Origin of the sequence: Flavobacterium sp. UW10123, assembly GCF_040538975.1 — a bacterium.
Lineage (GTDB): Bacteria > Bacteroidota > Bacteroidia > Flavobacteriales > Flavobacteriaceae > Flavobacterium.
Genome location: NZ_JBEWQE010000003.1, coordinates 228,485 through 286,155, shown reverse-complemented (window position 1 = coordinate 286,155; position 57,671 = coordinate 228,485). Strand labels below are relative to the sequence as shown.

At 34.5% G+C, this 57,671-nt stretch carries 48 protein-coding genes (1 of these 48 cut by a window edge); 29 read left to right on the top strand and 19 right to left on the bottom strand.

Annotated elements, in window-relative coordinates; translation table 11 throughout:
• From ABXT06_RS05580 to ABXT06_RS05570, 3 genes are all read right to left on the bottom strand, one after another.
• Nucleotides 1-143: the 5' end (the start) of a hydrolase gene (locus ABXT06_RS05580; protein WP_354589856.1), read on the bottom strand. It extends 490 nt beyond the left edge of the window; only the first 143 of its 633 coding nucleotides appear in the window; the start codon lies at nucleotides 141-143; its stop codon lies off the left edge, out of view.
• Nucleotides 144-226: 83 nt separating this feature from the next.
• Nucleotides 227-544, bottom strand: coding sequence for a phosphoribosylpyrophosphate synthetase (locus tag ABXT06_RS05575; RefSeq protein ID WP_095929150.1), 318 nt, complete (start codon nucleotides 542-544; stop codon nucleotides 227-229).
• A 55-nt stretch (nucleotides 545-599) separates the two neighbouring features.
• Nucleotides 600-1,415 carry an alpha/beta fold hydrolase gene (locus tag ABXT06_RS05570; protein WP_354589855.1) on the bottom strand — a complete coding sequence of 272 codons (816 nt, stop codon included), beginning with the start codon at nucleotides 1,413-1,415 and terminating at the stop codon, nucleotides 600-602.
• 451 nt (nucleotides 1,416-1,866) lie between these two features.
• Here ABXT06_RS05570 and ABXT06_RS05565 point away from each other — a divergent pair, with 451 nt between their 5' ends.
• From ABXT06_RS05565 to ABXT06_RS05540, 6 genes are all read left to right on the top strand, one after another.
• Nucleotides 1,867-2,268, top strand: coding sequence for a hypothetical protein (locus ABXT06_RS05565; protein ID WP_354589854.1), 402 nt, complete (start codon nucleotides 1,867-1,869; stop codon nucleotides 2,266-2,268).
• Between the two features lie 287 nt (nucleotides 2,269-2,555).
• On the top strand, nucleotides 2,556-3,479 hold the full coding sequence (locus ABXT06_RS05560; RefSeq protein ID WP_354589853.1) for a hypothetical protein: 924 nt from the start codon (nucleotides 2,556-2,558) through the stop codon (nucleotides 3,477-3,479).
• A gap of 4 nt (nucleotides 3,480-3,483) precedes the next feature.
• Complete coding sequence (locus tag ABXT06_RS05555; protein WP_354589852.1) at nucleotides 3,484-5,463, top strand: TonB-dependent receptor plug domain-containing protein; 1,980 nt, start codon at nucleotides 3,484-3,486, stop codon at nucleotides 5,461-5,463.
• Between the two features lie 50 nt (nucleotides 5,464-5,513).
• The gene (locus ABXT06_RS05550; protein ID WP_354589851.1) at nucleotides 5,514-6,380 is read left to right on the top strand and encodes an MbnP family protein; all 867 of its coding nucleotides are present in this window, start codon (nucleotides 5,514-5,516) and stop codon (nucleotides 6,378-6,380) included.
• A gap of 58 nt (nucleotides 6,381-6,438) precedes the next feature.
• Nucleotides 6,439-7,458: a cytochrome-c peroxidase gene (locus ABXT06_RS05545; RefSeq protein WP_354589850.1), complete on the top strand. Its 1,020-nt coding sequence runs from the start codon at nucleotides 6,439-6,441 to the stop codon at nucleotides 7,456-7,458.
• Between the two features lie 174 nt (nucleotides 7,459-7,632).
• On the top strand, nucleotides 7,633-7,881 hold the full coding sequence (locus tag ABXT06_RS05540) for a hypothetical protein (RefSeq protein WP_111369468.1): 249 nt from the start codon (nucleotides 7,633-7,635) through the stop codon (nucleotides 7,879-7,881).
• Nucleotides 7,882-7,922: 41 nt separating this feature from the next.
• On the opposite strand, the gene ABXT06_RS05535 is transcribed toward ABXT06_RS05540, so the two are convergent.
• Nucleotides 7,923-8,126 carry a hypothetical protein gene (locus ABXT06_RS05535; protein WP_354589849.1) on the bottom strand — a complete coding sequence of 68 codons (204 nt, stop codon included), beginning with the start codon at nucleotides 8,124-8,126 and terminating at the stop codon, nucleotides 7,923-7,925.
• Nucleotides 8,127-8,331: 205 nt separating this feature from the next.
• On the bottom strand, nucleotides 8,332-9,750 hold the full coding sequence (locus ABXT06_RS05530; RefSeq protein ID WP_354589848.1) for an FAD-dependent oxidoreductase: 1,419 nt from the start codon (nucleotides 9,748-9,750) through the stop codon (nucleotides 8,332-8,334).
• 184 nt (nucleotides 9,751-9,934) lie between these two features.
• On the opposite strand from ABXT06_RS05530, the gene ABXT06_RS05525 reads away from it, so the two are divergent.
• The 6 genes from ABXT06_RS05525 (at nucleotide 9,935) to ABXT06_RS05500 (ending at nucleotide 17,463) form a co-directional block, all read left to right on the top strand.
• Entirely contained in the window at nucleotides 9,935-10,138 is a 204-nt protein-coding gene (locus tag ABXT06_RS05525) for a hypothetical protein (protein WP_354589847.1), read from the top strand.
• A 199-nt stretch (nucleotides 10,139-10,337) separates the two neighbouring features.
• Nucleotides 10,338-10,973: a hypothetical protein gene (locus tag ABXT06_RS05520; protein ID WP_354589846.1), complete on the top strand. Its 636-nt coding sequence runs from the start codon at nucleotides 10,338-10,340 to the stop codon at nucleotides 10,971-10,973.
• Between the two features lie 183 nt (nucleotides 10,974-11,156).
• Nucleotides 11,157-11,600, top strand: a complete 444-nt coding sequence (locus ABXT06_RS05515; protein ID WP_354589845.1) for a hypothetical protein — start codon at nucleotides 11,157-11,159, stop codon at nucleotides 11,598-11,600.
• A 636-nt stretch (nucleotides 11,601-12,236) separates the two neighbouring features.
• Complete coding sequence (locus ABXT06_RS05510; RefSeq protein WP_354589844.1) at nucleotides 12,237-15,428, top strand: SusC/RagA family TonB-linked outer membrane protein; 3,192 nt, start codon at nucleotides 12,237-12,239, stop codon at nucleotides 15,426-15,428.
• Nucleotides 15,429-15,440: 12 nt separating this feature from the next.
• Nucleotides 15,441-16,865, top strand: a complete 1,425-nt coding sequence (locus ABXT06_RS05505; RefSeq protein ID WP_354589843.1) for a SusD/RagB family nutrient-binding outer membrane lipoprotein — start codon at nucleotides 15,441-15,443, stop codon at nucleotides 16,863-16,865.
• A gap of 145 nt (nucleotides 16,866-17,010) precedes the next feature.
• Entirely contained in the window at nucleotides 17,011-17,463 is a 453-nt protein-coding gene (locus tag ABXT06_RS05500) for a YybH family protein (RefSeq protein WP_354589842.1), read from the top strand.
• Here the strand turns inward: ABXT06_RS05500 and ABXT06_RS05495 are convergent.
• Nucleotides 17,460-18,278 (bottom strand): helix-turn-helix domain-containing protein, encoded by an 819-nt coding sequence (locus ABXT06_RS05495; protein WP_354589841.1) that lies wholly within the window; start codon nucleotides 18,276-18,278, stop codon nucleotides 17,460-17,462. The genes ABXT06_RS05500 and ABXT06_RS05495 overlap by 4 nt on opposite strands.
• Nucleotides 18,279-18,455: 177 nt before the next feature.
• On the opposite strand from ABXT06_RS05495, the gene ABXT06_RS05490 reads away from it, so the two are divergent.
• On the top strand, nucleotides 18,456-19,376 hold the full coding sequence (locus ABXT06_RS05490; protein ID WP_354589840.1) for an NAD-dependent epimerase/dehydratase family protein: 921 nt from the start codon (nucleotides 18,456-18,458) through the stop codon (nucleotides 19,374-19,376).
• A gap of 60 nt (nucleotides 19,377-19,436) precedes the next feature.
• Here ABXT06_RS05490 and ABXT06_RS05485 read toward each other — a convergent pair whose 3' ends face one another.
• The 3 genes from ABXT06_RS05485 to ABXT06_RS05475 form a co-directional block, all read right to left on the bottom strand.
• A complete protein-coding gene (locus ABXT06_RS05485) occupies nucleotides 19,437-20,207 on the bottom strand; it encodes an alpha/beta hydrolase (RefSeq protein ID WP_354589839.1) in 771 nt (256 codons plus the stop codon).
• A gap of 7 nt (nucleotides 20,208-20,214) precedes the next feature.
• The gene (locus ABXT06_RS05480; protein WP_354589838.1) at nucleotides 20,215-20,754 is read right to left on the bottom strand and encodes a hydrolase; all 540 of its coding nucleotides are present in this window, start codon (nucleotides 20,752-20,754) and stop codon (nucleotides 20,215-20,217) included.
• 217 nt (nucleotides 20,755-20,971) lie between these two features.
• Nucleotides 20,972-23,407, bottom strand: a complete 2,436-nt coding sequence (locus ABXT06_RS05475; protein ID WP_354589837.1) for a histidine kinase dimerization/phosphoacceptor domain -containing protein — start codon at nucleotides 23,405-23,407, stop codon at nucleotides 20,972-20,974.
• Nucleotides 23,408-23,614: 207 nt separating this feature from the next.
• Here ABXT06_RS05475 and ABXT06_RS05470 point away from each other — a divergent pair, with 207 nt between their 5' ends.
• The gene (locus ABXT06_RS05470) at nucleotides 23,615-25,588 is read left to right on the top strand and encodes a sigma 54-interacting transcriptional regulator (protein ID WP_354589836.1); all 1,974 of its coding nucleotides are present in this window, start codon (nucleotides 23,615-23,617) and stop codon (nucleotides 25,586-25,588) included.
• Nucleotides 25,589-25,629: 41 nt separating this feature from the next.
• Here the strand turns inward: ABXT06_RS05470 and ABXT06_RS05465 are convergent, their stop codons facing one another.
• The gene (locus tag ABXT06_RS05465) at nucleotides 25,630-26,418 is read right to left on the bottom strand and encodes an alpha/beta fold hydrolase (RefSeq protein WP_354589835.1); all 789 of its coding nucleotides are present in this window, start codon (nucleotides 26,416-26,418) and stop codon (nucleotides 25,630-25,632) included.
• 283 nt (nucleotides 26,419-26,701) lie between these two features.
• On the opposite strand from ABXT06_RS05465, the gene ABXT06_RS05460 reads away from it, so the two are divergent.
• Nucleotides 26,702-27,538, top strand: a complete 837-nt coding sequence (locus tag ABXT06_RS05460; protein WP_354589834.1) for an alpha/beta fold hydrolase — start codon at nucleotides 26,702-26,704, stop codon at nucleotides 27,536-27,538.
• A 140-nt stretch (nucleotides 27,539-27,678) separates the two neighbouring features.
• Here the strand turns inward: ABXT06_RS05460 and ABXT06_RS05455 are convergent, their stop codons facing one another.
• Nucleotides 27,679-28,359: a metal-dependent hydrolase gene (locus tag ABXT06_RS05455; protein ID WP_502909021.1), complete on the bottom strand. Its 681-nt coding sequence runs from the start codon at nucleotides 28,357-28,359 to the stop codon at nucleotides 27,679-27,681.
• A gap of 453 nt (nucleotides 28,360-28,812) precedes the next feature.
• On the opposite strand from ABXT06_RS05455, the gene ABXT06_RS05450 reads away from it, so the two are divergent.
• Genes ABXT06_RS05450 through ABXT06_RS05435 form a run of 4 tightly spaced genes read left to right on the top strand, consistent with a single transcriptional unit; the run spans nucleotide 28,813 to nucleotide 33,567 of the window.
• Nucleotides 28,813-30,264, top strand: coding sequence for a TolC family protein (locus ABXT06_RS05450; RefSeq protein WP_354589832.1), 1,452 nt, complete (start codon nucleotides 28,813-28,815; stop codon nucleotides 30,262-30,264).
• Nucleotides 30,265-31,257, top strand: coding sequence for an HlyD family secretion protein (locus tag ABXT06_RS05445; protein ID WP_274256511.1), 993 nt, complete (start codon nucleotides 30,265-30,267; stop codon nucleotides 31,255-31,257). It abuts the gene before it with no gap.
• A 5-nt stretch (nucleotides 31,258-31,262) separates the two neighbouring features.
• Complete coding sequence (locus ABXT06_RS05440) at nucleotides 31,263-32,438, top strand: ABC transporter permease (RefSeq protein WP_354589831.1); 1,176 nt, start codon at nucleotides 31,263-31,265, stop codon at nucleotides 32,436-32,438.
• Nucleotides 32,407-33,567, top strand: a complete 1,161-nt coding sequence (locus ABXT06_RS05435) for an ABC transporter permease (protein WP_354589830.1) — start codon at nucleotides 32,407-32,409, stop codon at nucleotides 33,565-33,567. Before ABXT06_RS05440 ends, ABXT06_RS05435 begins: the two co-directional genes overlap by 32 nt.
• Nucleotides 33,568-33,933: 366 nt before the next feature.
• Here ABXT06_RS05435 and ABXT06_RS05430 read toward each other — a convergent pair whose 3' ends face one another.
• The 4 genes from ABXT06_RS05430 to aspT are packed head-to-tail and all read right to left on the bottom strand — an operon-like array spanning nucleotide 33,934 to nucleotide 39,599.
• Nucleotides 33,934-35,127 (bottom strand): porin, encoded by a 1,194-nt coding sequence (locus tag ABXT06_RS05430; protein WP_354589829.1) that lies wholly within the window; start codon nucleotides 35,125-35,127, stop codon nucleotides 33,934-33,936.
• Between the two features lie 18 nt (nucleotides 35,128-35,145).
• Complete coding sequence (locus ABXT06_RS05425) at nucleotides 35,146-36,195, bottom strand: type II asparaginase (protein WP_354589828.1); 1,050 nt, start codon at nucleotides 36,193-36,195, stop codon at nucleotides 35,146-35,148.
• 27 nt (nucleotides 36,196-36,222) lie between these two features.
• The gene (aspD, locus tag ABXT06_RS05420) at nucleotides 36,223-37,869 is read right to left on the bottom strand and encodes an aspartate 4-decarboxylase (protein WP_354589827.1); all 1,647 of its coding nucleotides are present in this window, start codon (nucleotides 37,867-37,869) and stop codon (nucleotides 36,223-36,225) included.
• A 35-nt stretch (nucleotides 37,870-37,904) separates the two neighbouring features.
• Nucleotides 37,905-39,599 (bottom strand): aspartate-alanine antiporter, encoded by a 1,695-nt coding sequence (gene aspT, locus ABXT06_RS05415; RefSeq protein WP_354589826.1) that lies wholly within the window; start codon nucleotides 39,597-39,599, stop codon nucleotides 37,905-37,907.
• A gap of 539 nt (nucleotides 39,600-40,138) precedes the next feature.
• Between aspT and ABXT06_RS05410 the strand changes: the two genes are divergently transcribed.
• Both ABXT06_RS05410 and ABXT06_RS05405 read left to right on the top strand, forming a co-directional pair.
• Nucleotides 40,139-41,758, top strand: a complete 1,620-nt coding sequence (locus tag ABXT06_RS05410; RefSeq protein WP_354589825.1) for an arylsulfatase — start codon at nucleotides 40,139-40,141, stop codon at nucleotides 41,756-41,758.
• Nucleotides 41,759-41,917: 159 nt separating this feature from the next.
• Nucleotides 41,918-42,940: an LLM class flavin-dependent oxidoreductase gene (locus tag ABXT06_RS05405; protein WP_354589824.1), complete on the top strand. Its 1,023-nt coding sequence runs from the start codon at nucleotides 41,918-41,920 to the stop codon at nucleotides 42,938-42,940.
• A gap of 58 nt (nucleotides 42,941-42,998) precedes the next feature.
• On the opposite strand, the gene ABXT06_RS05400 is transcribed toward ABXT06_RS05405, so the two are convergent.
• Complete coding sequence (locus tag ABXT06_RS05400) at nucleotides 42,999-44,165, bottom strand: chromate transporter (RefSeq protein WP_354589823.1); 1,167 nt, start codon at nucleotides 44,163-44,165, stop codon at nucleotides 42,999-43,001.
• Nucleotides 44,166-44,534: 369 nt separating this feature from the next.
• Nucleotides 44,535-45,326 carry a polysaccharide lyase gene (locus ABXT06_RS05395; RefSeq protein WP_354589822.1) on the bottom strand — a complete coding sequence of 264 codons (792 nt, stop codon included), beginning with the start codon at nucleotides 45,324-45,326 and terminating at the stop codon, nucleotides 44,535-44,537.
• Between the two features lie 488 nt (nucleotides 45,327-45,814).
• Between ABXT06_RS05395 and katG the strand changes: the two genes are divergently transcribed.
• Both katG and ABXT06_RS05385 read left to right on the top strand, forming a co-directional pair.
• Nucleotides 45,815-48,091: a catalase/peroxidase HPI gene (gene katG, locus ABXT06_RS05390; RefSeq protein ID WP_354589821.1), complete on the top strand. Its 2,277-nt coding sequence runs from the start codon at nucleotides 45,815-45,817 to the stop codon at nucleotides 48,089-48,091.
• A 150-nt stretch (nucleotides 48,092-48,241) separates the two neighbouring features.
• A complete protein-coding gene (locus tag ABXT06_RS05385) occupies nucleotides 48,242-49,600 on the top strand; it encodes a DUF3108 domain-containing protein (RefSeq protein ID WP_354589820.1) in 1,359 nt (452 codons plus the stop codon).
• Nucleotides 49,601-49,650: 50 nt separating this feature from the next.
• Here the strand turns inward: ABXT06_RS05385 and ABXT06_RS05380 are convergent, their stop codons facing one another.
• Both ABXT06_RS05380 and ABXT06_RS05375 read right to left on the bottom strand, forming a co-directional pair.
• Nucleotides 49,651-50,205, bottom strand: a complete 555-nt coding sequence (locus ABXT06_RS05380; protein ID WP_354589819.1) for a hypothetical protein — start codon at nucleotides 50,203-50,205, stop codon at nucleotides 49,651-49,653.
• Nucleotides 50,192-50,911 carry a hypothetical protein gene (locus ABXT06_RS05375; protein ID WP_354589818.1) on the bottom strand — a complete coding sequence of 240 codons (720 nt, stop codon included), beginning with the start codon at nucleotides 50,909-50,911 and terminating at the stop codon, nucleotides 50,192-50,194. The genes ABXT06_RS05380 and ABXT06_RS05375 overlap by 14 nt, the downstream gene beginning before the upstream one ends.
• A gap of 131 nt (nucleotides 50,912-51,042) precedes the next feature.
• Here ABXT06_RS05375 and ABXT06_RS05370 point away from each other — a divergent pair, with 131 nt between their 5' ends.
• The 6 genes from ABXT06_RS05370 (at nucleotide 51,043) to ABXT06_RS05345 (ending at nucleotide 57,656) form a co-directional block, all read left to right on the top strand.
• On the top strand, nucleotides 51,043-51,363 hold the full coding sequence (locus ABXT06_RS05370) for a winged helix-turn-helix transcriptional regulator (RefSeq protein ID WP_354589892.1): 321 nt from the start codon (nucleotides 51,043-51,045) through the stop codon (nucleotides 51,361-51,363).
• A gap of 111 nt (nucleotides 51,364-51,474) precedes the next feature.
• Entirely contained in the window at nucleotides 51,475-52,422 is a 948-nt protein-coding gene (locus ABXT06_RS05365) for an aldo/keto reductase (RefSeq protein ID WP_354589817.1), read from the top strand.
• A gap of 338 nt (nucleotides 52,423-52,760) precedes the next feature.
• Complete coding sequence (locus tag ABXT06_RS05360) at nucleotides 52,761-54,254, top strand: DUF1254 domain-containing protein (RefSeq protein WP_354589816.1); 1,494 nt, start codon at nucleotides 52,761-52,763, stop codon at nucleotides 54,252-54,254.
• A 424-nt stretch (nucleotides 54,255-54,678) separates the two neighbouring features.
• Nucleotides 54,679-56,103 carry an amino acid permease gene (locus ABXT06_RS05355; RefSeq protein ID WP_354589815.1) on the top strand — a complete coding sequence of 475 codons (1,425 nt, stop codon included), beginning with the start codon at nucleotides 54,679-54,681 and terminating at the stop codon, nucleotides 56,101-56,103.
• A 237-nt stretch (nucleotides 56,104-56,340) separates the two neighbouring features.
• The gene (locus ABXT06_RS05350; RefSeq protein WP_354589814.1) at nucleotides 56,341-56,955 is read left to right on the top strand and encodes a YdeI/OmpD-associated family protein; all 615 of its coding nucleotides are present in this window, start codon (nucleotides 56,341-56,343) and stop codon (nucleotides 56,953-56,955) included.
• A gap of 2 nt (nucleotides 56,956-56,957) precedes the next feature.
• Nucleotides 56,958-57,656: a DUF1826 domain-containing protein gene (locus ABXT06_RS05345; RefSeq protein WP_354589813.1), complete on the top strand. Its 699-nt coding sequence runs from the start codon at nucleotides 56,958-56,960 to the stop codon at nucleotides 57,654-57,656.
• Nucleotides 57,657-57,671 lie beyond the last annotated feature (15 nt).

Sequence of the window (57,671 nt, the reverse complement as noted above, 5' to 3'; positions counted from 1 at the left end):
TTAGATGCTCCAGCTACAATTGCCACATTCGTACGTAATTCGCTTACTGGAATATTGTGAGTTGCAAAGGCCATTTGTCCTTCAAAATCAATTAATACTAATGCGTGGTTGTCCGGGGATAATAAGTTAACTGATGGTTTCATACTATTTATTTTTTAAGATTTTTAATTGGTTAGGCTAATGAAATAGAATAATCATTAGCGATATATCGTGATTTTATTGAAAATTAATGCGTCGACAATTTTTTAATCATTTCAGAAGAAATTGAATCAGCATAAATTCCAAAAGCGCTGGTTAAAACACCTTTAATATTGTAGATTTCAGACTTAATGCCATAGACAATATCTTCATCTCCTGGATCGGTATCTCCTTCAAAACGAAATAAATATTCAATTTTGAATTCTTCTGGTGACATGCTTTGCGTATTGTTATTGTAGCGAATACAATTAGAATCGAGATTAAAGTTTTCTGTAAAACCTTGCGTACTCAACCATTGTAAAGCTTCTGTAACCGTATCAAAAGAGGGCTGTTGAAAAAAACTCATAATTTGAGAAGATTAAACTACCTGTAAATGAACCTTTACAGGTAGTAATTATGGATTATTTGATGAAATCTAAAATATCGTTATTGATTGTTTCTGCTTCTGTAGTTGGCATTCCGTGAGGAAAACCAGGATAAGAAATCAATTTTCCGTTTTTCAACAATGCAGCAGATTTTGGTGCTTGGTGATAAGGAACAATCTGGTCATCTTCTCCGTGCAATACAAGAACCGGAATATCCAAACTTTTAAGATCTTCTCTAAAATCTGTTTCAGAGAAAGCTTTAATTCCTTCGTAATGTGCTAAAACAGATCCCATCATTCCTTGACGCCACCAATTTTGTTTGATTCCTTCCTGAACAGTTTGGCCTTCGCGGTTCCATCCATAAAAAGGAATTGGGAAATCATAAAAATATTGTGATCTCGTAAAAGCTGTTCCTTTTCTAATTTCGTCAAAAACAGACAAAGGCACACCTTCTGGATTCGATTCGCTTTGAACCATAATTGGTGGCACAGCGCTGATAATTACTGCTTTTGAGATACGTCCTTTTCCGTATTTTGCAGCATAACGAATTACTTCACCGCCTCCTGTTGAGTGACCAACGTGAATTGCGTCTTTTAAATCTAAAGCTTCAACTAATTGAGCAATGTCTGATGCGTAAGTTTCCATGTTGTTTCCTTCAGAAGTTTGGCTAGAACGTCCATGTCCGCGGCGATCGTGTGCAATAACTCTGTATCCTTTTTGAAGAAAAAACATCATTTGTGCGTCCCAATCATCGCTTGATAAAGGCCATCCGTGATGAAAAACAATTGGCTGTCCTGTTCCCCAGTCTTTGTAATAAATTTCTGCTCCGTCTTTTACTGTAAATGTGCTCATGGTTTTTGATTTTAAGATTAATTTTTATTTGTAATTTTAATTTAAATTGGTTTTTAAGTTTAAAATTTAAACTTATATGTGGTATTGTGTTTTGTTTTGTTATGATTACACTGCAAATGTATTACAGAGTGAAAGGTCTGTTGGTTAATCTAGATTAAGAAGTGAAATTTTTTGTGTTTAATATGCGCTAAGGCTTGTATACAGAAGGAAATTTGGTTGTGTATCATATTTCGCATTTTTATATTTATAAAATGATGCCAGATTTTAGCCAATTAACGTGCCTTATTTACAATGGCTTTATTTTAAAGGCTTTATCAAAAAGAGGAAATTTTTTATTTACGATATTTCGTTAATTGACGAGGAGTTCGCTTTTTGCAAGTGCAATTGATTGGTTCTTATTTCAGTAAAAAATGAGGAATTAGTTAAAATAAATACAAAATAGTATGTACTTTTGCCAGCAACTATTGAACAAGCATTGAAAAGGGTAATCATCATAGCACTTTCTATTTTAATTCTGTCGCCATCTTTTGGCAGCTTGTTCGTTTATGCTTCTTTTAAAATCAATCAGAAAGAAATTGCAAAAACCATTTGCGTTCAGCGTAAACAAGCTTTTAACAGCTGTAATGGGCGTTGCGAACTTCAAAAAAGCATTAAAAAATATTCTGATAACGAACGAAAAATGCAGGATAGTCTAAAAGACAAATTAGAGCTTGTGTACGTTCAAAATAGTGCTGAAATCAATTTTAGCATAATTCCAGTTATCGAACCAAAAGATAATTCTTCAATTTTGTTTGAAAAGAAACCTATCGGTGCTTCTAATCTTACTTTTCATCCTCCTCTATATATAGTGTAAGGATTAAAATTTGGTTACTTTATAAATTTCAATTGTGAAATTTGAAATTTTAGAATGCTTTGTTGGCAGTTTTTTACTTGCGCTAACATTCAAAGTTTATACGAAAATTACTCAATTTATTTTTCTAAATCTGATTTTAATCTTCTTTTGTAATTGAAAGGAAGATGCTTCTATTTTCATTTACGCTTCCATCACTCTGGCTCACTAACAGCATTTTGATTCTTTTTTGGTATTCAAAAATTTATGACAGCGTGCTACATAATGAACTTTTTTTATAACATCATCAAATGAAATCTTTTAATTTTTGGATAATTGCACTATTGTTTGCGGTTACTTCCTGTACGATTGATAAAACAGATTACGAAGCAGAAACCGGTTCTGAAGTTCCTGAAAGTTATGTTTTTAAAGAAGCTACTTCTTTTACAAGTGGCAGCTATAAAATCACTATAGATGCCTTAAACGGAACATTCTATAAAGGATATAATGAGCTTCATTTAAAAATTGTTAATACGCAGAATAATCAAGAACTGAATTCTTCTGCAGTAACTTTTCTTCCTATTTTGAGTAATGCAGACGAAAGCAAAAGTTCATGTCCTCATGAGTACAATGTTGCTTATGATGCGACTAATAAATATTACAGCGGTTATTCTGTTTTTACTGGCGAAAGTTCAACTACAGCAAGCTGGAAATTGTACATCAGTTTTACGGCTGATAACCAAAAATATGAGATAAATAAAGATATAACGGTTGAAAAACAAACCAATAAGAATCTAAACATGACAGCTTTTGCAGGAAATGATGGAGAACAATATGTAATCGCTCTCGTTTCACCTCAAAAACCGACAGTTTCAGAGAATCCGCTTGTGGCTGGTGTTTACAAATACAACAAACCGACAACTCCTGCAGGAACTTTTCCAGATCCAACACAATTCTCTTATTCTGAAGTTGTGGGATATACTTTAAAGTTAGATCCAAGAATGCCAGAACCATCTATGGGGAATCATTCTTCGCCAAATAACAAAGATTTGGTACAGGGAAATGATGGTTTATATCACGGCGTGGTTAATTATACGATGACAGGAAACTGGACATTGAATTTAATTATGATGAATCAAAACGGATTAATCGTAAAAGGAACCGTAGTTCCAACTGATCATACGCCAGGTGTAGAAGGCGTGAAAAGCGAACTATATATTGATACTTTATTCTAATAACATGAAATATATTATAATGCTGTTTTTTTTGGGAATGTCTGTAATGGCTCAAAACAATCATGCACATCACGACAGCATCAAAAACTTAGAAGAAGTAACAGTAAAAAATGCCACGAAAAAGAAAATTGAAACCGAGATGAAAATGGCTGTTTCTGTTGATGAATTTTTATCATCATCTGAAAATATCAGTTTTATAAAACGAGGAGCTTATGCATGGGAACCTTTATTGAACAACATGAGTACGGAACGTTCTACGGTTACCATTGACGGAATGCATGTTTTTGGCGCTTGTACCGATAAAATGGATCCGATTACATCTTATGTAGAAAGCAATAATCTTGCGGCAATTGATATTAAATCGGGACAAGAGGGAAGTCTACACGGATCTACCATTGCAGGAAGCATTGATTTAAAACGAAAAAGCACGCCATTTGGACTTCAAAAGAAATGGAATGGAGGATATCAAACAGGATTTGAGTTTAATAATAAGCAGTTTTTCAATTTAGGAAATATCTCTTATTCGGGAACTAAGTTTGTGGCAGATGGAAGCATTTCGTACCGAACTGCTGATAATTATTCTGATGGAAATAACAATGAAGTGAAGCATTCGCAATACAATAAATTCAACACTTCATTGGGATTAGCGTATAAAACAAGCGATTTATCGTCGTTACGATTAGACGCGATTTTTGATGTGGCAAAAGATGTAGGTTATCCCGCTTTACCAATGGATTTGTGGCTTTCTCGTGCGCTAATTACTTCGGCTTCTTATAAACAATTGTTTGAAGAAGGATTGGTTAGAGTAGTAGATACAAAAATATATTTTAATGCCATTGAACATTATATGGATGATACAACGCGTCCTGAAAATTTGGTTCACATGGATATGCCGGGCTGGAGCACGACTTACGGATTGGTTTCTAAAGCCAATTTGAAAAAGAATAATTATTCGTCTGAAATTCAATTGAATGCTTACGATAATTTGTCGATTGCAGAAATGCGCATGTATCCGCAAGATCGAAGCGAAAGAACTATGTTTGCATACAGCTGGCCATGGGTAACGACTCGTTATGCTGGACTTTCTATGAATAATTCTTGGGAACTTTCAGAAAAAAGTACGGTGAATTTAGGTGGTTCTTTGGGAGTGAATTACAATTATTCTAAATACATTGAGTTTAACTGGATTTTTCATCCTGGTGCACCACAGGAGAAAACGAGATTTCTGCCAAGTGTAAATGCTAGTTACCAATTAAATATAGATCAGTTTAATTTCTCTATAGGAACAGGCTACGGTCATCGTGCGCCTTCTGTTTCTGAAGGTTACGGATATTACATTTACAATAGTTTTGACCGTTACGATTATATTGGAGATCCAAATCTGAAAAATGAAATTTCGTATGAAGGAAATGCAAGCGCAGGTTTTAAAAACGAAAGATTAAGCATTCAAGGAAAAATTAATTACTTCTACATTGATAATTACATTATCGGTAAAATCTTGAGTTTAGGAAGTCCGATGAATTATCAGTCGGTTGGGGTAAAAGGTTATACTTCTTTAGATTATGCAACACTTTTAAATATGTCAGCGAATGTAAGCTACGATATTTTGGAGCACTTGCACTGGAAAGGAACGCTTATGTATGCACGCGGAATGGACAACAAAGGAGGAAATCTGCCATTTATACGTCCGTTAAGCTATCTGACTTCGCTTCATTATATGTATAAAAATTTCGGAATCCAGACTTCTGTCAATGGCGATTTTGAGCAGATTAATTACAGTCCGGAATATGGAGAAGATTTGACTGCGGCTTATGCAATCTGGAATATTTCTGCCGATTATTCTTTTAAAATCAATAAAGTAAAAAGTACCATACAGATTGGCGCCGAGAATTTGTTAAACGAATATTATAGCACGTATGCTGATTGGGGAAATATACCAAGAATGGGACGTAATATTTTCACGTCTTTAAAATTGAATTTCTAATTAGAAAAACATAAAAATTGAATTTAAACACAATAAATTAAAATCACAATATGGAAACTTTAAAAAAATACCTTTTATTATCAGCGGTTGCTTTAACATTTGTATCATGTTCAAGTGATGACAATGCTCCAGCAGCAAACAACTTAATGCTAGAATTTAATAATACTTTCAAAGACAAAACAATTGTTTTAGGAGGTGCTACTTCGGCTTCTGCAACAACAAATACTTCTGCAGCAGGACAAATTCATCACTTTTCTGAGGCGAAATATGTAATCAGTAATATTCGTCTAATAAAAGATGACGGAAGCGAAGTGCCTTACAATGTAAATGATTTAGACAAAGGTGCAACTGTAATTGATCAGGCAAAAGCGGCATCGTTGAGTTATGTTTTAAGCAATGTACCATCTGCAACATACAAGCAAATTAAATTTGGTTTAGGAATCAAAACAGAACAAAATACATTAGACCAAACAAGATTTCCTTTATTTTATGCGGCGGCTGGAGCAAATGATACAGCAATGATGTGGGAATGGGGAACTGGATACCGTTTTACAAAAGTGGAGGGTTTTTATGATAACGATAACAAAGTAATGTCTATTCATACCGGAAGTACTGTCGCAGGAGAAGAAGGCGCATACAAACAAGGTGTAAATGCTTATAGAGATATTACATTAAATCTTACAGCAAATGCAGTAGTAGGAAGTAAAGCTCCAAAAATCAAAATTAAAGCTGATTTCGACAAATTATTGAGCGGAAAAATCAATACAATTACATTATCAACAGGAACAGGAATGAGTGATAATGCAACTCCAAATGTGCATACTGCTGCGCAAATGGTAAAATTTGTGGATAATCTAGGAGGAAACGGAACAAATGATATTTCAGGAATGTTTTCTGTAACTAGTGTAGAAAACTAAGTCATCTTTCAGAACCGTCTGAAATTAAAAAGACGGTTCTTTCTTAAAATTCATTAAAATGCAAAAAATATTTGGCTTTATCATAATCGTAATCTTTTTCACTTCGTGTAGCAGCAGTGATTCAGATGAAACTTATTTTGATAATCCTGAGCTTTCATTACAAATTCCGATTGATTTTCCAGAAGTAAATAGTTATGTGAGTTTGAACAAGCCTACAAAATATGGCACTGAATTAGGCGAAAAACTTTTCTCTGATAAGAGATTTAGTGCAGACAATACTATTTCGTGTTCAAGCTGTCATATTCAAGGAAATGCTTTTGCAGATCATAATGCGCGAGCAATTGGAGTTGAAGGTAGAGTTGGACTTAGAAATGCGCCACCGCTTCAGAATTTGATGTTTTTAAAGTTCTTTAATTGGGATGGAAGCAGACTCCAGTTGGAAACACAGCCATTAGTGCCAATTATTACCCACGAAGAAATGGACTCTTCAATTCTGGAAGTGATCGGAAAAATTAAAGATGATGCTTCTTATAAAGAATTATTTAAAAAAGCATTTGGAGATCAAGAAATTACTGCTGACAGGATTTATAAAAGTATTGCTCAGTTTGAATATACTTTAATTTCTGCTAACAGTAAATATGATAAAGTAAAACGAAAAGAAGGTCAGTCGTTTACAGAAAGCGAAGCAGCAGGTTATGTAACGTTTCAGCAGAAATGTGCCAGCTGTCATAGCACAGAATTGTTTACAGACCAGAGTTTTAGAAATATTGGATTTCCATTAAATACAGATTCTAATGAAGCAGGAAGAGGCAGAGTTACCGGAATTCCGTCTGATTTTATGAGTTTTAGAGTTCCAAGTTTACGGAATGTTGAATATACAGCGCCTTACGGAAGTTTTGGACAGTTTACCACATTAAAATCAGTTTTGGATTATTTTGATAATGGTGTTTTGGATGCAGAAAATCTAGATCCTATTTTTAAAAATAATGGTAATAGAATTCCGCTTACAGAACAGGAAAAAGAAAACCTTATTGCGTTCATGAAGACTTTGAGTGACAAAGACTTTACTGGCAACTAATCTCAAAACGCTTGATTTTACTGATATTTGGCATTTCTTTTATAAAAAAGAAGGAATGTTTATAATATGTTGATAAATAATACGTTGCGGATAGTGTTAAAATCTGATTTCGATAGATTAAATGTTTTAAATTTAGTAACTGAATGATAGTTAATTATTTAAAAGTATTTGAATATGGAAAGAGCTATAAAATTACAGGTTCGCAAAGAACTTGACGGGAAGCAGCAAGTAAACGTAATTAAGCTAAAAGGGAGTTTAATTACCAAAGGCTACACAGAAATTATCCATATTAGCGATAAGGACGATGAATTTTACATTAATTCGTTTGCAACCAAAACAGAAGCAAGCAACGAAGTAAAAGAATTTATTTTAGATTTTATAAACAAAGAAAATTTAAGCAATACAATTAGTGTTCTAGCATAATTTGATAGAATTGTACAATTGTAGTGCTTAATATGGCAGATTTAAACTGCACTTGTAAAACTTGTATTTTGATCCAGATAAAGTGGCTTGTCTTGTATAGCATCATCTGGTTTCTCGTCCCAATCGCCCCAATCTCCTACATAAGTTTTACGAAATATTAATTCGTTATTATCACCATTACAAACCAAAGTTCGGTCTGTACAGGTTTCATTGTTTGGACTGAAATTTATTTGTAAATTTTTCATGACGTGATTTTTATAATTGTTTGTATATAATTGTTTGTAAATGAGATTATAAAAGTAGAAATAACCAATCTTAATTAATTATAAAATAATATTAAATTATTGTTTAATTTGCATGTATGTGATTGAAAATTAACCCTATAAAAAAAGCTAGACAAAATCTTGTTTAGCTTTTTTTTTGGAGTTTTTAATCTTTCTTCTTTACTCTTTAATCTTTCTTTCTCTTTAGGCACCTTCCTCGCGGTTCATCGCCCTCTTGAAGTATAATTTCAGAATGTAAAAACTGAGCGGCATCTGCAGAACCTTGTACTTTTGCTGCACTGCGTTCGAGCATTTCAGCTTCAAATTCGTTTAACATGCATTCTCTCAATCCTCTTTCTTTCCATTTCGATTTAGCGTTACAGCCTTTCGAAATTTTTCTGGCCAATTTCAAAGCATCCAATAAAGCTTGATTGGCACCTTGTCCCTTAAACGGACTCATCGGATGCGCCGCATCACCAATTAAGGTAATATTCTGATTCTTTTCTAATAATGTTGAACTCAATAATTCACGGTCATAAACAGGATATCCAGAAATTAGATTTTCCTGCGTTGCTTCCAAAATCTGAGGAATAGGAGAGTGCCATTGTGTTCTTCGGCAAGCTTCTTCTTTCAAGGCTTGTGGTCCTTTTGCACTTAATTCTTTGGCTTCTTCTTCAGACATTGGAAAACTTAATTGCCACATTACAGAATCAGCGGTATAAGGCATTACGTAGATACGTTCATTTCCGTTAGCGGTCTGAAATATCGTTTCGCCATCTAGTAACTCGCTTTCAAGTGCTTCAAGAGAACTTAAAGGACAAATTCCTAAGATTACAATGCAATCTAAGTAACGGAGTGGTGTTGCTTCTTCGCCAATTATGAGTTTTCTAACAGCGCTTCTAATGCCATCTGCGCCTATAACAAGATCGGCTTTTACTGTTTTTATATTTTTGTTTGTCTGAAAGTCTAGTTCAACACCATCTTCAGATTCTCTTAGATTTACTAATTGATGTCCCCATTGTACAGTATTATTTCCTCCAAGCTGTTCCAAAAGCGCCAATCGAAGCGACTGTCTTGCGATATGTATGTTGGTACGTTTTGTGGATGATTTAATGGCGGTTTCAAGCCATTTTCTGGTTCCCCATTCGCCTAATATTTTTCCTTCAGTATTGTGTACGATATGTTTTGTCGAAATTACGCCGTATAGAGAAGTAATGCCTAAACCTTTCATGGCTTTACTGGCTTGTTGTAAAGTAAGTCCGTAGCCCTGAGATCTGGCATTGAAGTCGCTGTCTCTTTCATAAATCGTAAATGGAATTCCGCGGTGTAAACAAGCCACAGCCAAAGCAACGCCACCAATACCAGCACCAATAATGGCAACATGCGGTTTAGTAAGATCGGGTTCTAGATACTTTTCAGATTGAATTAATCCTGATCCTGAACAATTTGTGCACAAATGCAGATGGGCTTTAGGGCGTATTGGAGCAGTGTTGCTCTGCTTATTTTCATATAAAGCCAATTCCGTTTGATAACGACGTTGCGCTTTTTTACTGAGTCCGCGATTTATTTTGCCCTGTCCTTGGCACTCATGGCATATAGTCCACATAATCTGTTGTAGCTTACTTTAAAGCTGCAAAAATAACTAAATGTTGTCAGAATAAATCGTTAATCTTTATAAGGTATGATTTCCAGCGCTTTATAGGGTTATTTTATAATTTTTTAAAATGATTGTATAAGTCAAACAATTGTATTTGAGGTAATTTTAATAATCATTTAAAAACGAACAAATTATGGAAAAGAATAATCAAACCCAGAAAAATCTGAATCCTAAAGAGCAGGGTGGAGGAGATCATCGAAACGATACTAGAAAACATCAATATAAAGATCATGATGAAGTGTTGACAAATGATGAAAATTATGATGCTGACACCAAAAAGTTTAAAGGAGAAGAACCTGAGCTCGATGATAAATTGAATAATGAAGAAAAAAAATAATGTAAAAACGCCTCAAAATAAACTTGAGGCGTTTTTTTGTGTTTATTTCCTCGTAGAAAAATCTATTTTATATTTTTATAATCACTTTTTTCAAGAGATAAAGGTAAAGAAGTAAAAAATATGACATGATTTTTATAGATTTGTAATAATCTAATACAATATTACCCCATAATAAGGAAGCAATTATATAATACAAGGCATGAAATCGGTTACTTCAGTTTTTTTACTTTTAATGTTTGTCTGTTCAAGTTCTTACTCACAATTGAGCTCTGATAAAATATTCGAGAGTTTTAAACAAGGGGAACGCACCAATTGTTCATCTATAGCTTTTATTAAAGCATCTTTAAACATTTATGGTCTGGACAACTTGTTTGTGAGCGAAAAGCTAAACGACGATTTATATAAAATCACGCTGAAAAACAATGCAACATTCAACCTGAATAGCAGTGAAATAAACAAAGCCAAAGAATCTGCGGGTTTTGTCTATATTAAAGATAATTGTGACAGCGAAAAAATTACCGATTATGCAGAATTGACTTATGCGGTAATGGCAAAATACAAGCAGATCATAGATAAAGAATCTACTTTTGATAAAGCACTCGAAGATCTGGAAGACGGTACGGTTTATACTCCAACAATCTATAAATACTTAGGATTTACATTAGGCAAACAGATTCAGAAATTAAAAAAAGAAGCGGGAACTGAATATTGCGGTGTTGTAGCGTGGTCAAAAGTGCATGCTGTTTTTGTCTGCGGAGAATTTATGGATTATTATGGAAACAAAAAGAGCTTGTGGATTAAATACCCAAGCCGTTTCAGAATAATTAAGTCATAAAAACAGTAAAATTAACTTTGGTAAAAATGTGCTGAAATAGCTTAATTTACTGTGTTTGCTGTAATCTTTTCTTTATCGCAACGTAACAATTATAATTTTATTGTGAAAAAGAAATTATAAAAGTTGCATTTTAACATAATTTATATATTTTTGTTTTATTCAAGAACCAAATCTATTAAGAAAATGAAGAGCAAGATTATTTTATTATGTGTCCTTTTCTTCTTGACGACTGCTGCCGTTTCTGCACAGGCTAAAAATGCACCAAGAAGTATCATTAGTACAACTGCCTTAATCCGTAAATACCATGACCAAAAAGAGTTAAGTGGTATGCAAAAAGGAGAACTTTTAGAATTGTACATTGAACGTATTAAAGTTCTAGTAAAAACCCTTCCTTACATTGCTTTGGTTACTAAACCTGGTGTAACAATGGCAGATTTAGGTATTCCAGACACTAGTGAGAATAAAAAGTTCTTAGATGGACAGGCAGAAGGCACAACTGTTTTCTTAGATACTACAGTAGATTTCCAAAGAAAAATGATGCCGTATTCTGATAAAGGAAATCTTATCGCTGCAATCTTATTTTATGAAACTACATTGAAATCATTACACGAGTTTAACGAGATGTAATAATTCAATACAAAAAATAGAAAGCTCCAAGGTCTTATGATCTTGGAGCTTTTTTTTGCACTAAACTTTACGATAAATGCAATAGAAAGTGATTTTTAGATTTCAGATTAGTACAATTCTTATAAAATCATAAAAAGTTACTTTTTATATAACTATTTTATTTTTAGGTTTTTAAGATGTTTTGTTTGTGGAAGTTAACATTTTTTTTGCAAAAAGTTTAATTAAAATTTGGGAACTAAAATTTTTAATATACTTTTGTTCTATCAAATTAGTAGAGTTTAAAATTTAGTTAATAATACAGAGATTAAAACCTTATCATTTCATTTTTAGAAATATAAAAGCATAAGAGACATTTGCAACTTATGCATCACTACGGTTAAAATTCCTCTTTTTAAATTCATTATAGATTTTTAATAACACTATCCTGAACAAGGGTAAAAATTGTATAGGCCAAATAAAATAATTAATCTAAAAAAAGTAAAAATGAAAAAACGAATGTGCTGCAGATAAAAAGAAAAACCATTTCTGTTGCAGCAGAAATGGTCAGAGTTTAAAGAAATTGTCATCTCTAAAAGGAAAGCGTGAGTAGCATAAAAATGCTCTGGGCTCGCCTTATTATTAAACTAAAACAAAGTAATGAAAATAAAATTAAAAAGATATGCTTGGCTATGTATTTTAGTGATTTCCATAGGAGTTAAAGCTCAAGAGACTAAGCCACTAATCCAGTCTAAACTGGAAGGAACAGTAGTAGATGCTGTTACAAAAGAGCCTATTATTGGGGCTTCAGTAACTATTAAAGGAACTACACATGGCGTTATCACAGATACAGATGGAAAGTTTTTCTTCCAAACAGGACAGAAATTCCCTTACACACTTTTAATTAGTTATTTAGGATATAAAAAAGAAGAAGTTGTAGTCAACAAAAACGCGATTGTTATTGATCTTACCGAAGAACAGAACGCGTTATCTGAAGTAGTGGTTACGGCACTTGGAATTTCTAAAGAAAAGAAATCTCTTGGATATACAACTCAGGCAGTAAAAGGAAAAGAATTGGCGACGACAAAAGAAACCAACTTCTTAAATGCGCTTTCTGGTAAAGTAGCGGGTGTACGTATTACAAATTCGCAAGGAGATATGGGATCTTCACGTATTATTATTCGTGGAGAAACTTCTATCGCAGGAAATAACCAGCCACTTTTTGTGGTAGACGGAGTTCCAGTAGATAACTCTCAACTGAACTTTGGAGGAGCTACTCGTGATTTCAGAAATGCGATTGCCGATTTAAATCCGCAGGATATTGAGACATTAACGGTTTTAAAAGGTCCAAATGCTGCCGCGCTTTACGGATCTCGTGCTGCGCATGGTGTAGTACTTATCACTACAAAATCTGGAAAAGGACAAAAATCAGGATACGGAGTTACTTTTAATACTGGTATAACCGTTTCTCAAGTAGCTACTCTGCCTTCGTTCCAAAATAGTTTCGGACAAGGTTCTAATGGAAGATTCAGCTACGTAGACGGAAAAGGAGGAGGAGTTAATGACGGTGTTGATGAAAGCTGGGGACCAAGATTGGATGGTCGTCTTATTCCGCAGTTTTATTCTAAAGGTGAAGCAGTTCCTTTTGTTGCACATCCAAATAATGTGAAAGATTTCTTTAACACGGGACTTACTTACGACAATAGCGTTTCTATTGCAAAATCTAACGAAAAATCAGATTTCCGTTTAGGTGTAAACAATCAAAAACAGCTTGGAACTGTACCTAACAGTGAAATAAACAAAACAAATTTTACGGTTAACACCAATTATCAGATTTCTGAGAATGTAAAAGTTGGGGTTAATGCTAATTATATTGTAACAAATGCTCCACAATTGCCAGGGGGACCATCTGGAGGACGTGCGGCAGGTGTAATGCTTCAGTTTCTTTGGTTCGGACGTCAGGTTGACATCAATGAATTGGATAAAGACTGGACAACCAATTGGAATAACAGTTACTACAGCAACCCATATTGGAATGCATATTACAATACAACAAGCCAACAACGTAATCGTATAATTGGAGATGTTCACTTAGATGCGAAATTGGCTGATGGACTTAACTTCAGATTCCGTACAGGTGTTGATTATTATAATGACCGCAGAAAATATACTATCAAGTATGGTACAAACGGAACGCCTTTCGGATCGTATGCTGAAGACGCTTACACTGTAAATGAGCAAAATACTGAGGGTATATTTCAATATACAAAACAGCTTAATGATGATTTCAGTTTAGATGCACTTGCAGGTTTCAATATTCGTAACCATAGCGATGCCAACAATTATCAGAAAGCGCCACGTTTAGCGGTTCCAGATTTATATACGTTGACCAACTCTAGAGATCCTTTGACATCATCAAACTCATTGTCAAGGTTAAGAGTGTATAGTGCTTACGCATCTGCTCAAGTAGGCTTTAGAAATTACGCTTTCTTAAACATTACAGCGCGTAATGACTGGTCTTCTACATTGCCAAGCAGTAACCGTTCTTATTTCTATCCTTCTTTTAACGGAAGTGTAATCTTAACAGATGCCTTGAACATTAAGAGCGGTACACTTGATTTCTTAAAAGTTAGAGGTGGATGGTCTGAAGTAGGTAACGATGCAGATCCATATCAATTGGCTACGGTTTATAATTTCCAAACTGCTTTTGATGGAAATCCAATCCAGACTTCTTCGCAAAAGAAATTAAATGAAAACTTAAAACCAGAAACAACTCGTTCTACAGAGGTAGGTCTTGAAGCTTCTTTCTGGAAAAACAGACTTCATTTTGATGTAGCATATTACAATACAAATAGTTTTGATCAAATTTTAGAAATTAAAACTACAGCATCAAGCGGTTATACTTCGCAGTTAATTAATGCAGGTAAAATTAACAACCAAGGTATTGAGGTGCAATTGGACGGAAATCCAGTTCAAACTGAAAACTTCAAATGGAATGTGGCTTTAAATTATTCAAAAAATAAGAGTAAGGTAGAAGTTCTAGATTACGCTGGAGATATTAAAAACTATACAATTGGTTCTTCTGGAGGTGTTGATGTATTAGCATCTGTAGGACAAGCCTACGGGGCACTTTACGGAACAGCGTATCAGCGTGATGCAAGCGGAAATATTGTAGTGGGAGCAAACGGTCTTCCAAAAGCAGATCCGACAAAAAAAGTTTTAGGACATTATACGCCAGATTATTTAGCAGGTCTTACGAATACTTTGACATATAAAAATCTTGAGCTTTCATTCCTTGTTGATGCGAGTGTTGGTGGAGAGCTTTTCTCTGGAACGAACAGAACAGGAAACTATACAGGAGTTTTAGCACAGACTCTTCCGGGACGTGGTGCTGAAAACGGAGGTTTAAGCTACTATTATCCAGGAAACAATACCTCTAATCCTAAAACTCTTGTAAGCGGAGGAGCTGCTCCAAGCGGTGTAACGGTTTATGATGACGGAATGATTTTCGGAGGTGTATTTGCAGACGGAACGCCAAATAATAAAGTGATTAGTGCGCAAGAATATTATAAAGCATCATACAACATTAGCGAAGCGTATATCTACAGTTCAACTTTTGTAAAAATGAGAGAGATTAAACTTAGTTATAATTTTAATAAAAAACTGGTTAAAAAACTAGGATTAGAAGGAGCAAGCATTACTGCTGCTGGTCGTAACTTATTCTTTATCTACAAAGATGCACCAAATATTGATCCTGAAACGGCTTTCAATACAGGAAATGCGCAAGGATTGGAAAGTTTAGCGTTGCCAACAACTAGAAACTACAGTCTTAATCTTAATGTTAAATTTTAAAAACTCGGAATCATGCTAAAAAAACTATCATATACAATTCTGTTTGCATTGGCACTGAGCTCTTGCAGTGATACTTTAGACGATATAAATAAGAACCCAAATGCAACTGAAACTCCGCTTGCGCCATACCTTTTGACAGGTACTTTAAAACAAGGAGCAGATTTGTATTGGGGAGATGTAAATAACTTTAACTCAACTTTGCTTTTTGTACAGCATTGGGCAAAAATTCAATATACAGAACCAGATCGGTACGATGTTTCAAATACTTCTTTCACATCATTGTGGGATAAGGGATATTCAACTCTAATTACAGATTTGAACACGATTATAAAATTTCCAGATGCACAGGCTAACTCTAATTATAAAGGAATTGCCTTATCACTACGTTCATGGACATTTTTACTGTTGACTGACGCTTACGGAAGCATTCCGTACAAAGAAGCGGGGCAAAAATTAACGCCAGCTTACAACACTCAAAAAGAAGTTTATACAGGATTGCTTGAAGATTTGAAACAAGCGCAATCTCTATTAAATGCTGCAAATGGTTCTGTTTCTGGAGATTTGGTTTATAAAGGCGATATATCGAAATGGAAAAAATTTGTGAATTCGCTTCGATTGCGTATTGCTTTGAGAATCTCAGACAGAGAACCTGTTTTAGCGAAACAAGCAGCAATTGATGCAACAAGCGATGCTGCAGGACTAATCAGCAGCGAAAGTGAAACATTTAAGTTTACTTATACAAGTTCTCCACAGCAAAATCCTGCTTCGGCTTGGTTTGAAACTCGTGATGATTTCCGTATTTCAAAAACTATGGTAGATCAATTATATGCATTATCTGATCCGCGTTTGCCAGTATTTGCGCAATTGCCATCAGATGCAAGCGTAGGCAAATATGTTGGCGGAGCAAACGGATTATCAAATAGTGATGCTAATAGCCAAGGTTTTGCTAAAACATCAAAACCAGGAACTTATTTCCTTACATCAGCTTCGCCTGCGGTAATTGCTTCTTACTCAGAAACATTATTTAATCTAGCAGAAGCTGCAGCAAGAGGTTATATTTCTGGTAATGCAGAACAATATTATAATAGTGCTATTACAGCATCGTTCATTCAGTTTGGAGTTACAAGTCCAACAACAATTTCAGCATACCTGAATCAGGCAAGTGTAAAATATGATGCTTCAAATTATGCTAAATCAATCGGTACACAAAAATGGATCGCTTTCTTCGGACAAGGCCTAGATGCTTTTACAGAATGGAGAAGATTGGATTATCCTGTCTTAACAGCTGGTCCAGCAACTGTTTTGGACGGCAAAATTCCTTCACGTCTTTTCTATCCTGGGACAGAACAATCTCTTAACGAAGCAAGTTATCAAGCTGCTGTTGCAGATCAAGGAAAAGATTTATTGACAACCAAATTATGGTTTGATGTGAAATAAATCAGAATTTTAAATTTCATCAATAAAAGCTCTGTATCTTAATTAGATGCAGGGCTTTTTATTTAAATAATAAATATAAGTTGTTCGTTATTTTACAATTTTTGCCCTATTAGAATAATTTCCTTTGTAAAAAAATATATAAACTATGAAAACAAAAATCATTTTAAGCACCTTCTTGATGCTTGCTTTTTGGTGTAATGCCCAAACGACAGATCCTGCTTTAAAAGAAGTGAAAAAATTTATTGAAGCAAGTAACAGAACGTTCTCCGATTTTACCAACAAGAACGACGGTTCTATTGTTGCAAGATATACGGATGATGCTTGTCTATTTCCGCCAAATGGAGAGCCAAAATGTGGAGGAAAACAAATAGATTCTTTTTTTAGAGGCGGACCTCAAGTGCATGTTACATTCACAATTCAGCATCTTTATGGAGACGCAAAAACAGCGGTTACAGAAGAAAGTTTTTATGAAATGACTGATATGAATGGCAAAAAATTAGATGACGGAAAAGTAATCGTGATCTGGAAGAAAACCAAAGACGGCTGGAAAATGCATCGCGATATGTTTAGCAGCAATCATCCTGCAAAACAAGGCTAAAAGCCAATGTTAACAGCCTGCTGTAAATCGGTATCGCTTTTTAGCATCGAATTTCTGGATGCAGAGGGCGTAATGCCGGTAAACTTCTTAAATTCTTTTATAAAATGAGCTTGGTCATAATAGCCATTATCGTATGCTACTGTAGTTAATGATTCTGTTGTATTGAGTACTAAATCCAGACTTTTATTAAATCGGATTACAGAAGTAAAAGCAGCAGGGCTGATGCCAATATTAGACAAATAAAGTTTTTGGATATACCTTTCTGATAATCCTGAATTGCGGGCAAGGAAAGGTAAGTCCAATTGCTGATGATGGCGAAAAAGTTCCTGACTTAGATTTTGGACTATGGAAACCTTTTTTAGACGAGTTTCATTTTTCTTTAATTTTTGAAGAAAATACGTTTCTAAAACGTTGATTTTAGATACTAAATCGTCTTTCTCCATAATCTGGTCATACAAATCTCTGTTTTCTCCCAAAGCTACATCATACATATCGGTAGCATAATTGGTAAATTCTGATAAAGGATCTGAAAAAAACAATGCACTAGCATGCGGATAAATTCTTGCTATAAGTACAGAAGTTCCTTTTGCTACAGAAAGTCGTGTTGGAAGCGTAAGATGCCCCAGTAATTCTATAGCAGGAGTATCTTTTTGTTTGCCGTTGATAATGGTAGCTGCAAATCCTCCAGAAATATTTACAATCAAATCGACATATCCGCTTGGATAAAATACTTCATTGTCGAGATCTTTTTCAATCGTAACAATAGTATAATTTTTTATAAACGGCGCTAAGCTGGCGGATGGTAAAATCTGCATATCGTTTTTTATTGTAATTTTAGGAGTAAATCAACTGATTTATAACAAGTTCTAAATTAATAATAAATACAATATAATCGAATTAAAGTTTCGTAGATATTGTTGCAATTTTCCATAATTTAGATGCTCACTAGAAGGATGAACGAATAGCGGATTAATCAAAATTAGCGAAATAATATGCAGACAATATTAGGAGCAAACGGACAGATTGGCGAAGAACTGGCAAGAGAACTAAAAAGAAAGTATACTTCTGATATACGAATTGTAAGCCGTAGAGCAAAAAAAGTTAATGATACAGATACTGTTTTTTCTGCAGATTTAACGAATAAAGAACAAGCAATAGAAGCTGTTAAAGGCTCTGAGATTGCATATTTTACATTAGGACTTCCTATGGATTCTGATTTATGGGAAAAACAATTTTTGCTCATTTTAAGTAATGTTATTGAAGCTTGTAAAATCAATAAAACGAAACTGGTGTTTTTTGACAATACTTATATGTATCCGCAAGACGGCAGAATTCTTACCGAAGGAACTGTTTTTGAACCTGTGGGTAGAAAAGGAAAAGTCAGAAAAGAAATGGCTGAGATGGTTTTAAACGAAATAAAATTAGGCGAATTGGAAGCGGTAATTTGCCGTGCACCAGAATTTTACGGTCCTGCCAAAACGCAGAGTATCACCAATACTTTAATTTTCAAAGCTATTAAAGAAAATAAAAAACTAAAAGTACCTTTAAGCGACACTAAAAAACGAAGCTTGATTTGGACGCCAGATGCAAGCCATGCTACAGCATTAATAGGAAATACACCAGATGCTTTTGGTCAGACTTGGCATTTGCCTGTTGATGAAAGCCATATTAATTACAAAGAATTTGTTGCTCTAGCTTCTAAAATATATGGCAAAGAATTAAAATATAAGGTTATCCCAAAAATTGTTTTTACAATGGGAGCGTTTTTCAATAAACAAGCAAAAGAATTACAAGAACTGCTTCCAAGATATGAACACGATAATATTTTTGATGATTCAAAATTTAGAAAACGTTTTCCAGATTTCGTTATAACGAATTATAAAAATGGAGTTGAAGAGATTAGAAATGAATAATGAAAAAAAACCCTGTTTCAGCTAAGATACAGAGCTTTAATGTTTAGAATTACAATTTTTTTATAGCTTTTCATACCAATTTAAAATATAATCGGCTACACTTTCCCAGCCTGGTTCTCCACAAATAAAATGGCTTTTGCCGTCAAATATCTTAAGATCTACACGACCTGCATTATCGCTGTATTTTCGAGCAATTGTTTCGGTAAGGCCAGGAGGGAAAATATGATCGCTTCCGCCTCCAATAAATAGAATGGGCTCATGTGCTTTTTTGAAATTGATATTAGAGAAAGAATTCAAAACCAATTCTCGGCTTACCTTATAACTTTCTGGCACTGCAAATTTCTCTAAAGCAATACTTTTTTGCGATTCTGGAATCGTATTAAAAAAAGCATAATCGTACCATTTTCGGCTTCCCATAAAATACTTTGCAGAAGAGAAAAAGCCAAAAGCAGGAATTACTGTTTTTAAAGTTTGAAATGGCGGAAACACATTTTTTGGAGGTGCTCCGTCAATGCTTACTCCAGCCGCTGCTTTACCTAGCTCTACCAGTTTTAGAGTAGCCATACCAGCCATTGAATGTCCAATTACTAAAGGCTTTTCGGGTAAAGTATCTATCAATCTGCTTATATTATTGACAATATCTATAAAACCTGTTTTAGTAAGGTCTGGATGAACTTTTTTTCTCAATTCGGCAGGATTTCCATCATGTCCAGGATTTGCTGGAGCATAAACGGTGTATCCCTTTTGTTCATAGTACTTTTTCCATTCTTCCCAAGTTCTGTCGTTGACAAAATTTCCGTGAATAAGCACAATAGTTTTTGATTTTGACATGATTTTTTTATTTGATTAATGTTAGAATTTCTTTGAAGATTTCTCGTCTAGAGTCTTTAACAAGCTCATAAAGACACATTTCAATATTGGTGACTGAAGCTCCTTTTTGCTGCAGTTTTTGTATAGCAGTTTCAACACTTTCAGCTGAACGTGAAGAAATGCAATCGGTCACAATTTCGACTTCAAAATTGTTAGATAATAATCCCATAGCGGTTTGATAGACACAAATATGAGCTTCAATGCCACAAATCAGCCATTGTTTCTTTCCAGAATCTCTAACTGCCTGTTTAAATGTTTCATTATCCAGAGCGTTGAAAGAATACTTTTCAATAGGGTTCTGATGAATTAATAACTTTTCCAATTCGAAAATTGTAGAGCCAAGTCCTTTTGGATTTTGTTCAGCCCAAATAATCGGAATTGAAAGTATTTGACAGCCTCGAATGAGTTTTTCTAGATTTTTCGTCAGTTTTTCGCTGTTGTGTACAATTCGAGCAAGTTTTCCTTGCACATCAATTACAATCAATCCGATGCTTTTTTGTTCAAGCATCGCTGCTAAAATTTAGGGCTAAAACGCCTGATAACAACATTATACTTTTCATAATAAATGGTTTTAAGGGTTGACTTTTCTTAAAAACCAATTTATATGCCATGCCAAAATATTACTTAATAATAGAGGTTTTTAGAGCTATTTGCCTGTTTACAAGTACTATATATCGCTAAACAAATTTAGATTAGTGAAATTTCGCTATATATCAAGTTTAAAATTATCTTCTTTTTTCATTGATTGGAAACTCTTTTGAAAATTCAATTTTAAGAATCGTTCCGTTGTTGTTCTCCATAGAAAAAGAAGCATCCAAATCGTCGCTTAAACCTTTAATCAAACTCAATCCGAATGAATTGATTTTCTTATCGCTGATATTCGCATCATAACCAACTCCGTTATCCGCAATGGTCAGAAGATATTTGTTTTCAGATGTGGCTTGCAATGTCACGTATATCATTCCGGTTCTGTTGTCTGGAAATGCGTATTTTATGGAATTGGTAATCGATTCGTTTAAGATAAGTCCCAGCGGAACGGCCTGCGCAACGTCTAATTCTAAAGAATCAATTTTGAGATCAAAGCGAATGCGCTGTCCAAGTGAAAAAGATTCTCTTAAATACTCCACCAATTCTTTGATGTAATTCGGCATATTAATCGTCGAAATATTCTCTGAATTATACAATTTCTGATGAATCAAAGACATAGAATGAATACGGTGCTGGCTATTTTTAATAGCCGACAATGCCATATCGTTTTCAAGATAAGCCGATTGTGAATTAAGAAGACTTATCACGGTTTGAAGATTATTTTTTACGCGATGATGAATTTCTTTCAAAAGCCATTCTTTCTCATCGAGCAAATGTCTCAAATTGATATTTTTCTGGTTGATTTCTTTTTCTTTCAGCTCAAGTTCGGCATTAGTTCTCTGTTTTAAACGGTATCGATTGTACAATAAGACAATTAAAAGAACCAATAAAACTAAACTCGAGATAGAGACCGTGTTTAGCAATTTTGACTTTTTCAAAGCCGTTTCCTGTAAAACCTTTTCTTGATTTAAAGATTTGATCTTCTGTTCTTTATTTTCAGTTTCGTACTGAAATTTAAGCTCTTCAATCTGTTTGTTTTTAGAATAGTCCAAAACTGAATCACTCAGTATTTTGTATTGTTTATGATGCTCCAATGCTGATCTGAAATTGCCATTTAGAGAATCTAATTTATACATAGACATCTGCAGCGCTTCTGAATTGTACTGTTTATTGTATTTTTTTGAAATAGCTTCAATTTTATCAATATACAATTTTGTTTTATGCAGATTTTTTCGATTACCGTAGAACAAAGCAATAGATGAATACGTGTTGCAAACATCTCTATAAGTTTGTGGCGAGTCTAAGGCATCTGCGGCTTCTCCTGCTTTTATAAAATATTTTTCGGCAATGCTATAGTTTTTAATGCGCCAATAACAATTAGCATAGCCATAATTCATAAGCATGTTATCAAACTTATTCGGTGGGGGATAATGGCTTGTAATAGAATTCATGTATTCTATGGCTTCTTTGTTTTTTCCCTTCATTGACAAAGATGCTGTTGCGGTCATAAAACTTTTGTACCATGAGCCGCTGCTAAAAATATTTTGTCCGTACCTAATACTTTTTTCAGACATTTTTATAGCTTCATCTGTGTGTCCCATTTGTAAATACACCAATCCTAAGCGCATATAAAAAATGTCAGCAAAAGTATAATCATTTGTAGATTCCATGCTTTCTACACTCTTTAGAGCATAATAGAGAGCACTTTTAATATTAAATTGTACGCTTTCTATATAAGCAATTGTAGTTTCAATATATTGCTGCTGCCTGAAACCAATTTTTCGCATATCGGCAGCATTTTGATATAAGATTTTCTTAGCATCATTTATTTTTCCGTGCCAGAAATAGATCGTGCATATCCTTGCTTTTGTGACTATTCTTTTTTCTTCAAAGCCCAAGGTTTTGTATAAAGCTTCGGCTTCTTTCAGTATTTTTTCTTTTTCGGGATCTAAATCGTATTGATTTGTTGCCTGATAGAATAATGCATCTGCCAGTGCGGCTTTGTCATTTTGTTTTCGGCATTCATTTACAACTTGCGAAAAGCATTTTTTGCTTTCAGGATAATTGTTGATCTGAAAATAAAACTTTCCCAAAAGCATTAAACTCTCATGCTGCCATTTCTGAATTTTTAGCTCATTACTTATTTTTACTGCTTCTGTGATATAAAAGTTTGCATTTTTAATGTCATCTGGTTTTGTAAAAGGTTTAAACAAATAAAAAATTCCCAGTTGCAGTGCCAATTTTACTTTGTTTACATCTTTTGATTTGAGAAAAAGCTTTTTAGCAGCTTCAATATTTCCTTTTTCAATTAAATCATTTCCAATTAAATAAGAGCCATCATTAAAGCCTTCATTGTAAGCTAAAGAAACTGGCAGTTTGTAAGCTTTACAAGCTAAAACTACAGCACTGTCGGCGTCAATTGATCCTTGATTTGAATTATATAAATAAGAAGAACAGGTTTGTATCAGCAAGCGCTTTTTCTTTAAATCATAGCCCGCTGTTGCGGGATGATTTTGCGCTTCAGAATTAAGGGTTATAAAGAACAGCAGACAAAAAGTGTACAGTAGCTTCATAGATTTATTTAGAATTAAATTTTAGTAAGTGTTTAATTAACAAATATAAAGAGAAACAATTGGGTTTGGGTTGAAAAATAACACGAAAATTATGGTAAAATGTGATTTTTATTTAGCTAAATTTGGAAACGCTTAATTTTAATTATGATAATTAACTATTTTTGTATCAATTAATTAAGTGTAATATAAGACAAAATTTACTCACTTATGAAAAAGTCTGCCGATAACAGATATGAAGCTTCTGCTTCAGCATTAAAAAAGCGAATTTTAATTGTTGAAGATCAGTTTATTGAGGCGCACGATTTACAGCTAATTCTTGAAAAAGCAAACTATGAAGTAACAGGAATTGCAAGATCGGTGGAGCAGGCTTTGGATCAGATTGAGATTGAAAAACCGGATCTTGTTTTTTTGGATATCATGCTGAAAGGTAAGCGAGACGGTATAGAATTGGCACATATTCTTAAAGAAAAACATATTGGTTTTATATTTATTTCGGCTAATTCTAGCAAAACTATTTTAGACGAAGCAAAAACCACACAGCCATACGGATTTATTGTAAAACCGTTTCGAGATCAAGATGTTCTTACCACTCTCGAAATTGCTTTTTATCGTCAGCAATATAGTTTAGAAAGCCAATTGAGACAACAATTTCAGCTTCAGAAAGCAATTTCAGAAATTATAAATTCAAATGTAAAGAAAGAAGAGGCTTTATTGGCTTTTGCAAAAGCGGTTCAGACTTTTATTCCTTTTGATTATTTAGAAACTGGTTTTGTGACTGCTACACATTATGATAATCTCGGAATTGTCCGTAGAAATATAGATCAATATCAGATTATTAATCTGCAGAAACTGGCTCAGATAACCGAATTGTCTGAGAAAGAAATAAATGAAACTTACAAAAAATCAAAAACAGATAAAGAGCCGATTATTTATAGCGCAGAAACATTGATAAATAATCTTCAGGAAGCTCCAATAAAAGCTTTGATCTCCCATAATTTCGGAATAAAATCGTATTTGGTTTTTCCGCTTTCGATTGCTGCGATCCAAAGCTATCATTTTACGTTTTACAGCCGTAACCTGAATGTTTATTCTCAGGAGCATTTACGAATTTTAAATTCACTGGAACCTATATTCTGTCAATTTATTGAAAAAATCTATTCGAAAGATGAATTAAATCTGCCTGCGAAAAAAGCTGAAGTGAAAAACACTAAATCTGTCAATACAGAGGAAGGTTTTGAAGGCATTATTGGCAATAGTTCGCAGATGAATTCTGTGTTTAATTATATCCGAAAAGTTGCTCCTTCAGATACTTCGGTTCTGGTTCTTGGCGAAAGCGGAACTGGGAAGGAAAAAATCGCGCAAAGCATCCATGCTTTATCTCCAAGAAAAGATAAACCTCTAGTTATTATAAACTGCGGCGCAATTCCTGAAAATCTTGCAGAATCACTGCTTTTTGGCCACGAAAAAGGGGCTTTTACAGGTGCTTTAGATAAGCGTATCGGTAAGTTTGAATTGGCAGACGGAGGAACTATTTTTTTAGACGAAGTAGGAGAGATGTCTCTAGAACTTCAAGTAAAGCTGCTTCGTGTTTTGCAGGAGAGAGAAATTGAACGCGTAGGAGGTACTTCTTCCATGAAAATTGATGTTAGGATTATTGCGGCAACCAATAAAAATCTTGAAGAAGAAGTGGCTGCGGGAAGGTTTAGAATGGATTTGTATTATCGTTTGCATGTTTTCCCGATTATGGTTCCGCCATTAAAAAAGAGAAAAGAAGATATTCCAGATTTAGCCAATCATTTTATTGCGGTTTATAGTGATAAAATGGGCAGAAGAGCACCAGTTCTTTCTGATCCTGCTTTGCAGCAGATTATGAATTACAATTGGCCAGGAAATATTCGTGAACTGGAACATGTTATGCAACGGGCAATTTTGCTGACGGACGGAAATACCATTAAAGAAATTGAGCTTTCTATATCATCTAAAATGCATCCTGAACAACCGGCTGAATCATTTTCTATAAAAACGATATTAGAAAACGAAAGAGATTATATTCTTTATATTCTCAAAAAATGTAACGGAAAAATTTCGGGAACTGGCGGTGCCGCCGAAATTCTAGATATTCATCCTTCTACTTTAAATTCTAAAATTAAAAAACTGGAAATAAAGAAAGGGATTATTTAAGGTAAGACATGATTTTATGTGTTTAAATAATCTGAAATCAGCTAAGTGATTTTGATTAACCAATTTGCTATAAATTCGGCAATAGTTTCCCAGTTTTCATGAATTATACTTAAATGATTTGAATCCTGAAATTCTTTGTAACAAGTTATAGAATGTAGGTTTTTGTATTTTTTAAAATTAGAATAATTCAAAGAAGCGGGAGTAAAAATATCTTCTGAACCCGATATAAACAAAAGCGGATTGTGTTTCTTTTTAAAATCTATTTTTCCTGCTTTTGTAAAAATATCACGCATGATTAATCTTGATTCAGGAATTAATAGTGTTTCATAGCTTTCTTTTTGTTCTTCAAAAGACATTTTACCAGTAAAATAGTATTGCCAATCTTTAAAAGGCATTAGAAAGGTTTTGCCTTTGGGACTGAAAAAGCCCGAAGTTCTCCAGATTGTTTTATAAAAGGGGAAATTAAAATAAAGCATATTGGCAGGTGGAATCGAGTTAAGGCAGATTCCAGCATAACACAATTCTTTCTGAATGAGTATTTGAGTTAAAAGACCTCCATAAGAATGACCAATTATAATGGGCTTTTCCGGAAGTTTGTCCATAATTTCGATATAGTAATCCACTAGATTATTTAAACCAATTTGGGCAATTTTTGACTCAGGATGGCTTTGTCTTAAAACAATTGGCAGTTCGTTTTTGTGTGGCCAAGGCGGTGCTACTGTTTTATATCCTTTACTTTCAAAAAAAACAATCCATTCTTTCCAGAAAGTATGGCTCACAAATGCTCCAGTAATAAACATAATTGTTTTTTTATTAGATAAATACATCATATCGAAGCTATTAGATTAATACCCAGAAAAACAGTATAGTTATCTTATAAAAAACAAAAGGAATGCCTTTTTTGTAAAGCATTGATTATAAAAGCATTGTTCTTAAAGTCAATTCTAGAATTATTAAATATCGTTAAAATCGAGTTTTTATTATTGAAATATCATCAGTTTAAACTCAAAAATGGTTTGTAAATGCTTTGTTTTAAAGGTTCTGTGTTTTGGTTTAATCTTTGTCTGCCTCTTTAAAAAATAATATTAGGTTTCAATCTTTTAAATTTTAATTATGGAAAAAATTTATAACACAGAAACAAGTTTCGCGAAAATTGGTGACCGTACAATTGCTTATCGTTCTTACGGAAAAGGAAAAGCAATTATTTTTGTGAACCGTTTTAGAGGAACGCTTGATACTTGGGATCCGTTGTTTATTGCTGAGCTGGCAAAAAAGTTCAACGTTATCGTATTTGATTATTCTGGAATTGGTTCTTCTACAGGAAGTCTGGCTCCAGATATTACTGTTGTTGCAAAAGATGTAAAAGATCTAGCCGATTTCTTAAAGCTAGATTCAGTTATTGTTTTAGGTTGGTCTTATGGCGGATTGGTCGCACAGACAGCAACTTTATTATATCCTAATTTGGTGACGCATGCTGTTTTAGTGGGAACAAATCCGCCAGGAAAAAATGAGATTCCAATCGAACAAGCATTTTTTGATGCTGCGCTAAAACCAGTAAACGATTTTGAAGATGAAATTGTTTTGTTTTTTGAACCAAAATCAGAATCTAGCCGATTGGCTGCAAAAGCTTCTCATGATCGAATTCATAAAAAAATTGATGGCGGAAAAATTCCTTCGACAATGGATGTTTTTCAATTGTATTTTGGCGGAGGAGATACTTTTAGAGATGATGCACTCAATTTTAGAGAACAACTTAAAAAGATAAAAACACCAATTTTGATTATCTCTGGTGATCATGATATTAGTTTTGCGGTTGAGAACTGGTACCCATACATCAATCAGATGACGAATGCTCAAATGATCGTATATGCGGCAACAGGACACGGACCTCAGCATCAATATCCTGAACTTACAGCACAGTATATCATTAATTTTGTAGAATACATATAATTTAAAGTTCATCAGCAAAACTTAATTATATGCAAAAGGAATAGTGTCAGCAGCTATTCCTTTTTTTTATGTAAAATATACATCATGATATTTCGCTAAAAACTGTTTTTTAGCGAAATATAGCAAAGAAAATATCCAATTTATATATCTATAGTGCTGTTTATGTTAGGGAGAAATAAATGAAGCGAAGTATCTTTAAATGCATCTAAAGCTTTTTGATGATCCATAACAATGAAACCAAAAGTATCGTAATGAACGCCTAATATCTTGTTTACTCCGACAAGTTTTGAGGCTTCAATAGCTTCTTCGATTCCCATTGTGAGACCGTCTCCAATAGGAAAAACAGCAAAGTCAAGTTTTGTGAATTTCGGAATAAGCTGCATGTCTAAAGTCAAAGCAGTATCGCCACTGTAATAAAAATTGCCTTCAGAAGTTGTAAGCACAAAACCACAGGCAATTCCTCCATAAGAACCATCCATAAAACTGCTTGGATGCTGGGCAACTACACATTTTACAGTTCCAAAATCAAAATCAAATTTACCGCCTGGATTGATAGGATGTGCGTTTTCTATTCCGTTTTTCAATAGCCAATTATAGATTTCAAAATTCCCGAGCACTTTTGCTCCTGTATTTTTTGCAATTCGCTCGACATCTAGAATGTGGTCATAATGCGCATGAGAAATAAAAATATAATCTGCTTTTATAGCATCAACATCAACCTCTTTGGCTAATTCGTTTGGCGTAATAAAAGGATCAAAAAGAATATGTTTTTCGTTAGCAAAAACAGAAAAACAAGAATGTCCGTAGTAAGTAACTTTCATGGTAAAACGTTTTAAATCAGTTAATAATGAAAGTTGTTTTTCCAATAAATATGCCATCGAAGAAAAGTGTTATAAAAGCAAAAAATATTAAGGACTACATTTTAATGCTCCAGCGGAGCGACATCTAAAATGCTTCATATTTCTAGTTTTGATAAAAATCAAAAGGATAATATTTTCCATAAATTAAAATAGTACTTATAAAATAAAATCTTTATCTTTAACTAGTTGGTATATCGGTTTACATGTGTTTTTTACTGACATACTTTCTTATTGCTGTTTAGGTTAAGAACCCCAAATTTCATAAACAGTATATTCTAAATACATTCAAACAATTTCAGAATTTATCTGGATAATAAGTTTTTATTTCATTTCTATTTTATCCTGCCGTTTTCAATTAAACAGCAAAGAAGTCGCTAGTTAAAAGTAATTTCAATTCATAAGAATATTATATAGATGTACGTAAGACTAAATTTTCTAAAACTCTTTATTTTGTTTTGCTTTTTGTCCAATCAGGAAACAAAAGCACAGACCACTTCTCTTGAAGAATGTTTTTTTATAGCTAAGCAAAACAATATTACTATAAAACAGGCTCAATCTGCACTAAAAACAGGAGAATATAACCTTCAGGCCGAAAAGAAAGGATATCTTCCTAAAGTAGATCTTTTATCGAGTTATTCTTATTTAAGCAATCCGCTTACGATAAATCTGCAGACCGTTAAAGACGGAGTTGTTGAAGGTTCGTCACAGCAAAGTGTAAATACGGCAAACGAAATTTATCATGAAATTACTGGAAACAATTTGTCTCAGGCAGCGCAAGATCGTATTTATAATGCTTCAAAAACAGTTATTGGAGGTATTTATCCAGATTATAATCCGAGTTTAAGTAAGCAATCTTATTTTATTGCAGGAGTGGGAGTTCGTCAGCCTATTTTTCTTGGAAACAAAATAAGTTCAAGCATAGATTTGGCTCAATCGGTTGCCAATTCGGCAGGAATTGGTGTAGAGCTTGCAGGCAAAGAAGTTGATTTTTTAATTGCAGTACAATACCTCAGAATATTATACCTCAACTCTTTAATTAAAAAACAGGAACAGATTGTAAACGCTTTAGATAAAAATAGAAACTACGCCGAAGAATTGGTCAAAAACAAAATTCTTCCTCCATACCAAAAAAACTGGACAAATGTGGTTTTAATCCAAGCGCAGAGTCAATACAATAATATTAAGATGGATAAACAAAATGCCCATCTTGAGTTGAATAAACTGATGGGAGTTGATCTTGATACCACAATAGTAATTTCAGACACTTTGCGATATGCCGAAATCAACCTAGAAAAACCTATGAAAGAGTATTGGCTTACAAATCCAGTTTATAGAATTGCCAGCAATAAAATCTCTTACGCAGAAACTGCTGAAAAAATCAGCAAATCATTGGCTTTGCCTAACATTTTTGCCATTGGAAATTATAATTTATATCAAAAAGATTTACCGGTTTCTATTCCAGATTGGTTTGTAGGATTGGAATTGCAATGGACTTTATATAATGGACAAACAAGCAAAAAGACTTTAGCAGCTAAACAATTAATAGAAGAAGCGAAGTTAGGAGAAGAGAATTCCAGTTTAATGCTTCAGGTCCAATCTAGAGTGGCAAAAAATAAAATGAATTCACTGCAAAACGATGTCATAGCTATGGATGCGGCGAGAAAAGAAGCCAATACGACAAGCGGTTTAATTACGAAAAGAATGAACAATCAGCTATCATCGCCAAAAGACGTTAATGATGCTTTGCTGGTAGAAACTGAAATAGAAAAAGGATATTACACTGCTGTTTTAGGATACTATTTAGCTTTAGCCGAATATTTTAATAGTTTAGGAAATCCGAGTCAAATAACGCAATTTATTAAATAGATGAAAGATATATTTAAAAACTACTGGGCGCTGATCATTCCGATTTTTGTAGTAATAGCAGGACTGATTTTTTTCTTAAAAGATAATAACAAAGAAGACGACAATTTTATAGGAATGGTTGATGCCACAAGTGTAGATGTTGCGGCCGAATTTCCAGGTAGATTAGATTCTTTGCTTGTAAAACAAGGTGATACTGTAAAAACAGGACAGTTGCTGGCTGTACTTCGATCTAACGAAATAAACGCCATAAAAGCACAGGCATTATCGGCAATTGATGCCGCAAAAGGACAGCAGGAACTGCTTACGCAAGGAGCAAGACCAGAACTCATTGAAGCGACTTCTAAACTCTATCAGATTAGCCAAGAACAATATAAATTGTTTAGCACGACTTATGATCGCATGGAACGATTGTATAATGAAGATGTAATATCGGGACAGGAAAAAGATGTTTTCTACTTTAAATTTCAAGCAGCCAAAAAGGAAATGGAAACAGCTCAGTTAAATCTTCAAATGCTAAAAAATGGCACAAGACCCGAACTGCTAAAAACCGCAAATGCTATAGTGAAACAAGCTGAACAAGCCTATGAACTGACCAAAGCGCTTGGCGATAATACAAGAGTTTATGCTCCAGCAGATGGAGTAATTTCTAACTTGGTTACACATCAGGGCGAAATTATTTCTATAGGATATCCGATTATGACGATTGAGAAGAAAAACTCCACTATAATTAAGTTTAATATCAGACAGGATAAATCAAATTTGCTAAAAGTAGGGAGCAAGACAGCAGTCAAAGTTCCGGGTTGTGAACCTGAAACGTTTGATGCCGTTGTGCATTCTATTGCGCCGACATTAGAATTTGCCAATTGGGTTCCGTCAAAAGATAAAGGAGAATTTGAACTTAGAACTTTCACTATAGAAGTGAAACCCGAGAATCTTGCACAGATTAAAGGACTTCGTTCTGGTATGACTGCTTCTTTAATTCTTCCTCAATGATTTTGATGCTAAACATAGTTATTAGGGAATGGAAGCGCATTCTGAGTTTAAAGGTTTTTTACTTGGTAATGCTTGTTGTTCCTGTCGCTTTGTTTTTCTTTTACGCTTTTATTTACCAAAAACAAGATGCTAAGAACTTAGCATTTGCGATTTGGGATGAAGATCAAAGCGCCATAAGTCGAGAGCTTATTTTTTTATTAGAGCAAAAAGAAACGCTACAGATTACGAGAAGAGTAAGCAGCGAAGCCGAAGTTAAAAAACTGATTCAAGAAGGGAAAATATTGGGTGCCGTACATTTTCCTGCCAATCTGCAGAAGAATATCTATAGCCGTCATCCGAGTAATGTGACTTTGTACACCAATGCCGCCGCGCTTGTTCCTGCTAAGTTAGTTTATAAGGCTGTCGCCGAAGTTGTAATTACAGGAAGCACTGGCGTAATTTTACAGAAATTGGTAAAAACCGGAATGAAATCTGATCAGGCCATGGCGATTGCAAATCCGATTAGTTTGAGAACCTATCAGCTTTATAATCCAACTTACAATTATCAAGAATATTTGGTTCCAGGATTAATAACTGTCGGAATGCAAATGATTCTGATTATCAGTTCTATGTTGGCTCTAAATTATGAATGGATTACTGGAACGATGAACGAACTATACGATTCATCAAAAGGCTCTGTTATCACAGTAATTGTTGGAAAAACAATTGCTCATCTCGTTATTAGCTGGATTAATTTTATCATTATTACAGGGATTATTTTTCCTTTTTTTGATATTGGTGTTTCTGCAGCCACAGGAAAGTTTTTTATGCTATATACTATGCTTTCGTTAGCATGTATAGGCATCGGAATGTTTATATCGGCTTTGTTTAAAGATGTGATGCTTTCAGGAGATGTTGCACTTTTCTATACTTCGCCAGCTTTTGTCTTCAGTGGATTTACTTTTCCGAGATGGGCTATGCCTTGGTACGATCAGTATTATGCACTTATTATGCCTTATACTTCGTTTTTAGACGGATTTTTTAAGGTGTATTATATGAATTTGCCCTTGAGATATGCTCAAGGAGAAATGGCCAAACTCTTATTGTTTTGTTTGGTAATGTACCCGACAGCGATGTTGTTGTTTAAACGTCAATTTAGTTCAATTAAAGATGAAAAAGAAACCGCAACAATCACTGATTAATCTCTTTTTGAGGGAAGCTTCGCAAGTAGTAAAAGATCATAGTTTACTGCTTACGCTTCTTTTTGCTCCTTTGCTTTATGCTTTTTTTTACGGAAGCATTTACATCAATAAAGAAGAATTTGATGTGAAATTGGCTGTTGTTGATGATGATGGCTCGAGATTATCACGTTTGCTGCAGCAAAATATAGACGATTCTCCGATAGTAGAGCTCATTCATTTTTCGAATTTAGAACAGGCAAAAGAGCAGATGTATCAAGGAAATTGCCAAGGATATTTTTATATTCCAGAAGGAACAGAAGCAAATTTGCTCAGTTTAAAACAAAGCAATGTAGTATTGGCAATCAATGCCGCAAGGTTTCTGCCTTCGAGTGATCTGTTATTGAATGTACAGCAGATATGTTTGACAGTTGGAGCAGGAGTGAGACTTCAGTATTATCAGAAAAAGGAAGGAATGAGCACGACCATTGCTATGGAAAATGTAATGCCTGTAAATTTAGATTATCGTCCTTTATTTAATGAAAGATCAAGTTATGGAGCATTTTTATTGCCAGGATTGTTGGCTTTAATTCTGCAGCAGACCTTGTTGATTGGCTTATGCGAAAGTGTCGCTGGCGAACGTCAACGCTCTCGATTAAGAGAATGGCTCGGTTCGGGTATTTCTAATGGAATTTGGGGTAAAGGATTGTTCTATTTGACACTTTTTTCTTCATATGGCTTTTTCTTTTTAAATGTAAATTATAAACTGCTCAATTTACCCATGAGAGGTAGCGGATTCGAATTAAGCTTATTGTTGCTTTTGTTCATTGTGACTTTAATTCCGATGGCTCAGTTTATTGGTTCTTTGTTTAAATCGCAATTGCTTTGTTTGCAGATGATGGCTTTCTCAACTTATCCGATTTTTTTGATTACAGGATACAGTTGGCCTTTTGAATCACTTCCGCTAGCATTGCAGTGGCTGTCTAATCTTTTGCCTACAACGCCATTTATTGTTTTGTATACCGCTATCGTACAATCGGGTGCTAGTTTATGGGACAATCCGTCTGTTTTATTGCATCTTATACTGCTTTTTGCTTTTTATAGTACAATCTGTTTTATTCGATTACGCTATTTGGCGGGTAAAGAGTTATGAGTTATGGGTTATTAGTGTTGTCTAGTTAAATTCAAACATAGCCTGTGGTTTTAACCACAGGGATACGGGTGATATGCATATAAATCTGTTATTAATTTGAATTGGCTCCAGCTTTAGCTGGAGTTTATGTAAAGCGATTCAAAAAGGCTTTAGCCAAAAACACGCGATTTGGCTAAAGCCCTTTACTTGCGCTATTTTGATACCTCCAGCTAAAGCTGGAGACTATTCATAAATCAAAGAATTTTAAATTATTCTTAAATCTGCTCAATCTGCCAAATCTGCGAGAGAACAAACAAAAAAATGCTGGAGTAAATCGTGGTTTGCGATTTATTCCAGCATTTCCAATCGAGTTAGTTACTTAAATTATTATAATACCACTAGAGGAGAAATTACACCAAGCATAATTCTTCCGGTATTATTATTTGATTGTCCCAAACCTGTTTTAGCATAATCGCTGTAATCGTACCATCGAGCGACGTAAGTGGCAAAAAACTTTAGATTATAGTTTTTAATCGGATAAAACTCTACTGTTGGAATAACACCATATGCCATGCGAATTCGGTTTGAACTAATATTTGGATCTGGTATATCTTTCCAAGAAGCTTTACTTGTCATTCCGATAACCGTAAGTTTCCATTGTTCATTTAGAGAATATACCGCTCTAAGCCAATGTTCTATGTAGTACACATTTTCTGCCGCATGATCTAAAACCGTTTCTGGAATTAAAGAACTCACAACTCCTGTTCGATCCAGATCTTCGCTGCTCCATTTAAAATCATATTGGAAAAGCCATTTTTTGGTTCGAAATTGATTTCCTAATGCGGTATAATACATATTTACAGCTTTTCCGTTTTTTGTGGCTTCCTGAAAAATACTGAAACTGTAGATGGTTTTAAATTTTCCGTCTAAAAAGCTTCCATTCCAGTTTCCAACATAGGCGGCAGGAAATTTTGCTTCTTCGACATCTGGTACATTTTGATATAGTTCAGAAAAAGTTTTAGTTCTGGAGTTTAAAACCTGTGCCGAAAAAACATGATCGGCATTTAGTTTCCAGTTTACTTGAACCCCAGTTAAAAAGTTATCGGAATTATCGACAATATCATTGTATTGATAAATGTCAATAGGATTCATATCAAACTCATAACCTCCCCAGTTGGCAGTCATTTTTCCTATCGCAATGCTAGTTCTTTCGGATATTTTATATCCAATAAAAGCCAAGTCTGTAGAACTGCTGATGTTATCTGTAGATTGTGGTTCAGTCTCTTTAGTATATCGGTCTCTAAATCTAAAAAAGACTTTATCTTTATATACTCTACCTTTTACTTCCAATCGAAACTGATTTACTTCAAATTTACTTCCAGTATATTTTCCATCTTCCAGATAAGTGTTAAAACCTAATTGCGTATTGAAAATTAAGTCAACATTATTAAGCAAATCAACCTTGCTTGCTTTTATTAATGGCGTTTTATGATTTAGGACGGTATCAGTCTGTTTTTCTTGCTGGGCATATGCGCCAGCTGCCAAAAAAACGCTCAAAATTATTAAAGTTAAGACACGCATAATTTACAATTTTGAATTTTAGTACTCAAAGAAATATTCTTGTAATTTTTTATGGTCACTGGTTTGCGTTAATCCCAGCATTAATAAAATTCTCGCTTTTTGCGGAATTAAATCATCTGCGACTATTGTACCAAGCTTTTGATCGTCAGTTTCGTCAAATAAGGTCACTCTTCCTGAAGGAACTCTTGATGCTCTTGCCACAACAATTCCCTTATTGATAGCGGCTACTGCAGCATCTGTGTTCACTTTGTTAAGATTTCCGTTGCCCAGACCTCCCGTTACAATTCCTTTTACACCAGAAGCGACGTAAGCATTTAATGCAGTTGCAGGAGCATCAGCATATAATTCTACAACAGCCACTTCAGGTAAAGTGGTTAAACCTGTAATATCAAACGGGGTATTTTTATTGGCTTTTCGAACTGGAGTTTCATAAAGCGTAACTTTTCCATCATAAACCTGTCCGATCGGGCCGCTATTTGGTGCAGTAAAGGCATTTAAGTGCGTTGTACTGGTTTTTACAGCATTTCTTCCAGTCAAAATGTATTCATTAAATACTAGTAAAACACCGCTGTGTTCTGCTTGTTTTGAAGCCGCTAGAGTTACCGCATCATATAAGTTTTTTGGACCGTCGGCACTTATAGCTGTTGCTGGACGCATAGAGCCTGTAATAACTACAGGTTTATCATATCTTACGGTCAACGATAAAAAATAAGCTGTTTCTTCTTGCGTATCAGTTCCGTGAGTGATTACAATACCATCAGCTTCATTATTTTTGTAAATTTCGTTGATTCTTTTATTCAGTTTAATCCAGATATCTACGGTCATGTCTTGACTTCCTACGTTTGAAATCTGTTCTCCCGTAATTTCGGCTACTTTTTCAATTCCTGGAACGGCTGCTATCAAATCTTTTATCGGTAATTCTCCCGCTTTATAAGCCGATCGATCTGCCGAAGCTCCTTTTCCTGCAATTGTGCCTCCAGTTGCCAATATTTTTATTCTAGGTAATTTCTGAGCGTAAATACCTGTTACTAATAAAAAGGATAATAATAAAGTAAATAAATTTTTCATGGATCAAATGTTTTTAATTTATGATTATTATTTTGTTGAGTTTTCCCAGCTTGTTACATATTCCAATAAAATTTTACGGATATTTTTTCCAAGAATCAGATAACTATCTGTTGGAAGATTGGCAAGAGAAACTCTAATACTCCATTCAGGACCAGCAAAACCGCCTCCATTTAAAAGAACAATAGCTGTTTTTTCTGCCAAGCGGAATAAAACATCAACAGGTTCAAAATTAGTTTTCAGCCAATTGGCAAAGCCTTCACCGTGAAAGTGTTTTGCGGCGACCATAACATCAATTTCAGAATAATATCCTGCACGCATCGGGTCTTCGAGAATCGGAACTTCTAATCCTTCCCATAACAAACTCAAACGTTTGTGAATAATAGATTGTGTAAGCGTTTTATAAACATCTTGAGTATCCAATAAACAAAATGAGGAGAAAAGCATCATTTGAAATTGCTGAGGTAAGGATAATCCTGCTGTGTGGTTTAAAGCTACTTGTCGGCTATCGGCAACAAGTCTATCAATAAATTTAATTTTTTCTGGCTCTAATGTCAGAGAAGAATAACGATCGTGCAGTTCTTTTTTAAGGGTTGGACTTAAATTGGCAATTTTCTTATCGAAAATATTGTCCTGATGAACCGCGATTGTTCCAAGTCTCCATCCTGTACAGCCGAAGTATTTTGAATATGAATAAACGGTAATCGTATTCTGAGGAATAATGGCCATTAGAGACCTGAAATTATTAACGAATGTTCCATAAACATCATCTGTAATAACCATCAATTCCGGATTATGATTTTTTACAATATCAGCAATATAATTTAATGTGTCGGTGCTCATTGCAGAAGATGGCGGATTGCTCGGATTTACCACAAAAGCAACTTTTACCGCTGGATCTTTCAGCTTGTCTAATTCAGAATTTGGATATTGCCAAGTATGAAATCCGTTTTCGCCAACTCCACTTGCTTCTACATAAACGACATCAAATTTGTATCGGTCTAATTCCGGAATTTCGATATAAGGTGTAAAAGTTGGAGTAAGAAGTGCTATTTTATCTCCACGCTCGGTAAGGTGGTTTTGCATTAGCGAATCAAAAATATAGCACATTGCGGCAGTTCCGCCTTCAACGGCAAAAATATCATACTTACCGTTGCCGTTTCCAGTACCGCACATTTCCTGCACCAAATAATCGTGTACAATAATTTCTATCTGACTTAGCATACGATCAGGAACAGGATAGTTAAACCCGATTACAGCTTCGATCCATTCGCGAATCCATGCGTCACCATCAAAATCGTGCTTGTCTACACCATAATGATATGTTTTTTCTAAAAGCGATGCAGCAGGACTATCTTTATGTTTCGCTAAAAATGTTTCAAAACGTGAAGCCACTCCACTTTTGTTTTGTACAATTCCTGCTAAAATGCCTTGTTCTTCCATAACATTACGACATTCTTCTAATGCAAATTGTCCGAAAAGGAAAAAAGCCTCTCTAGGAACTGTAGCAATCCAGTTCGGGTTTCCTCTTCCTGCATTAAGTGTTATCGCTGTTGATTTAAGCGCACTTTCTTCTGCCAGATGAATTAATTCATTTTTAATTTCAAATGGACTGAGGGTCTGAAGTGTTTTTTCTACCTCTCTTGATGTTTTTATTTTTGAAATATCAATTGCCATAACTAAAATTTTTAGAGATTATATAAAAAATTCGACTAACTCATGATTAAAATAATGACGACGCCCCATATAATGAGCAGTGTATTCCCTACAGCATAGGTTACAGTGTAACCCAATGCAGGTGTTTTGCTTTTTACAGCATCTTGCAAAGCTCCCAAGGCTGCTGTAGTAGTTCTTGCCCCAGCAGCACATCCTAAGGTTATTATAGGATGGAATTTGAAAATATACCTTCCGATAAGAAGTCCCAATATCAACGGAATAGCTGTTGCCGCAGCTCCTGCAATGAAAAGTCCCCAACCAGCTTCTTGAAATCCTACAATAAAACTTGGTCCTGCTGTAATACCAACTACAGCTATAAAAATGTTCAAGCCAACATTATTCATGATCCATAAAGCAGGCTCCGGAATTCGCCCAAAAGTTGGATGCTGACCTCTTAGCCATCCGAAGAAAAGTCCTGATATTAAGGCACCTCCACTAGTACTAAGGCTTATTGGTACTCCGCCAACTTTAATAGTCAATGCGCCAAGTAATCCTCCTAATACAATTCCTAAACCAACAAAAGCCATATCTGTAGAATTTGTTGGACGGTCTGGATAGCCTATATGTGTTGCAACTTGATCTACATCTCGTTTAATACCCACTAATTCGATCATATCTCCTTTTTGCATCACGGTATTGGGTAATATAGGCATCTGAATTCCAGCTCTTTTTAATGATCTGATTACAACACCATGCATATATTTTAGGTGACGTAAATCGGCAAGCGTCTTGTCAATCACTTCTTTTTTTACAATTAATACACTTAAAACTTCTACAGGAAAATTAAGAAGCTCGATGTCTAGAACTTCTTTTTCATTTACAGCAACATAGTTCATCATGTATTCTCTTCTTCCGCCTAGAGCAACGACATCATTTTCTTGAATTACAAATTCTGGGGTAGCATCTATAATTTCTTTTCCTCTTCGAATTCGTTGTATAAATAAGCGTCTGCCTTTGTTTTCTAATTCATTCTCAACATCCGAAACTGTTTTATTACAGGCATAAGAATGTGCAGCAATTTCATAGGCATTATATATTACACGATCATAAGCAGAGGCAATACTCGGATCATCTCCAATGGCATCTCCGCCAAGCTGAATTTCAAGTTCTTTTGCTTTTTCTACTAAATTACCACCCAATAATTTTGGTCCAATAGAAGCCAATAACCAAGCAGATCCAGCTGTCCCGAAAATATAAGTTACAGCGTATGCAACTGGGATTTTGTTAATCAATGCCGTTTTTTGATCGGCAGGAATCCCCAACTGATTTATAGTGTCTGATGCAACACCAATAACGGCCGATATGGTTTGAGAACCCGCTAGCATACCAGCAGTCAATCCCATATCATAGCTCATAATTTTACCTATTACGTAAGGGCATATTAAGCATAAAACGCATACTATTGCGGCATAAAGCATCTGAGGCAGTCCGTCTTTTTTTAAACCTCCAAAAAATTGAGGGCCAACACTGTATCCGACAGCGAAAAGAAACATTAGAAAAAAGACAGATTTAACGTTGGGAGAAATGACAATATCCAATTGTCCTACTAATACCCCGACAAGCAAAACGCTGGTCACAGTTCCTAGTGAAAAGCTTCCAATTTTAAATTTTCCGATAAAATAGCCTAAAGATAAGGTTAGAAAAATTGCCAGTTCGGGATAATCTTTTAATGTAGTAATAATCCAATCCATAAGTATTTGTTTTTAGTATAGATTTATTAATAATTGATTATGTAAATCGCAGGAGTAGGGCAAAGACTGGGGAGGCTTTTTAAGAACAGATTTTTTAGGTCTTTCAAAAATATACCATAAAGTGAGAATAATTGCATAAAATAGCGAGTGTTGATGTTCCATATTATAACTTGCAACAAGAAAAAATGCAACTTAACATTTTGATAATTAAGGATTTTGTGCGAAATGCCTAAATGATTTAGAGGTTTTAAGAAATCAGTCTAAAATTTTTAAAAATATATTAAAGAGAAATTTATAAAAACAAGCAGTATTTTAGAATTGAATCCCAACAATGCGCGATTAAGAAAAAAATGTATTCTCGTTGCATATTATAATTTGCAACCAGTTTAAAAAATCTTGCTTTCCTATTAATTGTAATTTACCCAATCAATAAAAACTCATGTTTCTGAAATTCTCAGAGAAGTGGACATTAAAATTATCTCTACTTCAACTTTTTTGATCAGATTTCAAACAAACTACATTAATTAAAATCTTAAACCATGAAAAAAAATGCCTTAGAATTAATTTTTGCAAGTTTGCTGTGTTTCACTTTTATAGGATATGTAAGCGCACAAACTAAAAAGAAGCCTAATATCATTATGGTAATTTCTGATGATACTGGCTGGGGAGATTTAGGAGTCTATGGAGGAGGAGTTGGACGCGGAATGCCAACACCAAACCTAGACCGAATGGCAAAAGAAGGAATGCAGTTCTGGTCTTTTTACGGACAGCCAAGCTGCACGCCGGGAAGAGCGGCTATGATTACTGGACGTATTCCTAATAGAAGCGGAATGACAACAGTTGCTTTTCAGGGTCAAGGAGGAGGACTTCCTGCTGCAGAATGGACCTTAGCATCTGTACTTAAAAAAGCAAATTACAAAACCTACTTTTCAGGAAAATGGCACTTAGGAGAAGCAGATTATGCTATGCCAACTGCTCACGGATTTGATAAGATGCAAAACGTAGTATTGTACCACTTGAATGCTTACACGTATTGCTTCCCGTCTTGGAATCCAGACATGGCTCCTGAGATTAGTGCTTACATTAAAAAAGCAACTAAAGGAATTTTGGAAGGAGAAGCAGGAAAACCAGCAAGAGAAGTAAGTCCGGTAACAGAAGAAAATATTGCTGAACTGGATATCAATATGGTTGATAACAATCTTAAGCAGCTGGATGAATATGGAAAATCAAAAGATCCATTTTTTATGTGCATCAATTTTGCTAAAAATCACCAGCCAAATTTACCTTCAAAACAATTTGTTGGAAAATCACCTGCAAAAAGCAAATATGGCGATGCCGTTGTAGAAATGGATTATAATGTTGGACGTATTATGGATAAAATTCGTCAGCTTGGAATTGCAGATAATACCATTGTAATTTATACTGTTGACAATGGAGCTTGGCAAGACGTACATCCAGATGCAGGTTATACTCCTTTTAGAGGATCAAAAGGAACAGATCGTGAGGGAGGAAGTAGAGTTCCTGCAATTGCATGGTGGCCTGGCCAAATTGAAGCGGGAAGCGTAAGCCACGATATTGTTGGAGGTTTAGATTTAATGGCAACTTTTGCTGCTCTTGCAGGAGTTGAATTGCCTAAGAATGATAGAGAAGGCAAACCAATGGTTTTTGACAGTTATGATATGTCTAACGTTTTATTCAAAAAAGGAAAACCACTTCGTGACAGATGGTTTTATTTTACAGAGAACGAATTATCTCCAGGTGCAGTACGTATAGGAAAATGGAAAGCTGTATTTAATACTCGTGGAGACAATGGAGCTCAGGCAGGAAGCGATACACCAGGACAGCAGTTGGGTTGGAGAGGTGATCAGACTTATATTGCAACTGTTCCTGCTGTGTACGATTTATGGCAAGATCCTCAAGAGCGTTATGATTTATTCATGAACAGTTTTACAGAAAAAACTTGGACAATGATCATCTTTGATCAGGTTACTCTTGAGCTGATGAAAACATACGCTGCAACTCCTCCGAGACCACAGCAAAGTGGTTCTTATGGAGGACCAATGGAAATTGGTAAATATAGAACTATAGAGCAGGCAAAACAATTACTGAACAGTAAAGAATTGTCGTTGCCACCTTTGAGTGTTGATCCTAAACAATAATATATAAAAGCGAGACAGGCAATAGTTGTCTGTTTTGTTTTTTAAATAATCAAAACCATGCATTTTCCCGAAATGGAATGCATGGTTTTTCCTTTTATTTAATTAGAATTACTCGGTTGTGATGCGTATATTTGAGTGAATAAAAAAATAAAAGCCATTATGAAGAAAATAGGATTTTTATCATTTGGGCATTGGTCTAATCATCCATCATACAAAACTCGTACAGCAGCAGATACCTTGTTGCAATCTATTGATTTGGCGGTTGCCGCGGAAGAAATAGGAATAGATGGAGCTTATTTTCGTGTGCATCATTTTGCACAACAGTTAGCTTCACCTTTTCCTCTGCTTTCGGCTGTAGGTGCTAAGACAAGCAAAATAGAAATAGGAACAGGTGTAATCGATATGCGTTACGAAAACCCAATGTATATGGTTGAAGATGCTGGAGCTGCCGATTTGATCTCAGAAGGACGTTTACAATTAGGAATAAGCAGAGGATCGCCAGAACAAGTTATCGATGGCTGGCGTTATTTTGGTTATGAACCAGATGAAGGTGAAACCGATGCCGATATGGGGCGTAAAAAAGCTTTAGAATTTTTAGATAAGTTGAGTGGAGAAGGGTTTGCAGAACCAAATCCGTATCCGATGTTTCCTAACCCGCCTGGATTATTGCGTATTGAACCGCATTCTGAAGGACTGAGAGAAAGAATCTGGTGGGGAGCGGCCTCAAATGCAACTGCTATTTGGGCAGCCGAAAACGGAATGCATCTTCAGAGTTCTACGCTTAAATATGATGAAAATGGCAAACCGTTTCATGTTCAACAGGCAGAACAAATAAGATTGTATAAAGAAGCTTGGAAAAAAGCAGGACATCAACGCGAAGCAAGAGTTTCAGTTAGCCGTTCGATTTTTGCCCTAGTCAACGATCAAGACAAATATTATTTTGGCGGACAAGCAAAAGGCAATGATAGTTTCGGATATATTGAGCAAGACAAAAGAGCGATCTTTGGTAAAAGCTATACAGCAGAACCCGATAAACTGATTGAAGAATTGGCTAAAGACGAAGCTATTCAGGAAGCAGATACCTTGTTGCTGACTATTCCAAATACTTTGGGTGTAGATTATAACATACACATTTTATCGTCTATATTAGAACATGTTGCCCCTGCGTTGGGTTGGCGATAAGTTTTTATAAAGAAAGAAAAGTCCTCTGTTGATGAGACGAGGGCTTTTTTTATGTTTATTAGAAAGATAATTTAATTAAGACACCTAAGACAGCAGCGATTAAAATAATATACGGTTCTTGAATTTTCTTAATATAAATGAGAGAAAGAATGCTTGCTAGAGCTATTAATATGGTCGAAACGTCTACGATGCTTCTTTTTGCAATAATGATGACAGAACCAACTAAAGCTCCGACCACAGCAGCGGTTATTCCTTCAACAAATGCTTTGACTGGTTTATTGTTTACAATTTTCTTAAAGAATGGTGCCAAAGCAACGGTAAAAAGGTAGCAAGGCAAAAAAGTGGCTAAAGCGGCAGTTATCGCGCCTAAAAAGCCATTTGCCAAATACCCTATAAAACCAACAGTTATTACAACAGGTCCAGGCGTTATCATTGCTATAGCCACCGAATCAAGAAATTGCTGTTCTGTAAGCCATTTGTTTTCAACAACTACTCCCGAATGTAAAAAAGGTACGATTGCAAGACCGCTTCCAAAGACAAAAGCACCGGCTTTAGTAAAGAAAATGGCAATTTTCATTAAGGTCGAGCTTTCATAATTCCAAAAGCCAGATGATACAAGAATTAAGATATTTGTGGTTTTAGCAATTTTAAAATACGGACGAGCTTTTATTAACATATAAATAAGTCCTGCAGCTACAAATAATAAAATATGTTCTTTTTCTGTAATGTAAGTTATTATTATAGCTGAGGTAAAGAAAATCCATAAAATCCATTTTTCTTTAAAAGAAATCAGATTCAATTTTCCTATGGATTTTATAGTAAGTTTATAAGAGCTCAAAGTAATGATTCCGATAACAGCAGCACTTACACCATAAAATATAGACTGAATCCATACTAATCCGCCATAAGCTTGGTAAATTATTCCAAGAAGTAAAACCATAAAGAAAGAGGGAGTAATAAATGCAAAACCTGCTAAAGTAGCCCCAAGAATATTGTAATGAACATAACCAATATATATGCCAAGCTGTGCTGCCAAAGGGCCTGGAGCCAATTGAGCTAATGCTAAACCTTCTTTATATTCTTCATCAGAAATCCATTTTTTGTTTTCTACCAAATCTTTGTACATATAACCGACTAACGCAACTGGTCCTCCAAAACCAATTGTGCCAAGTTTTAAAAAATATAGTATTAGTTCTCTTAACGTATATTTCGGTTTTTTAGTCATATCGAGATTCTTTAAAACAACTCTTTATTTAATTATAAAACAAAACTAAAACGAAAGAGACGCTTTAAATAGAATCTTATTTACCTTTTGTATGTAGATTACTTTTTACGGTTCTATTTTCTTTGATTGATGAGGTTTTTTCTATTTAAATTCCAAAACGGAGATATATTGCCAATTGGCATTTCAAAATATAAAGAGATTAGCCGAAAGAACACTGCTGTAAAATATCGAACTATTTTAAAAAGAATAAGCTGTTTACTTGAAATTGATTTTCCTTTTAATCCTAGATTACAACAACTTCGATGCTTATTTAAAAACATCGAAGTTGGTTTAATTTTTTCCGGCCCAAATTGTTTAAAATCTATTAAATTATAGAGCGTCCCAAGAAGCGCTCGGATAATAGATAGAACTTGTTACTGGAGCTGTCCAGTAATTTTGACTTCCACCTCGGAAAGTATGGAGACTTACTGCGTTCACATTTCGCTTAGAATCGTTAGTTACCCAACGAATTTTTTCGTTCAATATTTCTGTACCGTTTACATAATATTTTACGTATCCGTCAGTATTTGAGCCTGTATTTAATTTCACAGATATTTGGCAGTTATAAGTAACGCCTTCCTGTATGTAATATTTCTTTCCGAAATCATTGCCATATTGTCCAGGCTGATCTCTGTAATATACATAAGGCTGAAGATAAGCGCCGCTTCCTTTAGCAGTGTTCGATCCATTAGGGCAATACCACATAAATCTGGCACTTCCACCATTTCCATCCCATGCTGCATCACCACCTGTATTTTGGTCACCAATTAAGATACCATATCCGCATTTTCCGCCTCGGCTCCAGTAAAATCCGTTATTAAATTTCATTTGAAACCAAACAGTGTAAACTCCAGTTGACCAAACACCGTACGATGTGCATAAACCACCAGGGCAAGACAGTGTATTAGTTTGCAATGTAATAGTTCTTGCTCCAGCTGTACCTTTTGCTGTTGTGCTGCCTTCAAGTGCCGAATTAGATGCGAGAGTATCTTTACTAGCAATTTGTTGAGCTTCTTTTTTAGCGGTTTGGGGCGTATTTAAATCTTCTTGTTCCTTTTCGCAACAAATAAATACTAATGCTATGGTAAGTAGCATACTGGTTAATTTTAAGAATTTCTTCATTTTTTTAATTTTTAGGTTAGTAAAACGATTAATGGTTAGTAAATAATAGATAGTAGATTACGGTATTTGGAACCGAAAGTGTAAAGTTGGATATTAATAATTTTGGAGAGGAGTAATTAAGTACGTTTTTACGTACACAAAAATACAGGCTATGTTTTTTGTGTATTTGTAGGAGAAATCAGAACTCTATTTTGTCTCAGAAAAACTGTTTCAGATCAAATATTTACTGCAAATAGCTGTACTATAAAATTTTATATAAATGAAAAGATTCTTTTTATTAAATTTATTGTAGTTAAAACCTCATGTGAAAAAATGTTATTTATCAGTAAAAGACATTTTTTGTAAAACTATCTGAGTAATAAGGATTTTAAATGCAAGAAATGGTTACAAATAGATTTTGTCTATTTCGGAAGTAGTATTTACAATCTACAGCCCTAATTTTCTCTTTCATTAGTTTGTAATTTAGTCAAAAATAAAATTTTTCAACTATGGATAATCAATCAAATGACATCAGCAAATGCCCTTTTCATAATGGGAGCATGGACAAGCAAGCGGCTTCAGGAACTAAAAATCGTGACTGGTGGCCTAAACAGTTAAAGGTAAATATCTTGAGACAAAATTCAGCATTATCAAATCCGCTGAATAAGGATTTTAATTATGCAGAAGCGTTTAAAAGTCTAGATCTTGAAGCTGTAAAGAAAGATTTACATGCTCTTATGACTGATTCACAAGATTGGTGGCCTGCTGATTTTGGTCACTACGGAGGACTTTTCATTCGTATGGCTTGGCACAGCGCAGGTACTTACAGAGTGCATGACGGACGTGGAGGAGCAGGAGCAGGACAACAGCGTTTTGCACCCCTTAACAGCTGGCCTGATAATGTGAGCCTTGATAAAGCGCGAAGATTGCTTTGGCCAATTAAACAAAAATACGGACAAAAGATTTCGTGGGCCGATTTAATGATCTTAACAGGAAATGTAGCCTTAGAATCAATGGGGTTTAAAACATTTGGTTTCGCAGGCGGACGCGCCGATGTATGGGAAGCAGATGAATCTGTATACTGGGGATCTGAAACGACTTGGCTTGGTGGCGACGAACGTTATAAAGACGGTTCTGAAGGCGTTCCGAAAGACCATGGTGTTGTGTCATCTGATGATGATGCAGATGGAAATATTCATAGTAGAAATCTAGAAAAACCACTTGCAGCAGTGCAAATGGGACTTATATATGTAAACCCAGAGGGACCAGACGGAAATCCAGATCCGATTGCGGCAGCCAAAGATATTAGAGATACTTTTGGGCGTATGGCAATGAATGACGAAGAAACGGTGGCGTTAATTGCTGGCGGGCATACTTTTGGTAAAACCCATGGAGCTGCTTCATCTGATCACGTAGGCAAAGAGCCAGAAGCTGCTGGATTAGAATTACAAGGTTTAGGATGGCAGAATAGTTATGGTTCAGGAAAAGGTCCGGATGCAATCACAAGCGGACTTGAAGTGACTTGGACAAAAACGCCTACACAATGGAGCAATAACTTTTTTGAGAATCTTTTTGGTTTTGAATGGGAACTTTCTAAAAGTCCTGCAGGGGCACATCAATGGGTAGCAAAAAATGCTGAGGCAATTATTCCTGATGCTTTTGATCCTAATAAAAAGCACTTGCCAACAATGCTTACAACCGATTTATCATTAAGACTGGATCCAGCTTACGAGAAAATCTCACGTCGATTTTTTGAAAATCCTGATGAATTTGCAGATGCTTTCTCTCGCGCATGGTTTAAACTGACACACCGTGATATGGGACCGCGTGCTCTTTATCTTGGATCTGAAGTGCCTACGGAAGAATTGTTATGGCAAGATCCTATTCCAAAAGTAAATCATACACTGATTAATGATCAGGATGTAGCTCAATTGAAAGAGAAAATATTAAACTCAGGCTTAAGTATTTCTCAACTAGTTTCAACAGCATGGGCTTCTGCTTCTACATTTAGGGGATCAGATAAACGAGGCGGTGCAAATGGTGGACGTATAAGACTTGCACCACAAAAAGATTGGGAAGTAAACAATCCAACCGCATTAAAAGTAGTTTTAGATAAATTAGAAGCCATTCAGAAAGAATTCAATGCTGCACAAGGCGATGGGAAAAAAGTTTCATTGGCAGATTTAATTGTTCTTGGAGGTACTGCTGCTGTCGAAAAAGCCGCTAAAGATGCAGGAGCTTCAGTTTCTGTGCCTTTCTCTCCTGGACGTATGGATGCATCTGCAGAACAGACAGATGTTGAGTCATTCGGATATCTTGAGCCAAAAGCAGATGGTTTTAGAAATTACAGAAAAACAAAATCATCGGTTTTAACAGAAGAACTTCTAATAGATAAAGCTAATTTATTGACCCTTACAGCACCAGAATTGACTGTTCTTTTAGGAGGTCTTCGCGTTCTGGATATTAACGCTGACGGAAGTAAAAATGGTGTTTTTACTACTAGACCAGGTCGTTTGACAAATGATTTTTTCATAAATCTATTGGATATGAACACACAATGGCAAGCAGTTTCTAATGATAAAGAACTTTATACAGGAAACGATAGAAGTACAGGACAGCCTAAATGGATAGGAACTCGTGCCGATCTTGTTTTTGGTTCAAACTCAGAATTGAGAGCTATAGCAGAAGTTTACGCATCTGCCGACGCACATGAGAAATTTATACAAGATTTTATTGCTGTTTGGACTAAAGTCATGAATTTAGACAGATTTGACTTGAAAGCTTAAATAGCAGTAATCAATAAACTAAAAAAGACGCCAAATAGGCGTCTTTTTTTTTGAATAGACATTCTGAAAATGATACTAATTTACCATGTAATCAGGTATTGTTTTCTCTAATTGGCGTCAGTAAATTTGTGACTAATCAAATAAATACCAATGAGAGTTAACAATATAGATAGTTTTTTAGTAATGAAATTAACATTTTTAAAGAATAAAAGCCTAAATCTAGCAAAACAGCTTTTCTATTTAGCAGCGTTGCTTCCTTTTATTGCATTCGGACAAAAGGAGATTGTGCCTGGCAGTAAGGATATCAATACCAAATATATCAAACCCGAAAAAACACTTTACACCGTTTATTATGTAAAAGGTACGGAATGGAAAAATATGGGAGCATTGACTTATGATATTTCTTTGGCTAACAATCAGCTGACTTTAAACAATACTTTTGCTCCAAAAGATAATGGAAAACCTACTACGCGTATTAGTACAGCAGATGCTCTAACGCTTAAAGCGATTAGTTATTCTGATGAAACCAAAAACGCAAAACTGAATCTTAATTTTGGCGAAACGATTACAGGTAATTTTTATTCGAAGAAAACGAAAAAAGATAAAAAGTTGAAACTTAAACCAAAGGAAGAATTTTTTGACTTTAACTGGACAGATCATTTAATTGGGACATTGCCATTAGATGTAGGATACAAAGGTCGCTTTCCACAATTTTATTATAATGATGAGTCAAATGTGCTTGTTGAATATTATACCATAAAAGAGGTAAAAAGTTATGTTTACAATTCTCCTAGAACTGGTAAACATGATACATGGATTGTTTCAGTTTTGGAAGAAAGCACAAAAGCCTATTATAATTATATTATAGACAAAAAAGACCGTCGCCTTTGGCAGCGAGAAATGTCTATGGCAAATGGAATGTGGGAGATTACAGTTAATGAGGAATTAGATTATCAGCCTATTAAAAATAAATTTAATAAAGAAGAAGTTGCCAGACAGATTTCCAGTGGTAATAGTGTTATAATTGGTACAGCTTATGCAAGATCAGATTCTGGTAAGAGATTGGGAGGTTTAGTTAATACTGCCAAGAAACAATTTGCGCCAAAAGGAACTGAGATTACTATTTTTCCCAGTTCAGCTTATTATGAGGAGTGGATAGAAGTCAACAAGAAAATCCGTAAGCAGAAGAAAATGCCAGAAGTCCCTTTGGATAGCGATTTTGGTTACTCAATTAAAAAAGCCAAAGTGTATGATGATCAAGGACATTTTGAGTTTGCAGATTTAATGCCGGGAACTTACATCGTTATGGTTAGTTTTGATTTTACAAACTCTTATAATTACTCGTATGTGTCTGGTTACACTAATTATTATAATTATTTTGGTTATCAAGGTTCTACAACCAATTATGGTACAGCAAGACAGTCTTATAATGATAAAGCTAACATTGAGAAGCGCGTAACGATTGATAAGGATGGGGAAAAGAAAGAGATAAACTTAAAAGAAATATAAAAAAAAGAGAGCCGTATCAGCAGAGAGTTAGATACGGCTTTTGTTTTTTATTAATTTTCCTGCTCAAATCTGGACATATACATGTACCAATTCCATTCCCAAGAACTTCCGTTATCTTCAGAAAATGCTTGGCTCCAAACAGGATTATTTTTATCTCTAGCATCCCAACGAAAAATAACAACAATATCTTTTCCGTTAAAAACATCTTTAGTTATAAAATGGCCTACATTGTTTTCAAAAGAACCTAACACTGGCGGATCCAATTTTCCTTCATTAGAATCGGCCCAATAAATACTCCATAATTTACTTTTCGGATTAAACAATCTTACGGTCATTCCTTCAAATGGCTGTCCATCAAAAGTGGCAAGAAAATTATCGATATTGCCGATTCCATTTAGAACCTTATACATTTCTTGTGTCGATTCAAATTCTGTCCATTCTTTACAATTGGACAATCTTGAATTGAGTTTTTTATTGCGAAGTTTCCATTTTCCTTGAAAAAAATCAAAATCATCTTTAGACGAAGTTGGAGAAGCTGTAATTATTAATTCTCCATTTGCATCAAAATTTATTTTTGGGATTTCTAAATTTTCAGTTTGCATCATTTTTAGTTCTTTGATTATTAGTTTGTTGATTTAAAAGTAATAATTTATGATGGATTGTTACCAATTGCTGCATTGAAAAATTTAATGAAGATGGCATACTGTCAATTGCTTTTTGTTTCGTTTCATATTCATTTTGGTTTTCATAATGAGTTATGGAAACCAAAAGATTTTTATCCTGAAAAACAGGCAGTCTTGGAAAATCATTTTCTTTCATTTCGCTTACCCAAAACGAAATATCAGTAACATCTATAGTTTTCAGAAAAGGAATATATTCAACGTCAAATAGTTTTATTGTTTGTTCTATTGTGCTATTGCAGATGCAGAAATCAATAACTGTAATGCCTTTATTAGTTTTAAGCTTTGAGCTTTTATGTAATGGTTTTAAGAGATAAACATTATCGGAGTTTATCATCATTTCGTTAGCAGCTTTGCCGTTTTCTTTCCATACAATGCTTTCGCAATAAAAGTCGTTTAGAAATTTTACTCTGGTTTCCATATTTTTAAAGCCACGAAGCCAAACGAATCGATCATTTGAGTTCTCAATTTTAAATTCTCCCAAAGTGTGACCGCCAAGTTCGTGCATAGGTTCAACAAATTTCGAATGAAAAAAATCACTGAATGTGTCGGCCAAATTTGGTTTTAATAAATAATTACGAACTTCTAAAACTTTAATTTCTTCTGAATTTTCTGGTGTATTATAAGTCATATTATTTCTATTTAAAATGTTTATACAAAGTAAATTAAACGATATCTTTATGGCAAGTAGGTACAAATTTGTATCCTAGATACTAAAAACATAGTAATGCTGATTATCAGTTTATTAAAATTTATAAAATGATGAAAAAAAATAAATTGGCTTATTGTCCTGTTGATTATGCTTTTCAAAGAATTGGTGGCAAATACAAAGGAAGAATCTTATGGTATTTAAAAGATGGCATTATGAGATATGGGGAATTAAAAAGAATTGTAGAAGGAATAACACCCAAAATGCTTACACAAACTCTTAGAGAATTAGAAGAAGATAAATTAATTAGAAGAAAGGTTTATAAAGAAGTTCCACCTCGTGTAGAATATCGCCTTTCGGAAACGGGAAAAGAATTAATTCCATTTATTGACCAGATGCGAATTTGGGGTGAAAAACAAATGGCTATGGATTAGCTTTTTAATTTCTTCTAAAGAATTATTTGGTATTAGAAAATTAGGTATTTTATTTAAAAATAATATATACTTTTATTAGCTGATTACTAACTGACTAATAGACCAAAAAACATGAGTTCTCAAAACCCAAAAAACGAAATAAGCCGACGCAAGTTTTTACAAAATAGTACATTAGCGACAGCTGGAATTTACTTAGGTATTTTAGGTATGCCTAAAGTATTCGGAAATGTCTTGATGGATAAAGATGCTAAAGGTATTCCATATATTAAATTGAATAATGGATTAAAAATGCCTATGCTTGGATTTGGAACTTACGGACTTAGTGGCGAGGTTTGCCAAAAATCTGTAGTCGAAGCCATATCATCAGGTTATCGTCTTATTGATACAGCAAAAGTATATGGAAATGAAGTAGAAGTAGGCAAAGCCATAAAGCAAAGCGGAATTGACAGAAAGCAGCTTTTTGTTACTTCGAAATTATGGGTTGATGATGCTGGTTACGAAAATGCAAAAAAAGGTTTTGAAGAAACGCTAAGAAAACTGCAAGTCGAATATCTTGATTTATATCTTATTCACCGTCCAAGAGGCGATGTAAAAGGATCTTGGAAGGCAATGGAAGAGCTTTACAAAGCTGGAAAAATAAAAGCTATAGGAATTAGCAATTTCGATCCTACGCAATTGGAAGATCTTTTATCTTATGCCGAGGTAAAACCAGCTATAAATCAGATTGAAACTCATGCTTATTTTCAGCAGACAAATGACTATAAAGTGCTAAAACAGCATAATGTACAAATGCAGGCATGGGCGCCTTTTGCAGAAGGCCGTAACGGTCTTTTTACAAATGAAACATTAACTCAGATTGCCAAAAAGCACGGAAAAACTACTGCACAAGTGAGTTTAAGATGGCATTACCAACGTGGTATTGTTGCTATTCCGAGATCTTCTCAAAAAGCACATATTCTAGAAAACCTTAATGTATTTGATTTCAAGCTTGATGATGCTGATATGAAAGCGATTGAAAAATTGGATTTAAATAAAACTCAGTTTCCAGAATGGAGTTAAATCAGACACAATACAAGCATTTTTAGGCTTATAAAGCGTAAAGTAGTAAGATAGAAAGCTCATTTCGTTAGAAATGGGCTTTTTTTATGATGCTTACTCACTAGTTAAAGTGGTATAAAAAACTTTAAAGGCAAGAAAGAGTACAAAACTTAACTGTTGCTTAAATACTTAGAACAAAAAAATGATAAGAAAGCAGTCTTTATGAAAATCTTTAATCGTGTTGCAAATTATAACTTGGAACATGATTAGAAAATTTGGTTTCTCTATTAGTTGTAATTTGCTTCTTCTTTTTGGGTTATAATTTCGTAAAACAGTGTAATAATTAAAATTCTAAAACCATGAAAAATTTTTTTATAGCATTTTTTTCTCTAATGTTTTTATTAATGGCTTGTAAAAAACAAGAAAACACAGAAAATTCAAAATCAACTGATTCAGCTGTAATTTCTACAGATAGTTCTGCAGTGAAGAAGTGGCCAGCTTCACCAGTTCCTAATACTTTATTGACGGAAGCTTATGTGAAAAATCTAGCAACTTCTATCTATAGCTGGGGGTGGCCAATGGCCAATATTCACAATCGTCTTGAATTATTTAGAACACTGCCAGGCGCTGTATATGGAGGTGGAGTACTTCCTCTGGCACCGCCAAACCATTTGTGTATGTTATATGATTATGTAGAACCAGAAGAAAGAGCCGTTGCATGTCCAAATCAGGATGTGGTTTACGGATTATGTGCTTTAGATCTTATAAAAAGCCCAGTTGTGGTTCAGGTTCCAGATTTTGGCGATCGTTTTTGGGTTTATCAGGTTTGTGATCAGCGTACAGACGGATTTGCTAGTTTTGGTAAAATGTATGGCACAAAACCTGGTTTTTATCTTTTGGCTCATAAAGATTGGAATGGTAAAGTACCTGATGGAATTACAGCAGTTTATAAATCTTCAACAAACCTTGGAATTGTAATTCCTCGTGTATTTCAGACAGACGATCCTGTCGATAAAAAAGCTATTCAGCCATTAATTAATCAGATTGGATTTTATCCTTTGGCAGATTTTGATGGAAAAATGAAAGTTACCGATTGGACAAAAACAAAATCAACACCACCAGATCCAAACGGAGATAAAGGAGAGACGAAATGGGTAAAACCAGAAATATTTTTTGATCAGTTGGCCGATATTTTAAAAGAAGTTCCGCCAATGCCAGGAGAAGAAGCTTTTTATGCTCAAGCACATGCACTTTTAAATGAACTGGCTAAAAATCCGAAACTAAAAGAAATAGCTAAAAATGCAGCTATAGACGCAGATAAAAATCTGGTTACACCTTTATTTCAATTCCAAAATGTCGGATATCCAATAAAATACAATTGGACTACGCAACGTAACGGAGCCCAATTTGGGTACGATTACTTAACACGACTTGCCTGTGGCAAATCTAATATTTTTGTAAACAAACCAAATGAAACTAGATATTTCTATCAGGATCGTGATGAAGGCGGAACAAGATTAAATGGTGCCAACAAATATACAGTAACATTCCCAAGCGGACAGCTTCCTCCTGTAAAAGGATTTTGGTCACTGACTTTATATAATGCAGAACATTTCTTTGCACCAAATGATTTGAAACGTTACTCTTTAGGAACAAAAAACAAAAACCTTAAAAAGAATGCTGACGGATCATTGACTATTTATGTACAAAATGCACGACCTTCTGAGGATAAAATTAGCAATTGGCTTCCGGCGCCAAAAGAGATTTTTTCTTTATATGTTAGATGTTATTGGCCAGAAGAAGCAGTTTTAAATGATAGCTGGAATCCGCCTGCAGTAGTGAAAGTGAAGTAGGTAGTACAAACCTAATTTGATTGTGAAGAGATTACAAAAAAGCCTATTTCATTAGAAGTAGGCTTTCTGTTTAATGCTCCTTACTAAAAAAGTTTACAATTATTTTAAAACTAAAACCTATTAATAGAGCAAACCGTAAATCATGTTATAATTTTTCATAAAGTCTGGTCTTGCATGATTTTTAATATCTATAAAGAAAATTATATATTGAAAGAATCTTATATCAGTTTAAAAGCATTTTTGAATAAGTTTAAGTCTATCTGTTTTTTATGTGTGATTTAATGAAATATTAGCAAATTCTTAGAAAGCTTTCCAAAAAAAGGATTACCTATTTAAGGTTTTTAGCATAGTGTATTTTTTGTGCGATTCCTTGTTTTAACTTATCTTCGCCTTTATAAATTTCCAAAACTTTAAAATCTAATTTGTGAAAGAAAAACATGAAGAACTACAAGACAATCAGCTTAAACGCGGATTGACTAATCGTCACATTCAGTTAATTGCCTTAGGCGGATCAATAGGAACGGGACTTTTCCTCGGCATTGGTCCAGCGGCTGTACTAGCAGGACCATCTGTTATTTTAGGATATGCCATTGCCGGAATTATCGCTTTTTTTATTATGAGACAGCTTGGAGAAATGGTGGTTGAAGAGCCTGTTTCAGGAAGTTTCAGCTACTTTGCCTACAAGTATTGCGGTTCTTTTGCAGGTTTTGCATCAGGTTGGAATTATTGGATTTTATATATTCTTGTTAGCATGGCTGAGCTTACTGCCATTGGTGTTTATGTGCAGTTTTGGTGGCCAGAAATTCCGCTCTGGACATCCAGTTTGTTTTTCTTTCTGGTTATTAATGCTTTGAATTTTGCTTCGGTAAAAGTTTACGGAGAAACAGAATTCTGGTTTTCTATCATAAAAGTTGTTGCCATTATTGCCATGATCCTTTTCGGTACTTATTTACTTATAAGCGGAACAGGAGGAGAACATGCTACAATTCATAATTTATATAATGATGGAGGCTTTTTTCCGAAAGGTTTCTTCGAAAAAACTGCAAATGGAAGCTTTCAAGGTTTATTGTCTGCAATGGCATTAATTATGTTTTCTTTTGGAGGTCTAGAACTAATAGGAATTACTGCTGCAGAGGCTGAAAATCCAGAAAAAAACATCCCAAAAGCAACCAATCAGGTTATTTATAGAATCCTAATATTTTATGTTGGCGCATTGGTTATTTTATTTGCCTTGTCACCTTGGAGACAAATTACTACAGACAGCAGTCCGTTTGTAATGGTTTTTCAGAACCTAAACGGAATGGAATTTGAATTGTTTGGCAACAAAATATACTTTACACGACTTATTGCTAACGTACTTAATTTGATTGTATTAACTGCGGCGTTGTCTGTATACAATAGTAGTGTTTACAGCAACTCACGAATGTTATTTGGTTTAGCAGATCAAGGTAGTGCACCTAAGTTTTTAAAGAAACTAAACAAACAATCGGTGCCAGTGAATGCGATTTTAATTTCGTCATGTTTTGCAGCGATCTGTATTTTAATCAATAAAGTAATTCCAGAAGAAGCTTTTAGTATTTTAATGTCTTTAGTAGTGTCTTGTTTAGTGATTAACTGGGTTATGATTTCGTATACGCATCTGCAATTTAGACGAACAAAAGACAACGAAAACATAAAAACCAAGTTTGCTTCTATATTTTATCCCGTAAGCAATTATATCTGTTTTGTGTTTTTATTGGGTATTTTATTCATTATGTGGATGACCGATATGAAGTTGTCTGTAGAATTAATTCCTATTTGGCTGGGGATTCTTTTTGTGTTTTACAAGGTTTTTAAAGTAAAAAAATAATTCACTTTTAAGATCCCATTTCTAATGAAATGGGATCTTATTTTTTATGCAATTTATGCTTGTTGCACGAAAGGCAAAATCAAGGATTGATTAAGAAGTAATGTATATTTAAGTAAAAAAAATATTTGCTTATTTGAGTAGATTTGTCATAAGTTCGAAAACATAATAAGAAACCATTTTGTATTAATGTAAATTAAATTAGTTTAAAGTTTTATCACAAATTAAACAGTTCAATAAATGGAAAATTATAACGAAGACGTTACCGCTTACATTGCAAAAATGGCTGACTTTGCAAAACCTATTTTAAACCATTTACGAGAAGTGATTTTTAGCACTTGTCCCGAAGTAGAAGAAAACATTAAATGGGGAACACCACATTATTCTTATAAAGGTGATCATTTAGTTATGATGGGAGGCTTTAAACAACATTGTTCGTTTAGTTTATACAAAGCTGAATTAATGAAGGACGAGGAGATTCAAGCAAGTGTAAAAGCGGGTAAAAAATTTGGCTATTTGGACAAGATTAAGGATTTATCTGAGTTGCCAAGCAAAGAGAAATTGACTGCATATATTAAAGAGGCAATGGTCTTAAATGAAAATGGAACCGCTAAACCCAAACCAATAAAAGAAAAAGTGGCAGCAGAAGTCGTGGCGCCTCAAGAATTTATAGATGCATTAAAAAAAGATAGTAAGGCAATCGAAATTTTTGAAAGTAAATCGCCGTCATTCCGGAAAAATTATATTATTTGGATTGCAGATGCAAAGACAGATGAAACTAGAAATAAAAGAATTGTACAATCTCTAGAATGGATTGCAGAAGGGAAAGATAGATTTTGGCAATCCAAGAAATAATCATGAGCAATATATTTTCTGATAACAGCCAAATTGGAGTAGTGGCTACTTTCTCTGAACTTGTGTATACCAAATTCAAAGGAGAAATGAATGCGCTTTGCTGGTACAGAAATTTAGAAGGCGATTTTAATGAGATCGTTGCCAAGTTATCTTTAAAAGAAAATATAACAGAAGTTTCTACTGAAGATTTAAAAGCACTCGAACTCTCAGAAAAAGGAAATATAGCCAGAGAAATAATTTTAAACGATTTAGAATTATTAACCGATTTTGGAACTTCGCCATCTCTAAATTTGCTGAAATGCTACGAACGCGATGATGAATTTGATTTCATCTCTACAGATGTGTATTCGTTTCATGTAGATCGTTCGCCTATTGCAACCGATACTTTTTTATGTACCTATCACGGAGCGGCAAGTGATATTGTTGCCAATTCGCAAGCAGAACAAAAGATTCTAATTCCAGAAATTCGAGCAAAACTGAAAGAGCTTCATGATGGAGCAGAAGAGGAGTTTGAAGATTTTTTGAAAGAGAATTATTTTGATTTGCATTATCAGCTGCATGAAAATGCAAAGCCAATTAATTTAGGTTCGGGACATCTTTGGCGATTGGCAGTGGATCATCCAAAACAAGACGTATTGCCTTGTGTTCATAGAGCGCCTGTAGAAAATGACGGGGAATATCGGTTGTTGCTGATTTGTTGATGAAACTATTTGCGT

Excerpts from the sequence above, each read along its gene's own strand:
- ABXT06_RS05575 (WP_095929150.1), bottom strand. The coding sequence starts at position 544 with ATGAGTTTTTTTCAACAGCCCTCTTTTGATACGGTTACAGAAGCTTTA.
- ABXT06_RS05570 (WP_354589855.1), bottom strand. The coding sequence starts at position 1,415 with ATGAGCACATTTACAGTAAAAGACGGAGCAGAAATTTATTACAAAGAC.
- ABXT06_RS05560 (WP_354589853.1), top strand. The coding sequence starts at position 2,556 with ATGAAATCTTTTAATTTTTGGATAATTGCACTATTGTTTGCGGTTACT.
- ABXT06_RS05555 (WP_354589852.1), top strand. The coding sequence starts at position 3,484 with ATGAAATATATTATAATGCTGTTTTTTTTGGGAATGTCTGTAATGGCT.
- ABXT06_RS05550 (WP_354589851.1), top strand. The coding sequence starts at position 5,514 with ATGGAAACTTTAAAAAAATACCTTTTATTATCAGCGGTTGCTTTAACA.
- ABXT06_RS05545 (WP_354589850.1), top strand. The coding sequence starts at position 6,439 with ATGCAAAAAATATTTGGCTTTATCATAATCGTAATCTTTTTCACTTCG.
- ABXT06_RS05540 (WP_111369468.1), top strand. The coding sequence starts at position 7,633 with ATGGAAAGAGCTATAAAATTACAGGTTCGCAAAGAACTTGACGGGAAG.
- ABXT06_RS05535 (WP_354589849.1), bottom strand. The coding sequence starts at position 8,126 with ATGAAAAATTTACAAATAAATTTCAGTCCAAACAATGAAACCTGTACA.
- ABXT06_RS05530 (WP_354589848.1), bottom strand. The coding sequence starts at position 9,750 with ATGTGGACTATATGCCATGAGTGCCAAGGACAGGGCAAAATAAATCGC.
- ABXT06_RS05525 (WP_354589847.1), top strand. The coding sequence starts at position 9,935 with ATGGAAAAGAATAATCAAACCCAGAAAAATCTGAATCCTAAAGAGCAG.
- ABXT06_RS05520 (WP_354589846.1), top strand. The coding sequence starts at position 10,338 with ATGAAATCGGTTACTTCAGTTTTTTTACTTTTAATGTTTGTCTGTTCA.
- ABXT06_RS05515 (WP_354589845.1), top strand. The coding sequence starts at position 11,157 with ATGAAGAGCAAGATTATTTTATTATGTGTCCTTTTCTTCTTGACGACT.
- ABXT06_RS05510 (WP_354589844.1), top strand. The coding sequence starts at position 12,237 with ATGAAAATAAAATTAAAAAGATATGCTTGGCTATGTATTTTAGTGATT.
- ABXT06_RS05505 (WP_354589843.1), top strand. The coding sequence starts at position 15,441 with ATGCTAAAAAAACTATCATATACAATTCTGTTTGCATTGGCACTGAGC.
- ABXT06_RS05500 (WP_354589842.1), top strand. The coding sequence starts at position 17,011 with ATGAAAACAAAAATCATTTTAAGCACCTTCTTGATGCTTGCTTTTTGG.
- ABXT06_RS05495 (WP_354589841.1), bottom strand. The coding sequence starts at position 18,278 with ATGCAGATTTTACCATCCGCCAGCTTAGCGCCGTTTATAAAAAATTAT.
- ABXT06_RS05490 (WP_354589840.1), top strand. The coding sequence starts at position 18,456 with ATGCAGACAATATTAGGAGCAAACGGACAGATTGGCGAAGAACTGGCA.
- ABXT06_RS05485 (WP_354589839.1), bottom strand. The coding sequence starts at position 20,207 with ATGTCAAAATCAAAAACTATTGTGCTTATTCACGGAAATTTTGTCAAC.
- ABXT06_RS05480 (WP_354589838.1), bottom strand. The coding sequence starts at position 20,754 with ATGCTTGAACAAAAAAGCATCGGATTGATTGTAATTGATGTGCAAGGA.
- ABXT06_RS05475 (WP_354589837.1), bottom strand. The coding sequence starts at position 23,407 with ATGAAGCTACTGTACACTTTTTGTCTGCTGTTCTTTATAACCCTTAAT.
- ABXT06_RS05470 (WP_354589836.1), top strand. The coding sequence starts at position 23,615 with ATGAAAAAGTCTGCCGATAACAGATATGAAGCTTCTGCTTCAGCATTA.
- ABXT06_RS05465 (WP_354589835.1), bottom strand. The coding sequence starts at position 26,418 with ATGATGTATTTATCTAATAAAAAAACAATTATGTTTATTACTGGAGCA.
- ABXT06_RS05460 (WP_354589834.1), top strand. The coding sequence starts at position 26,702 with ATGGAAAAAATTTATAACACAGAAACAAGTTTCGCGAAAATTGGTGAC.
- ABXT06_RS05455 (WP_502909021.1), bottom strand. The coding sequence starts at position 28,359 with ATGAAAGTTACTTACTACGGACATTCTTGTTTTTCTGTTTTTGCTAAC.
- ABXT06_RS05450 (WP_354589832.1), top strand. The coding sequence starts at position 28,813 with ATGTACGTAAGACTAAATTTTCTAAAACTCTTTATTTTGTTTTGCTTT.
- ABXT06_RS05445 (WP_274256511.1), top strand. The coding sequence starts at position 30,265 with ATGAAAGATATATTTAAAAACTACTGGGCGCTGATCATTCCGATTTTT.
- ABXT06_RS05440 (WP_354589831.1), top strand. The coding sequence starts at position 31,263 with ATGCTAAACATAGTTATTAGGGAATGGAAGCGCATTCTGAGTTTAAAG.
- ABXT06_RS05435 (WP_354589830.1), top strand. The coding sequence starts at position 32,407 with ATGAAAAAGAAACCGCAACAATCACTGATTAATCTCTTTTTGAGGGAA.
- ABXT06_RS05430 (WP_354589829.1), bottom strand. The coding sequence starts at position 35,127 with ATGCGTGTCTTAACTTTAATAATTTTGAGCGTTTTTTTGGCAGCTGGC.
- ABXT06_RS05425 (WP_354589828.1), bottom strand. The coding sequence starts at position 36,195 with ATGAAAAATTTATTTACTTTATTATTATCCTTTTTATTAGTAACAGGT.
- aspD (WP_354589827.1), bottom strand. The coding sequence starts at position 37,869 with ATGGCAATTGATATTTCAAAAATAAAAACATCAAGAGAGGTAGAAAAA.
- aspT (WP_354589826.1), bottom strand. The coding sequence starts at position 39,599 with ATGGATTGGATTATTACTACATTAAAAGATTATCCCGAACTGGCAATT.
- ABXT06_RS05410 (WP_354589825.1), top strand. The coding sequence starts at position 40,139 with ATGAAAAAAAATGCCTTAGAATTAATTTTTGCAAGTTTGCTGTGTTTC.
- ABXT06_RS05405 (WP_354589824.1), top strand. The coding sequence starts at position 41,918 with ATGAAGAAAATAGGATTTTTATCATTTGGGCATTGGTCTAATCATCCA.
- ABXT06_RS05400 (WP_354589823.1), bottom strand. The coding sequence starts at position 44,165 with ATGACTAAAAAACCGAAATATACGTTAAGAGAACTAATACTATATTTT.
- ABXT06_RS05395 (WP_354589822.1), bottom strand. The coding sequence starts at position 45,326 with ATGAAGAAATTCTTAAAATTAACCAGTATGCTACTTACCATAGCATTA.
- katG (WP_354589821.1), top strand. The coding sequence starts at position 45,815 with ATGGATAATCAATCAAATGACATCAGCAAATGCCCTTTTCATAATGGG.
- ABXT06_RS05385 (WP_354589820.1), top strand. The coding sequence starts at position 48,242 with ATGAGAGTTAACAATATAGATAGTTTTTTAGTAATGAAATTAACATTT.
- ABXT06_RS05380 (WP_354589819.1), bottom strand. The coding sequence starts at position 50,205 with ATGATGCAAACTGAAAATTTAGAAATCCCAAAAATAAATTTTGATGCA.
- ABXT06_RS05375 (WP_354589818.1), bottom strand. The coding sequence starts at position 50,911 with ATGACTTATAATACACCAGAAAATTCAGAAGAAATTAAAGTTTTAGAA.
- ABXT06_RS05370 (WP_354589892.1), top strand. The coding sequence starts at position 51,043 with ATGAAAAAAAATAAATTGGCTTATTGTCCTGTTGATTATGCTTTTCAA.
- ABXT06_RS05365 (WP_354589817.1), top strand. The coding sequence starts at position 51,475 with ATGAGTTCTCAAAACCCAAAAAACGAAATAAGCCGACGCAAGTTTTTA.
- ABXT06_RS05360 (WP_354589816.1), top strand. The coding sequence starts at position 52,761 with ATGAAAAATTTTTTTATAGCATTTTTTTCTCTAATGTTTTTATTAATG.
- ABXT06_RS05350 (WP_354589814.1), top strand. The coding sequence starts at position 56,341 with ATGGAAAATTATAACGAAGACGTTACCGCTTACATTGCAAAAATGGCT.
- ABXT06_RS05345 (WP_354589813.1), top strand. The coding sequence starts at position 56,958 with ATGAGCAATATATTTTCTGATAACAGCCAAATTGGAGTAGTGGCTACT.